Annotated in this window: 45 protein-coding genes and 1 tRNA gene (2 of these 46 cut by a window edge); 26 read left to right on the top strand and 20 right to left on the bottom strand. The window is 44.4% G+C overall.

What is annotated here, in order from left to right:
• From HMPREF0670_RS02530 to HMPREF0670_RS02515, 4 genes are all read left to right on the top strand, one after another.
• Window positions 1-662, top strand: the end of a protein-coding gene (locus HMPREF0670_RS02530; RefSeq protein WP_009229589.1) for a phospho-sugar mutase. Its footprint begins 1,084 nt before the window's first position; the window shows 662 of its 1,746 coding nt (coding positions 1,085-1,746); its start codon lies beyond the left edge, outside the window; the stop codon is at window positions 660-662.
• A gap of 214 nt (window positions 663-876) precedes the next feature.
• Window positions 877-3,225, top strand: a complete 2,349-nt coding sequence (locus tag HMPREF0670_RS02525) for a TonB-dependent receptor (protein ID WP_009229588.1) — start codon at window positions 877-879, stop codon at window positions 3,223-3,225.
• A 130-nt stretch (window positions 3,226-3,355) separates the two neighbouring features.
• Window positions 3,356-3,688: a hypothetical protein gene (locus tag HMPREF0670_RS02520; protein ID WP_009229587.1), complete on the top strand. Its 333-nt coding sequence runs from the start codon at window positions 3,356-3,358 to the stop codon at window positions 3,686-3,688.
• Window positions 3,689-3,743: 55 nt separating this feature from the next.
• Entirely contained in the window at window positions 3,744-4,526 is a 783-nt protein-coding gene (locus HMPREF0670_RS02515) for a ThiF family adenylyltransferase (protein WP_044077631.1), read from the top strand.
• A gap of 1,458 nt (window positions 4,527-5,984) precedes the next feature.
• Here the strand turns inward: HMPREF0670_RS02515 and rpsA are convergent.
• Window positions 5,985-7,760 carry a 30S ribosomal protein S1 gene (gene rpsA / locus HMPREF0670_RS02510; RefSeq protein WP_009229585.1) on the bottom strand — a complete coding sequence of 592 codons (1,776 nt, stop codon included), beginning with the start codon at window positions 7,758-7,760 and terminating at the stop codon, window positions 5,985-5,987.
• Window positions 7,761-7,983: 223 nt separating this feature from the next.
• On the opposite strand from rpsA, the gene HMPREF0670_RS16940 reads away from it, so the two are divergent.
• The 6 genes from HMPREF0670_RS16940 (at window position 7,984) to HMPREF0670_RS02485 (ending at window position 13,638) form a co-directional block, all read left to right on the top strand.
• Entirely contained in the window at window positions 7,984-8,226 is a 243-nt protein-coding gene (locus HMPREF0670_RS16940) for a hypothetical protein (RefSeq protein ID WP_009229584.1), read from the top strand.
• Window positions 8,223-9,932: a hypothetical protein gene (locus HMPREF0670_RS02500; RefSeq protein ID WP_009229583.1), complete on the top strand. Its 1,710-nt coding sequence runs from the start codon at window positions 8,223-8,225 to the stop codon at window positions 9,930-9,932. Before HMPREF0670_RS16940 ends, HMPREF0670_RS02500 begins: the two co-directional genes overlap by 4 nt.
• 96 nt (window positions 9,933-10,028) lie before the next feature.
• Window positions 10,029-11,654 (top strand): major capsid protein, encoded by a 1,626-nt coding sequence (locus HMPREF0670_RS02495; RefSeq protein WP_009229582.1) that lies wholly within the window; start codon window positions 10,029-10,031, stop codon window positions 11,652-11,654.
• Between the two features lie 17 nt (window positions 11,655-11,671).
• Window positions 11,672-12,121 (top strand): hypothetical protein, encoded by a 450-nt coding sequence (locus tag HMPREF0670_RS02490; protein ID WP_009229581.1) that lies wholly within the window; start codon window positions 11,672-11,674, stop codon window positions 12,119-12,121.
• 44 nt (window positions 12,122-12,165) lie between these two features.
• Window positions 12,166-12,288: a hypothetical protein gene (locus HMPREF0670_RS17420; protein ID WP_255346255.1), complete on the top strand. Its 123-nt coding sequence runs from the start codon at window positions 12,166-12,168 to the stop codon at window positions 12,286-12,288.
• A 60-nt stretch (window positions 12,289-12,348) separates the two neighbouring features.
• Window positions 12,349-13,638, top strand: coding sequence for a hypothetical protein (locus HMPREF0670_RS02485; RefSeq protein WP_009229579.1), 1,290 nt, complete (start codon window positions 12,349-12,351; stop codon window positions 13,636-13,638).
• A 1,080-nt stretch (window positions 13,639-14,718) separates the two neighbouring features.
• Here the strand turns inward: HMPREF0670_RS02485 and HMPREF0670_RS02480 are convergent.
• The 15 genes from HMPREF0670_RS02480 to HMPREF0670_RS02405 form a co-directional block, all read right to left on the bottom strand.
• Window positions 14,719-15,153, bottom strand: a complete 435-nt coding sequence (locus HMPREF0670_RS02480) for a Fur family transcriptional regulator (RefSeq protein ID WP_044077628.1) — start codon at window positions 15,151-15,153, stop codon at window positions 14,719-14,721.
• A 12-nt stretch (window positions 15,154-15,165) separates the two neighbouring features.
• Window positions 15,166-16,536 (bottom strand): histidine--tRNA ligase, encoded by a 1,371-nt coding sequence (gene hisS, locus HMPREF0670_RS02475; RefSeq protein WP_009229577.1) that lies wholly within the window; start codon window positions 16,534-16,536, stop codon window positions 15,166-15,168.
• Window positions 16,536-17,813, bottom strand: coding sequence for an adenylosuccinate synthase (locus HMPREF0670_RS02470; RefSeq protein ID WP_009229576.1), 1,278 nt, complete (start codon window positions 17,811-17,813; stop codon window positions 16,536-16,538). Before HMPREF0670_RS02470 ends, hisS begins: the two co-directional genes overlap by 1 nt.
• Window positions 17,814-17,850: 37 nt before the next feature.
• Window positions 17,851-18,297: a Fur family transcriptional regulator gene (locus HMPREF0670_RS02465; RefSeq protein ID WP_044077627.1), complete on the bottom strand. Its 447-nt coding sequence runs from the start codon at window positions 18,295-18,297 to the stop codon at window positions 17,851-17,853.
• A gap of 122 nt (window positions 18,298-18,419) precedes the next feature.
• The gene (locus HMPREF0670_RS02460) at window positions 18,420-19,034 is read right to left on the bottom strand and encodes a DNA alkylation repair protein (RefSeq protein ID WP_044077626.1); all 615 of its coding nucleotides are present in this window, start codon (window positions 19,032-19,034) and stop codon (window positions 18,420-18,422) included.
• Window positions 19,035-19,174: 140 nt separating this feature from the next.
• Window positions 19,175-21,133: a dipeptidyl-peptidase 3 family protein gene (locus HMPREF0670_RS02455; RefSeq protein WP_044077625.1), complete on the bottom strand. Its 1,959-nt coding sequence runs from the start codon at window positions 21,131-21,133 to the stop codon at window positions 19,175-19,177.
• Between the two features lie 68 nt (window positions 21,134-21,201).
• Window positions 21,202-21,615 (bottom strand): helix-turn-helix domain-containing protein, encoded by a 414-nt coding sequence (locus tag HMPREF0670_RS02450; protein WP_009229572.1) that lies wholly within the window; start codon window positions 21,613-21,615, stop codon window positions 21,202-21,204.
• A gap of 407 nt (window positions 21,616-22,022) precedes the next feature.
• Window positions 22,023-24,056 (bottom strand): transcription termination factor Rho, encoded by a 2,034-nt coding sequence (gene rho / locus HMPREF0670_RS02440; protein ID WP_009229571.1) that lies wholly within the window; start codon window positions 24,054-24,056, stop codon window positions 22,023-22,025.
• 658 nt (window positions 24,057-24,714) lie between these two features.
• The gene (locus tag HMPREF0670_RS02435) at window positions 24,715-25,848 is read right to left on the bottom strand and encodes a hypothetical protein (RefSeq protein ID WP_044077623.1); all 1,134 of its coding nucleotides are present in this window, start codon (window positions 25,846-25,848) and stop codon (window positions 24,715-24,717) included.
• A 270-nt stretch (window positions 25,849-26,118) separates the two neighbouring features.
• Complete coding sequence (locus tag HMPREF0670_RS02430) at window positions 26,119-26,388, bottom strand: PqqD family protein (protein ID WP_009229569.1); 270 nt, start codon at window positions 26,386-26,388, stop codon at window positions 26,119-26,121.
• Window positions 26,389-26,430: 42 nt separating this feature from the next.
• On the bottom strand, window positions 26,431-26,916 hold the full coding sequence (locus HMPREF0670_RS02425) for a S24/S26 family peptidase (RefSeq protein WP_009229568.1): 486 nt from the start codon (window positions 26,914-26,916) through the stop codon (window positions 26,431-26,433).
• A complete protein-coding gene (locus HMPREF0670_RS02420) occupies window positions 26,892-27,773 on the bottom strand; it encodes a hypothetical protein (protein WP_009229567.1) in 882 nt (293 codons plus the stop codon). Before HMPREF0670_RS02420 ends, HMPREF0670_RS02425 begins: the two co-directional genes overlap by 25 nt.
• A gap of 137 nt (window positions 27,774-27,910) precedes the next feature.
• Window positions 27,911-28,315 carry a hypothetical protein gene (locus HMPREF0670_RS02415; RefSeq protein ID WP_009229566.1) on the bottom strand — a complete coding sequence of 135 codons (405 nt, stop codon included), beginning with the start codon at window positions 28,313-28,315 and terminating at the stop codon, window positions 27,911-27,913.
• 96 nt (window positions 28,316-28,411) lie between these two features.
• The gene (locus tag HMPREF0670_RS02410; RefSeq protein WP_009229565.1) at window positions 28,412-29,275 is read right to left on the bottom strand and encodes an RNA polymerase sigma factor RpoD/SigA; all 864 of its coding nucleotides are present in this window, start codon (window positions 29,273-29,275) and stop codon (window positions 28,412-28,414) included.
• A 134-nt stretch (window positions 29,276-29,409) separates the two neighbouring features.
• Entirely contained in the window at window positions 29,410-29,736 is a 327-nt protein-coding gene (locus HMPREF0670_RS02405; protein ID WP_044077622.1) for a hypothetical protein, read from the bottom strand.
• 1,722 nt (window positions 29,737-31,458) lie between these two features.
• On the opposite strand from HMPREF0670_RS02405, the gene HMPREF0670_RS02390 reads away from it, so the two are divergent.
• Window positions 31,459-33,894 (top strand): C10 family peptidase, encoded by a 2,436-nt coding sequence (locus HMPREF0670_RS02390; protein ID WP_044077844.1) that lies wholly within the window; start codon window positions 31,459-31,461, stop codon window positions 33,892-33,894.
• Window positions 33,895-34,116: 222 nt separating this feature from the next.
• Here HMPREF0670_RS02390 and HMPREF0670_RS02385 read toward each other — a convergent pair whose 3' ends face one another.
• From HMPREF0670_RS02385 to HMPREF0670_RS02370, 4 genes are all read right to left on the bottom strand, one after another.
• Entirely contained in the window at window positions 34,117-34,602 is a 486-nt protein-coding gene (locus HMPREF0670_RS02385; RefSeq protein ID WP_044077620.1) for a hypothetical protein, read from the bottom strand.
• 15 nt (window positions 34,603-34,617) lie between these two features.
• Window positions 34,618-35,100: a hypothetical protein gene (locus HMPREF0670_RS02380; protein WP_009229561.1), complete on the bottom strand. Its 483-nt coding sequence runs from the start codon at window positions 35,098-35,100 to the stop codon at window positions 34,618-34,620.
• Between the two features lie 7 nt (window positions 35,101-35,107).
• A complete protein-coding gene (locus HMPREF0670_RS02375; protein WP_044077619.1) occupies window positions 35,108-35,959 on the bottom strand; it encodes a GyrI-like domain-containing protein in 852 nt (283 codons plus the stop codon).
• Window positions 35,960-36,378: 419 nt separating this feature from the next.
• A complete protein-coding gene (locus tag HMPREF0670_RS02370) occupies window positions 36,379-37,449 on the bottom strand; it encodes an AAA family ATPase (RefSeq protein ID WP_009229559.1) in 1,071 nt (356 codons plus the stop codon).
• Window positions 37,450-37,919: 470 nt separating this feature from the next.
• Here HMPREF0670_RS02370 and thrA point away from each other — a divergent pair, with 470 nt between their 5' ends.
• The 15 genes from thrA to guaA form a co-directional block, all read left to right on the top strand.
• The gene (gene thrA / locus HMPREF0670_RS02365; RefSeq protein WP_009229558.1) at window positions 37,920-40,355 is read left to right on the top strand and encodes a bifunctional aspartate kinase/homoserine dehydrogenase I; all 2,436 of its coding nucleotides are present in this window, start codon (window positions 37,920-37,922) and stop codon (window positions 40,353-40,355) included.
• Between the two features lie 11 nt (window positions 40,356-40,366).
• Entirely contained in the window at window positions 40,367-41,611 is a 1,245-nt protein-coding gene (locus HMPREF0670_RS02360) for a cofactor-independent phosphoglycerate mutase (RefSeq protein WP_009229557.1), read from the top strand.
• Window positions 41,612-41,781: 170 nt separating this feature from the next.
• Entirely contained in the window at window positions 41,782-43,092 is a 1,311-nt protein-coding gene (gene thrC / locus HMPREF0670_RS02355) for a threonine synthase (RefSeq protein ID WP_009229556.1), read from the top strand.
• Between the two features lie 69 nt (window positions 43,093-43,161).
• On the top strand, window positions 43,162-44,631 hold the full coding sequence (locus HMPREF0670_RS02350) for a glycoside hydrolase family 125 protein (RefSeq protein ID WP_009229555.1): 1,470 nt from the start codon (window positions 43,162-43,164) through the stop codon (window positions 44,629-44,631).
• A 393-nt stretch (window positions 44,632-45,024) separates the two neighbouring features.
• Window positions 45,025-45,112 (top strand) — tRNA-Ser (locus HMPREF0670_RS02345).
• A gap of 1,224 nt (window positions 45,113-46,336) precedes the next feature.
• Window positions 46,337-46,846 carry a DMP19 family protein gene (locus HMPREF0670_RS02340; protein WP_009229554.1) on the top strand — a complete coding sequence of 170 codons (510 nt, stop codon included), beginning with the start codon at window positions 46,337-46,339 and terminating at the stop codon, window positions 46,844-46,846.
• A 60-nt stretch (window positions 46,847-46,906) separates the two neighbouring features.
• The gene (gene smpB / locus HMPREF0670_RS02335) at window positions 46,907-47,386 is read left to right on the top strand and encodes an SsrA-binding protein SmpB (RefSeq protein ID WP_009229553.1); all 480 of its coding nucleotides are present in this window, start codon (window positions 46,907-46,909) and stop codon (window positions 47,384-47,386) included.
• 100 nt (window positions 47,387-47,486) lie between these two features.
• The gene (metH, locus tag HMPREF0670_RS02330) at window positions 47,487-50,252 is read left to right on the top strand and encodes a methionine synthase (RefSeq protein ID WP_009229552.1); all 2,766 of its coding nucleotides are present in this window, start codon (window positions 47,487-47,489) and stop codon (window positions 50,250-50,252) included.
• A 39-nt stretch (window positions 50,253-50,291) separates the two neighbouring features.
• A complete protein-coding gene (locus tag HMPREF0670_RS02325; protein ID WP_009229551.1) occupies window positions 50,292-50,987 on the top strand; it encodes an ankyrin repeat domain-containing protein in 696 nt (231 codons plus the stop codon).
• A 443-nt stretch (window positions 50,988-51,430) separates the two neighbouring features.
• Window positions 51,431-51,700: a co-chaperone GroES gene (locus HMPREF0670_RS02320; protein ID WP_009229550.1), complete on the top strand. Its 270-nt coding sequence runs from the start codon at window positions 51,431-51,433 to the stop codon at window positions 51,698-51,700.
• A 133-nt stretch (window positions 51,701-51,833) separates the two neighbouring features.
• Entirely contained in the window at window positions 51,834-53,462 is a 1,629-nt protein-coding gene (gene groL / locus HMPREF0670_RS02315) for a chaperonin GroEL (protein ID WP_009229549.1), read from the top strand.
• Between the two features lie 333 nt (window positions 53,463-53,795).
• Window positions 53,796-53,981, top strand: a complete 186-nt coding sequence (locus HMPREF0670_RS02310; protein WP_044077618.1) for a hypothetical protein — start codon at window positions 53,796-53,798, stop codon at window positions 53,979-53,981.
• A 28-nt stretch (window positions 53,982-54,009) separates the two neighbouring features.
• Complete coding sequence (locus tag HMPREF0670_RS02305; protein ID WP_009229548.1) at window positions 54,010-55,551, top strand: phosphotransferase; 1,542 nt, start codon at window positions 54,010-54,012, stop codon at window positions 55,549-55,551.
• 104 nt (window positions 55,552-55,655) lie between these two features.
• Complete coding sequence (locus HMPREF0670_RS02300; RefSeq protein ID WP_044077617.1) at window positions 55,656-56,432, top strand: sugar phosphate nucleotidyltransferase; 777 nt, start codon at window positions 55,656-55,658, stop codon at window positions 56,430-56,432.
• A gap of 73 nt (window positions 56,433-56,505) precedes the next feature.
• On the top strand, window positions 56,506-57,671 hold the 5' portion of the coding sequence (guaA, locus tag HMPREF0670_RS02295; protein ID WP_009229546.1) for a glutamine-hydrolyzing GMP synthase. It continues 379 nt past the right edge of the window; the window shows 1,166 of its 1,545 coding nt (coding positions 1-1,166); it begins with the start codon at window positions 56,506-56,508; its stop codon lies off the right edge, out of view.

The following is a 57,671-nucleotide window of genomic DNA, read 5'->3' as shown; positions in this document are numbered from 1 at the left end:
CCACAGAAGTTATCAAGAAGATTGCCGACAAGAACCATATCGAGATGCGCGACTGCTATACGGGCTTTAAATGGATTGCCAACGAGATACGTAAATCGGAAGGAAAGCAACAATACATCGGCGGTGGCGAAGAAAGTTATGGCTTTATGGCGCAAGACTTCGTTCGCGACAAGGATGCCGTTTCGGCCTGCTCGCTGTTGGCAGAGATTTGCGCTTATGCCAAAGATCAAGGCAAAACGCTTTACGAACTGCTAATGGACATCTACTTGGAGTATGGTTTCTCTAAGGAGTTTACCATCAACGTTGTGAAACCAGGAAAGAGCGGAGCCGACGAAATAAAGGCAATGATGGAGAAGTTCCGCAACAATCCTCCCAAAGAAATTGCAGGTTCGAAGGTTGTCATCGCCAAAGACTACAAGACGTTGGAGCAAACCGATGCCAACGGAGTGGTAACAAAACTCCACATGCCAGAAACAAGCAACGTGCTGCAATGGTTCTGCGAAGACGGAACAAAAGTGTCTGTCCGCCCTTCTGGTACAGAACCAAAGATTAAGTTCTACCTTGAAGTGAAAGGCGAAATGAAATGCGCAGGTTGCTATGAACGCTGCAACAAGGAGGCCGACGAGAAAATTGAAGAGATTAAAAAGTCGTTAGGCCTATAACGTTTTGTTTCTCAAAAGTCTAACGCGTTCTGTTTAAGAATGTATTAAGACAATGAAAAACTGAATTGAAGTAGATTTAGACTTTCAAAGTAGTATAAGAAATCCCCAATTGGCATAACACTGATTGGGGATTTCCATTAGCTTATCTTCCCCCACATCCTTTGTGTCATTTCCAATCCTCAGCTTTCAATCTCACAAGCTCAACGTTTAATGCATGAAACAGTTTTCGCTTATAACCATCATTGCCTTGCTGCTACTTACACAAGCAGCATCAGCCTTAGCCTATGTTGTTAAAGGTACGGTTGTAGACGCCACTGGCAAACCATTGTACGAGGCCCTCGTTCTTGGCAGGAACAAAGTCGGAACAAAGGTTATAGAAATAGAGACAAACAAGCTGGGGCAGTTCGTATCTGCCGAAATAAACGATTCTACCTTGTCTATCGAAATAACAAAAGATACGTTTGTTCCTTTGCAAATCAACATATCGGGAACGTCCAGCCAGTTTGTTGATTTGGGCACGATAACGCTGTTCGAGCGCCAAGTAACGTTGGGTGATGTCGTTGTAACGGCAGAGTCGGTTATGCAGAAAGCCGGCCGTTACATTATCATTCCTACGAAAAAGGAGTTGGGGCAGTCGGCAAACGGATTGTCCTTGCTCAACGCTTTACAGTATAAAATGCCAGGTTTAGCTGTTAACGAGATATTGCAAACGGTGCAGGTAGACAACGCCACACCTGTGTTTAAGGTTAACGGAAAACCATGCGAGCTAAGCAAAATACTCTCATTGAACCCTAAAAACGTATTACGCATAGAGTATAGCGACACACCCGACCTGCGATATGACGGCAGAAGTGTTATTAACATCATTCTTAATCCTAGCCAAAATGGTGGCTCGGTGATGGCAAATGTGTTGTCTGGCGTAACAACGGGCTTTCTTAATGGCAATGTTGGCATTGACTACCACCACGGAAAATCGGAATGGGAACTGAACTATGCCGCCAATTGGCGCGACTATAACAAACGAGAAATCAGTTCGAAAGGCGATTTTATCGGTAGGGATGAGCCTGTGTCGAGAGAAAGGAACGGAATGCCTAGCGACTTCAACTATTTAAGTAACGAATTATCTTTGGCTTACACCTATTTGCACAACCCCAATACCATGATGTCGACAAAGGTTGGTATTGGCTTTGAAGACCAAAAAATCAGCGATAATTCGTGGAATACGCAAAGTTACAAGGGCAAGGTCTCTCGTTATACAAACCATACACGCTGGAAACTTGGTTTTGTTTCGCCCAATTTCGACCTGTTCTTTCGCAAGCAATTAAACAAGACCCAACACATTGAAGCAAACGTTTATGGCAGGCGTTCGTCAGGAACTTACGACAGGGATTATATGAATGTATACGACACCCCCCTAAATAACGACACGTTGATGAGCTCAACCGAGAACAAGTCGTGGCGTGTTGGTGCAGACATCATGTATTCCAAGACCTTTAAAGCCCTAAGAACCAGTGTGGGAATACAAAACTATTATAATGCAACAGACAACATGCAGCTGGAAAATGGTGTATTAAAGCAAGCAACGATAGACCAAAACCGCATAACGCTGTATGCACAAATAGTGGGTAACGCAAAACAACTGAGTTATGGTTTAAATCTTAGTGGCATCTACAATTATGCAGATAACAACGCCTATAAGACCAATGCCGTACGGATGAAAGTGAATGTCAATGCCAATTATGCCTTTTCGCCCAATTGGTCACTGAACTATTTGTTTTTGCTTAATCCTTCGTTACCAGGAATTTCGCAACAATCTGATTTGATACAGGTGATTGATGACATATCTATCAGACAAGGAAACCTCAGCTTAAAGCCCTCTACCTATCTTCGAAACAGGGTTTATCTGCGCTTTTCCAAAGCAAAATTCACGTCTACTTTGTGGGTGTCGCACAACAAAACGTTTAACCCCATCTATTATTCGTATAGCTATATCAGCGAAGTTTCGAACCCGTACTATGACAAGTTTTTAAGCAAAGCGATTAACGGACGGTCTACTAATCAGCTAAACCTCGAATTGGAATTGTCTGCAAAAGAACTATTTGGCTTTGCAACGTTATGGGGTAACGTAGGTTGGGATAGCTATCAGGTGCCGTTACCCACTCAAACCCATTCGTGCAAACGTTTTTACGCCTCGTTAAGTGCTGCCATGTATTTTGGGAAATGGGTGCTGTCGGCAAAACATGAGATTGAGCCCAAGTTTGAATTGCAAGGAAACACCTATTATTCTAATGAGAGATGGAACATGATAAAGGTGCAGTATCAATGTAAAAAGTGGCATTTCACGATAATGGGAGCAAACCTGTTCACCCGCCGTGGAAGTAAATATGAACGCATAACCGTGTCAGACGTGCATCCCGAATACCATATACAGAGTATAAGAGACAACGCCAACATGCTTGTGTTGGGTGCAACATATCGGCTCAACTTTGGAAAAGGGAAGGATAAGGCTAACCGCACGCTGCACAACGACGGCTTAGAAAAAGGTGTAGATGTATTTTATTAATAGCGTTCGGGGGATTTATAATTTAAAAATGATGTTTGCTCGCTCTAAGTTTCACTAACAAGAATGAACCACTACATTTATTTGTTGGCTAGTTTATCTCGGTGCAACGTGCATCATAAATTAAACAAACATGAGGACAGTACATTTAGAACGCGAAAACGAGAACCAAAGTTTGATTGCGATAAACAAAGACGATGAAGTGGAGGATAGTTTTTGCTATAAGCTATTTGAACTAGGAGAGTTTGATGTGGCTAAGATACAAGAACTAGTAAGCTATGTATCGCTCAATGTGTTGAACAACAATGAAAAGAACGTTTTAAAATGGATTATTCAAGGGGTTAACAGCTGTTTTGCGTATCATAAGGATGCAAACGACTATTATGTGATAAAGAACTACTCGAAGAAAATCGAGGATAAATGGGGCATGGAATGGGAAGTTGTGCTGAATGCTGCACTGGTGTAGCTGGTTAAACGCACTTGTTGGGACATGCCATAAGCGTAAATACAGATAGGAAAGTATGGAAAATCAATTTAGCAGAACCGAAATGCTTGTTGGCAAAGATGCCGTAGAGCGACTTAAAGGCAGTAAAGTGGCTGTGTTTGGCGTTGGTGGAGTAGGGGGATATGCCGTAGAGGTGCTGGCAAGAAGTGGTGTTGGCTGCATTGATGTCTTTGATGCAGACACGGTAAACATAACCAATCTGAACCGACAAGTGATTGCTTTGCACTCTACACTGGAACAAGCGAAGGTTGATGCGATAGAGAAACGCATCTACGACATTAATCCTGCATGTGTGGTTGGTAAATATAAGATGTTTTATTTGCCGGAAAATGCGGACGAGGTAGACCTGAAACAATACGATTATGTGGTGGATTGCATTGACACCATCACGGCAAAGATTGAACTGATAAGACGTTGCAAGCTGTTTGGCAGACCCATCATATCGAGCATGGGGGCTGCAAACAAGATGGATGCAACGGCATTTAGGGTGGCCGACATATCAAAAACCACTATGGACCCCTTGGCCAAGGTGATGAGAAAGAAGTTAAGGGCGCTGGGCATTGCTGGGGTTAAGGTGGTGTTTAGCGAAGAACAACCGCTTAAACCCCTGGGACAGAATAACTCGGAATGTGGTGATAACGTTACCACTAATGAGAATTTGGCCGATGATGAAGGCGCACACAAGCCCCAAGGAAAGAAACATGTGCCTGCTAGTAATGCCTTTGTGCCTGCCGCAGCTGGTATAGTTGTAGGTGCCGAAGTGGTTAAAGACATAATAGGGTGGGGGAATCCTGTTTAAACCCCAATCGCTCATCAGGCCGCTTGTCAAATGTTTTAGTTTGAACTCATCGCACCTTGTCCATCTTCCGCTTGCTTGTCGGCATCTTGTCTGTCTTATTTCTCTTGACGTAGCACGCTACGCCTTCAAGAATAAGATAGACAATATGCTCAACAATCAAACAAAATTTGTATAGGCTTAACGACCGATTAGGATTAAAAAAGGTGGAGTTTCGAGTTTACAAAAGGTTCATTAGCGTTGTGTTTCTAAGTATTTGAGGGATTGTAGCAAAATTTTCCCTTTAAACAAAATGGGTAATGCCCTGCTTGCTTATGCAATGGTATGGCAATGTTTGCATAATGCTGTTTCTGTGGCAGTGAGCAGCATATCCTACAACTGCTCGCACTGACGGTAGTAAGCCTACGTGCTTTCCGTCGCCGTAGTCCATGCACGTGTATATAGTACAATCTCTTTTGTCTAGTTTTCAGTAAGAAATTTAACATTATGAGTGCCCTTTCTGTTCACCAATCGCTCACCTTGTCGCAAAAAATCGATTCTCGCGAAGGTTTGTTTTGATGCAAAAAGGGGTTAGTTCTAGGATGTGGAAGAATGAATATTTATTACGACAAACCGCCAATTGCACCAGATTTCGGGGCTTTTTTAGCGAAATGTGGTGCAATATGCTGCTAAATGCGGTGTATTTTGGTGCTAAATGCAAGGTGTTTTGGTGCTAAACGCAATGCGTTTTGGTGCTAAATGCAAGGTAAAATGGTGCTAATTGCAGCCCAAAGTGCCGCTAAATGCGCAAGGAAAAGCATAAATATCCAACGCGATGGTATAAATAAAACCTTCTCGAGCCATTAAAAACATGGCTTAAAGGGGCAAAACAGCCGTTAAAAACTAGGGTTTTAGGGGCTAAAAGTGAGAAATAGGGCTTGAAAAATGATGAGCTAGCAACCAAACTAGAAAGGCAAAATGGTGCAAAATGCAGGTCGTAGTCTTTAAAATAGACAAAACAAAAAGAGTGAAAGGCTAGAATTAGTGGATATTTACCTACCTTTTAGCCAATATTCTCGCTAGAACGGAGTGAGAATTAGAGCGACATCGTAAAATAAAAATAATAATTTAGGTTTTCTGAGTTGATGTGTTAATGAGTTGGTAAGTTGATGAGATTGAGAGTTTATTAGTTGATGTTTTTTTGAGTTTCTAAGTTGATGAGTTGATGTATTTGGGAGTTGTTAGGTCTTCGTGAGTTTATTTGGCACACCCAAAACAGCTCGTCTCTGAATTGATTGTTTGCGGTGGGGTGGGCTATTGGTGAGTGACAATGCCACTTACGATGTTAAAATCCACACTGAAAAGTTGACATTTTAATTACATGGTGATTAATGGTTAAACAAAAAAATGCGCACACTTGGAACTGTTCCAAGGTGCGCATTCAATTTATTAGAAGGAATTAGCCCTAATGGGCATTAGAAATTACTTTCCTTTTTCAAGCTTAGCCTTCAAGTCTGCCAATACATCAATGTCGCCAAGGGTGGTACCTGCTGCAACATTGTTGATTTGAACAGAAGACTCAGACTTCTTAGCAGCGTGTTGCTTTCTTGCGGGTTTCACATCGTCCTTGCCTTCTTCGAAGGTGCGGCTGTGCGACAGAATGATACGCTTGGTATCTTTCACGAACTCGATAACCTTGAAGTCGAGTTCTTCGCCCTGCTGAGCTTGTGTGCCATCTTCCTTAACGAGGTGCTTGGGAGTTGCGAAACCCTCGCCACCTTCGTTGAGGGTGATAACAGCACCCTTATCCATCATCTCGGAAATCTTTCCGCGATGTACGCTGCCCGGGGTGTAAAGCGTTTCGTAAGTATCCCAAGGATTCTCTTCGAGTTGCTTGTGGCCAAGGCTCAAACGTCTGTTCTCTTTGTCTATTTCGAGTACAACAACCTCGATTTCAGCACCAACTTGTGTGAATTCAGAAGGATGTTTAACCTTCTTCGTCCATGAAAGGTCGCTGATGTGGATAAGTCCGTCTACGCCTTCTTCAAGTTCAACGAAGATACCGAAGTTGGTGAAGTTTCTAACCTTAGAGGTGTGCTTGCTGCCAACGGGATATTTAACCTCGATGGTTTCCCATGGGTCATCCTTCAACTGTTTGATGCCAAGCGACATCTTGCGCTCGTCTCTGTCGAGTGTAAGGATAACAGCCTCTACCTCGTCGCCAACGTGCATGAAGTCTTGTGCACTTCTTAGGTGTTGGCTCCACGACATTTCTGAAACGTGAATCAAGCCTTCTACACCAGGTGCAATTTCAACAAATGCTCCGTAGTCGGCGATGACAACAACCTTACCCTTAACGTGGTCGCCCACATTGAGGCTTTGGTCGAGCGCATCCCAAGGATGGGGAGTGAGTTGTTTGAGACCTAATGCGATGCGGCGTTTCTCATCGTCGAAGTCGAGAATAACCACGTTTATCTTCTGATCCAAGCTAACCACTTCGTGCGGATCGCTTACGCGGCCCCAAGAAAGGTCGGTAATGTGGATAAGTCCGTCAACGCCACCAAGGTCAACGAATACGCCGTAGGTGGTGATGTTCTTAACCGTACCTTCAAGGATCTGTCCTTTTTCAAGCTTGGAAATGATTTCTTTCTTCTGTGCTTCAAGTTCTTCTTCGATAAGAGCCTTGTGCGAAACAACCACGTTGCGGAACTCTTGGTTGATTTTAACCACCTTGAACTCCATGGTTTTGCCAACAAATACGTCGTAGTCCCTGATGGGATGTACGTCGATTTGACTTCCGGGGAGGAAGGCTTCGATGCCGAAGACGTCTACAATCATGCCACCTTTGGTGCGGCACTTAATGTAACCTTGAATAACTTCTTCGTTTTCAAGAGCGGCGTTAACACGTTCCCAGCTTTTGCTAAGGCGTGCCTTCTTGTGCGAAAGAATCAGTTGACCCTTTTTGTCTTCCTGATTCTCGATGTAAACTTCAACAGTGTCGCCAACTTTTAGGTCGGGATTGTATCTGAATTCGGAAGCAGGAATAACACCGTCGCTCTTGTAACCGATGTTAACAATAACTTCCTTCTTGTCGATGGAGATAACCGTACCATCAACAACTTGATGCTCAGAAACCTTGTTAAGGGTTTCATCGTAAGCCTTTTCAAGAGCATCCTTGCTTACTTCTACAGGGCTGCCGTTCTCAAACTCTTGCCAGTTGAAATCGCTCAGCGGCTGTACATTTTTTAAATTAGACATAAATAATAAATAAAGTAAATTAATAAAGTTAGACTTTATGTTGTTTGAAAAACGCTGCAAAGATACTAAAATACAAGCAATTAGCGTGCAATAAAGACATAATACATTTGCATTTTAGCACACTTTTAACACTTAGAAGAGTTATATCTGCTTGTTATTTATCATAATTGGCATTATGTTTATTTTTTATATCTTTGCTGTCAAACTATAATTCTATTGTATTATGCGACGTTTTCAGTATTACTCTTACCGCCTGTTTCTTAGGTATTTGCTTGAAAGTGATTTTGAGCTTATATCTATGCTGCCTACTTCTAATGGATTTGTTATATCCTATGATGATAGATATGTATCTGAACTTGACAAATTATTTGGCTCTTTAAAAACTCTTGTTGATTTTGAGGTTATTGAGTTTGTTGATGGTTCTACTTATGACCATAAAACTAGGATTGAATATCAAGTATTATGAGTTCTGACTTAAAAATATTCGGTAATTGTCTTTGTCCTGTTCATGTACATAACCGTTGGACCCGTGACGAGATGTTTGTGCCTTGTGGTAGGTGTGAGGCTTGTGTTAATGCTGCTGCCTCTAAACAATCTAAGCGTGTTCGTAATGAGATTATGCAACATAAGTATAGCGTTATGTTTACTCTCACATATAATAATGAGTTCATACCGCGTTGGGAGCGGTTTCTCGATAATAATGATTGTCCTCAACTTCGTCCTATTGGTCGTTGTGCAGAATTGTTCCCTTCGTGTCCTCTTAATTATTTTGATAAAGTAACTGGTAAATGGTCTATTGATTTAGATACCTTTTTGCCAAAGATTGAGAATGATGAGCATACGGAGGTTTTTGCATCCTGCTGTAAAAAGGACATTCAAAATTTTTTAAAGCGATTACGATTTAATATTTCTAAATTATATGGAAAAGCAGAGAGTAGAAAAATTAGGTATTACGTTGCCTCGGAGTATGGCCCTACGACCTTACGTCCGCACTATCACGGTATCATATTCTTCGATGATGCGTCTCTTCTCTCAGAGATTAGTTCTCTCATCGTTCGGTCGTGGGGTTTCCAACGACGTGTTGGAGGAAAGCGTAACAGTTTTATCTTTCAGCCGTTTGCGGATATATCCCTTACCCAACAGTATGTTAAACTTTGTGACCAAAACACCGCCTACTATGTTGCGGAATATGTGTCTGGCAACCTTGGTTTACCTCAAGTTTTGGCCTATAAGTCTACCCTACCGTTCCACCTCTGCTCTAAATCACCGGTTATCGGATGTTTCAAGGCAGATTATTGCGAAGTACTTGGACGTGTCCACCGAGGAGCTTATCGAGTTGGTAGAGAGGTCTTTGACGAAAAATCAGGACAGTTCATGCACTATGATATACCGCTTGACCGCGATTTATGCTCTTCCCTCTTCCGCAAGTGTCTTGGATTTAGCTCGCTTTCTTTTAATGAAAAACTACTCCGTTATAGTTTCTATGGACAACATTTTGCGGAATGGTATGAAAATGCAAACTTAGCTTTTATTGAATGGAAATATTCAACACGTTTATTTTCAGCCGATTTCGCGGATTTCTTGCGAAGTGAAAGAGGATGGAAATACCGTTCTTGGCTTGAGGTTAATTATAAGTATGATTACTATTATCTTGAAATGGATTGTGACCAAACTTGGTATTCATCACGTAATGCTTGGCGTGTTGTACGTGACTTCGATATGAATTGTTATCTACCTTGGAATGATTTGTATTATACTTATGTTCGATTGTTTGATAAGTTTGAAGTTATGCGTAATAGTGACCAGTTGATTGAGTTCTATAAGTTGTTTAATGATATTGTACATGAGTGTGGATTTCAGCAAGCTATGTTAGCTGCTTATCCTCTTATTAATGATGCTGTTCCAGTTCGTACTCGTGAAAAGCTTTTATCCGAATGTGGTATGATTTATAAAGAGGATGCTTATTTACGTTCTTTCTTTGATGAGGTTGCTTGGTTTGGTGATTTCTATAAGTTTGGCATTCTCGATTATGATAAGTTTTCTGCATATTCATTTTATCGCACTCAGTATTTTAAAAATTATCTAGCTCAACAACAATTAAGGTTACTTAAGCGCAATAAGTCTAAGAAACTCAAAAATACTTTTGTATTTGGTTCACGTCAAATTTCTTGATATGCGTAATATTATTTTATCGTTTTTTGTCGGTTATGGTGTAGGTTCTTTAATCTCTCACCTTTGTATATTGTTTTATTCTATAATCAAATTTTTATGAGTTTAAAAAAAGTTCCTCAAATTAAGCCATCGAGAGCTAATCGCCCTCGAAGTGCTTTTGATTTGTCGCAAAAGCATTTATACACAGCTCCTGCTGGTGCTCTTTTGCCTGTTTTGTCTGTGGATTTGATGTTTCATGACCACATCAGGATACAAGCTCAAGACTTTATGCGGACCATGCCTATGAATTCTGCTGCATTCATTTCAATGCGTGGTGTGTATGAGTTCTTTTTTGTCCCCTATTCTCAGCTTTGGCACCCGTATGACCAATTTATAACTAGCATGAACGACTATCGTTCTTCTGTTGTTTCTTCTGCTGCTGGTGATAAGGCTTTGGATTCAGTTCCCAATGTTAAATTGGCTGATATGTATAAGTTCGTTCGTGAACGTACTGATAAGGACATATTTGGTTATCCGCATTCTAATAACTCTTGTCGTCTTATGGATTTGCTTGGCTATGGTAAGCCTATCACATCTTCTAAGACCCCTGTTCCTCTTTTGTACACTGGTAATGTAAATCTTTTCCGCCTTTTGGCCTATAATAAGATATATTCGGATTATTACCGTAATACTACTTATGAAGGTGTTGATGTTTATTCTTTTAATATCGACCATAAGAAAGGTACTTTTGTACCGACTGCCGATGAGTTTAAGAAGTATCTTAACCTCCATTATCGTAACGCGCCTTTAGATTTTTATACTAATCTTAGGCCAACTCCGCTTTTTACGATAGGTTCGGATTCTTTTTCTTCTGTTCTTCAGCTTTCTGACCCTACTGGTTCTGCTGGTTTTTCTGCTGATGGTAATTCCGCTAAGCTTAATATGGCTTCTCCTGATGTACTTAATGTTTCTGCCATTCGTTCTGCTTTCGCCCTTGATAAGCTTTTATCTATTTCGATGCGTGCAGGTAAGACCTATGCGGAACAGATAGAGGCTCACTTTGGTGTGACTGTATCTGAAGGCCGTGATGGTCAAGTGTACTATCTTGGTGGCTTTGATAGTAATGTACAGGTTGGCGATGTCACTCAAACCAGTGGAACTACTAACCCTAATGTTTCTGAGGTCGGCAATGCTAAGTTAGCTGGTTATCTTGGTAAGATTACTGGTAAAGGTACTGGCTCTGGTTACGGTGAAATTCAATTTGATGCTAAAGAGCCAGGTGTCTTAATGTGTATATATAGTGTTGTTCCTGCTATGCAATACGATTGTATGCGTCTTGACCCCTTTGTTGCTAAGCAAACACGTGGTGATTATTTTATCCCTGAGTTTGAAAATTTGGGTATGCAGCCAATTGTTCCTGCTTTTGTTTCACTTAATCGTGCTAAGGATAATTCTTACGGTTGGCAGCCACGCTATTCAGAATATAAGACTGCCTTTGACATTAATCACGGTCAATTTGCCAACGGTGAGCCTCTTAGTTATTGGAGTATTGCTCGTGCTCGTGGTTCTGACACTTTAAATACGTTTAATGTGGCTGCTCTTAAGATTAATCCTCATTGGTTGGATAGTGTTTTTGCAGTCAATTATAATGGTACTGAAGTGACTGATTGCATGTTCGGTTATGCCCATTTCAATATTGAAAAGGTTTCGGACATGACTGAAGACGGTATGCCACGTGTTTAATTTTAATTGTGTTCATTATGGATATCATAGATTTTTATTATCCTCATTTGGATTCTGCTCAGAAGAAAATTCTTCTTTCTGAAACTTCTCCTAATACAGAACTTCCAGTTCTTAATGCAGAAATTTCTGAACTTCAGGAGGTTGTTTTTCCCACTGACCCGACAACTGGTTTGCCCATTAATCCAGTTACTAAGCTTTTGTCTGGTTCTATAACGCAGCTTGAGCGTGACCGTATTCTGTCCTTTATGCAGCCTATGCCTTCTAGTAAGCGTAATAATTTGTCTGATGATGATTTGATACGCATGCTACCTAGTCGATATAATTCGACACTTGTTGATATGGATGCTGTTCGTGATTGGTATGAAGAGAATATATTCCAGCCACTTCACGAGCAGGAACTGCAACAGCAGCAACAGCAGCAACAGCAGCAACAGCAGCAACAGACAGGCGGTCAACCAGTTGAATAGTGTTAGTTCAATTTAATTTTGTTTCATTTTTAATTCAGTTCATTATGAAAGTTTTTATTAAAATCTTGAAAGTGCTTGAAATTGCACTTCCTTTTCTTAAAACACTTGTTGAATCTCTTTCTAAGAAAGAAAAGAAAGATAATGAAGACCCTACCGCAAGTGTTTAGTCCTTTAGTTCATTAATTTGTCCGCTCATCGTAAGATGGGCGGACTTAAAACTATTAGTTATGTTTTTGTTTGTTTATGATTTGACTGGTTGGGTATCTGCTTATTCGATTCAGTTAGCTATAATTCCTGCGTTGATTGGTGCAGGTGCCGCAATTGTCGGTGGATTGCTTTCTCGTAGTGGTGCTAAAAAGGCTAATGAGCAAAATTATGATTTTCAACGTGAAATGTGGAATAAGCAAGTTGCTCAGCAGGATAAGGTTAATGCTCAACAGATGGCGTATCAAGATAAGGTAAATGCTGAAAATCGTGAGTGGTCTACTGAATCTAATGTGCGGCAACGTATTGAAGATGCAGGTTATAACCCTTATCTTTACAATGGTCAAGCCTCTGCTAATTCTACTGGTATGGCATCTAGTACTAATTTAGGTAATTCTATTACTCCAGGTTCTGTTACTGCCGTTAATGAGGAAGAAGGTTTATCAAATTCTTTGAATAGTGTTGGCTCGATTATGGCTCAAGGTGTGAAGACTGCTCAAGATGCTTATACTCTCTCTCGTGGTAAGGCTATTGATAAGCAGAATGATAAAGTATCAGGCATTAAAGGTGGTACTGAATCTGCTCAGGCTCAAGCTACATTACAAGCATCTCAGAACGAGGCCCGTATTAAGGCATCTACTGCCATATTACAAGATATGGAAGTGGCTATATTGCAAACGCAAGCGATGGACAAGAACGGCCAACCTATGGTTGATGAGTCTACTGGTAGGCCTGTTACCTTGGCTATGCAGCGTGAGCGCGGTCAACAACAAGAGGTTATGTATCGTGTTGAGAAGTTGAAAAGTGATATTCTTAATGGTGAAGTAGATTGGGAGAATACTTCTGTTGATACTTTGCTTAAGCGTTATCAGTTGGAAAAAACCAACCCTGAACAGTTGGCTATTCTTAGGCAAACATTCAGTAATTTGAAAGATACAAATCTTCAGATTAAGGCTGAAACGAAGGTTCTTTCTACCCAAGTTGGTTTGAATAATTCTCAGACGAGATTAAATATTCAAAATGTAGCTACGCAAAAACGTTATGCTAAGTTGTTAGGTCAACAAACTTTGACTGAGGAAGAAAAGACCTTATTTCAGAAACTTCAAAATCATTATGGTTCTGCTGAAAAAGTAGCTGAAATTGTTCAAAAGGCTCGCCCTCATAACTTTATTGAGTTCGCCAATTATCTTATAGATACTTGGCATGATGATTTGACAGGCCGACGTACTTCCTATGGTAAAATAGCTATTGATGTTGATAGCATTGCAAATAATTGGAAGAATAGGCGTAAAGGTATGGCATTTAAGAAGTAGCTAGTCTAGTTATCAACCCTATTGCTACTAATAATATCATTATAGTTATAATGCTTAATGCTATTCCTATTGCTATTTTGATTATTTCTTTCATCTTGTCTAGGTTTAGAATTTATGCAAATATAGTTTTTTCATTTTATATTTTTGTCAATAAGGATTAGAATTTAGTTTTGTTTAACGCTGTGTTGTGAAACGCGGCGTTATTTATTTCTGTTGCAGTTAACAAAAATTACGCGACACTATAAAAATCGAACCATTTTAATACATATTTTAACACAAAATATAAATATTGAACCATTTGTATATATTTATTAATATTTACTAGTAACTCTGCAACGAGCGCGCGCCGTGACGGACGGCGCGTAAGACACTCGCGCGAAATTTATGAGCGCAGTGCGAGGAACGAGCACCCTTATACACTCTCTTCAATGAGCGTTATCACGAACGAAGAGCCGAACGAAGTGAGGCGATGTAGTGAAGTGATAGCGAATTGTGGCCGTCGACGGGACGGCCTTAAGCTGAGCGTTAGCGAAGTGCATAGCGCTAGCGACCACACCAAACGGACTATCCGCAAAGCATACGTTATTGTTAGCAGAACCCTCCGTGTTCTGCCGTTACCTTGTTTATTATTGGCAAAACTGACAGCACATGTAGTTTTGCACTTACTTATGATTGTTTGTTTACTATTATCGTGCGCGCGTGACCTTTACGCGCGTGCGCGTAAAATAGTTTATGCTTTTTGCCCGCTTGCGGGCAAAAAGCCCCGAAAGAGTAGAGTAGAGTATATATAATCTATTATATCTCTGTATTTTATTCATTTATGTTTTACTTTTGGTTATAGTTTTTTTTGGGTAACATTATATTTTTGTTAAAAAGGTGGGTGGGATTTGAAATTTATGTTAAATATATTCGTTAAATTTAATTGACATAATTGGCATTATAGTTTTATAAAGCATTGGTTAGCAGGCGGTTTTCTATTAACCCATGGCTATTATGCAAATTATGAGCGATGCAACAGACTTATCCTTAATTATAATGATTGATTGTGGCAGGCTTTACCTGTAATCTACCTTTATAAGATTAGTTGCTATCCTGACCAGCTGTATTGTTCAAACATTTTTTGCAGATGCCGCGATAGTAAACTTGCGTTTCCAAGACTTGGTGTCCATCAATGTTCATTGCCTGTGGAAGTTCTGCAGACGTATCGTCGAAGATGTCGAAAACATGGCCACAATGGTTGCAATAAAAATGTTTGTGCGGACTAATGCAACCATCATAGCACACATGGTGCTCGTTGATGGTTATCATTTGCGCCAAATTCTTTTCGGCAAACATTCTTAATGTGTTGTAAACAGTGGTTCGGCTCAACGTTTTGATTTCGTTGCACAATCCTTGATACACCTCGTCTACTGTGGGATGTGTAAAATGTGTGAGCAAATAATTCATGATGGCGAGCCGTTGTGCAGACGGCCTAATGCCGTTTTCGAGCAACTTATGATAAACGTCCATCTCCATATCGCGGTGGTTTTAAGGGTTCTTTGACGTGATTTTGGCAATAAGTTCTTCGGCCGAAACCAGCTGTTGGTCGCCCGTGAGCATGTTTTTGAGCGTAACTTTGCCTTGACTTATCTCGCTTTCGCCAGCTAAAACCACAAAAGGAATGCCCTTGGCGTTGGCATAGGCCATTTGCTTTTTCATCTTGGCACAATCAGGATAAAGCTCAACTGATATGCCTGCGGCACGCACTTGGCTGGCTATCGGCAAGCAATAGTCGGATTCGGTCTCGCCAAAGTTGATGAATAGCACCTCCGTACCCTGCGTTGCGTTCTGCGGATAAAGGTCTAGCGTGTTCAACACATCGTAAATTCGGTCGGCTCCAAAGCTGATACCCACGCCACTAAGCCCAGGCATGCCGAATATTCCAGTGAGATTGTCGTATCGTCCACCACCTGTTATACTTCCAATAGCCACGTCTTTGGCCTTCACCTCGAAGATGGCACCCGTGTAATAGTTCAGTCCGCGTGCCAAAGTAAGGTCTAGTTGCAATTCGTTTTTCAGCCCAACAGCCGCGATCTTCTCCAAAATAAAACGCGTTTCCTCTACCCCCTTCACGCCAATTTCTGATGTGGCGATGGTTTGGGCAATGGTTTCGAGTTTCTCGACGTTGGTTCCCGACATGGTTAGTATGGGTTGTAGCTTGTCAACAGCATCTTGGCTGATTCCATTGGCCAACATCTCGGCGTTCACAGCCTCAACACCAATCTTGTCGAGCTTGTCTATTGCCACGGTGATATCGACGATTTTGTCGGGTTGCCCGATATACTCGGCAATACCGGCAAGTATCTTTCTGTTGTTCAGTTTTATCTGAACGTTGATGCCGAACTTGGTGAATACCGTGTCAATGATTTGCACCAGTTCCACTTCGTTAAGCAAAGAATCAGACCCAACAACATCGGCGTCGCATTGATAAAACTCCCTATACCTACCCTTCTGTGGGCGGTCGGCTCTCCATACGGGCTGAATTTGATAGCGCTTGAACGGCATTTGCAGTTCATCGCGATGCATTACCACATAGCGAGCAAAGGGAACAGTGAGGTCGTAGCGCAATCCCTTCTCGCAAATCTTGGCTGCCAGTTTCAATACATTGTCGCTTACGAACTCCTCGGCAGGCACTTTGCCGATGAAATCGCCCGAATTAAGGATTTTGAACAATAGCTTATCCCCTTCTTCACCATATTTCCCCATGAGCGTTTGCAGCGTTTCCATGGAGGGTGTTTCTATTTGTTGATAGCCATAAAGGGCGTAAACATCCTTAATGGTGTCGAAAATATAGTTCCGTTTGGCCATTTCGGCCGGTGAAAAGTCTCTTGTTCCTTTGGGTATGGATGGTTTGTTCATTACTTTTTCCTAACGATGGTTTGACTTCTATCTGGTCCGATAGAGATTATTTTGATGGGTGTTTGCAGTTGTTTCTCCAAGAAATCAATGTAATTTTTGAATGCTTGGGGGAACTGTTCCTCGCTGGTAAACTGCGTCATGTCGGTTTGCCAGCCTTTCAGTTCTTCGTAAACGGGCGTTATTCCGTGTTCGATGTCGAATGGGAAATGGTCAATTCGTTGGCCGTCCTTTTCGTAAGCCACGCACGCCTTAATGGTTTCGAATGTGTCTAGCACGTCGCTTTTCATCATGATGAGTTGAGTTACGCCATTTATCATAATCGAATAGCGCAGCGCAACGAGGTCAATCCAACCGCATCTACGTTCTCTACCCGTCACCGCACCATACTCGTGACCCAGGTCGCGCAGCTTTTTCCCCGTTTCATCGAATAGTTCTGTGGGGAATGGACCTGCTCCAACGCGCGTACAATAGGCTTTCATGATACCATAAACATCACCAATCTTATTAGGACCAATGCCCAAACCGGCGCATGCGCCTGCCGTAATGGTGTTCGAAGAGGTTACATATGGATAGCTACCAAAGTCAACATCGAGCATAGTTCCTTGTGCGCCTTCGCAAAGAATTGCCTTCCCATCGTTTAAAAGGCTGTTAAGTTCAAACTCGCTGTCAATGATATTGAACTGTCGCATATATTCAATGCCCTCCATCCAAGTCTTTTCCACTTCGCTAATGTCGAAGTCCGTATAGTTCATACTGCGCAGAATGTTGAGGTGTCGCTCTTTATGTTGTGCGTATTTTTCTTCAAATCCTTCGAAGATGTCACCCACACGCAATCCCGAACGCGATACTTTATCGGTATAAGTCGGCCCAATTCCCTTGCCAGTGGTACCCACTTTCTTGTCGCCTTTCAGTGTTTCGTAGGCAGCATCCAACACACGATGGGTTGGCATGATAAGGTGTGCACGCTTAGATATGTGCAGACATTTCTTCAAGTCGTGCCCACTTTTCTCCAAATCCTTTGCCTCGGCCATGAACAAATCGGGTGCAAGCACCACGCCATTGCCGATAATGTTTGTTTTTCCGCCTTGGAAAATGCCAGAAGGAATGCTCCGCAAGACGAACTTTTGACCGTTAAACTCTAACGTATGACCTGCGTTGGGACCGCCTTGAAAGCGTGCAACGACATCATATTGTGGCGTTAGCACGTCCACAACCTTACCTTTGCCCTCGTCGCCCCACTGTAATCCCAGAAGAACGTCTACTTTTCCTGTCTTCATATATTATAATATGTGTATTGTTAATTTCCAGCAAACTTCACTTTATTTTCTTTTGGCATGCACTGCATACGCCATAAAGATAAAGCGCGAAACCATCGCTGCAGAAGCCTTTGAGCCGCACTTGCTCTAGCGTGGTTGTTATCTCTGGCAGGTTCACCTCTGTCACCGCACCGCACATTGTGCATACCTGGTGGCAATGATTGTCGTTCTTTGTGCGTGCTTCGTACTTGGTGCCATCTGTCAGTCTGTGCCTAACCACAAGCCTTAACTTGATGAACAGCCGCAGCGTATTATATAATGTGGCCCTGCTAACCTTGAAGTTTTCGTTCTTTATGTACTCGCTTAGCTGGTCGAGTGAGAAATGTCCCTTTATGCTAAACACCGCATCGAGAATGGCGTAACGCTCAGGCGTCCGCCTATAATTGTTCGTTTCCAGATATTGGTCGAGAATTTTTCGAGCCTGCTTTTTGCTGTCTTGTTTCATTTTCATTTCTTTGTCAGCCCTACAAAGTTACTATAAATATCCGAAAAGCGCGCGCTTCATCGCAAAAATGTAGCTTTGCGACGGCTCTGGTTGTGCAAGGGCGGCCGGTGTTTCTTACATCGTCAAGGTGCTTGCAAGCGCGCCAACAGTTCGTCAACCCGTTTTTCGTAGCTATCACCCAGCATAGCTAGCTTTTGCAAACTAGCACTAGCAGCATGTCTTACGCCGAGGTTATCGCTTTGCAAAGCAACGCTAACCTGGTCGAGATATTCGTCTAAGCCACGCTCATTGGGTTCGCAGCCTTTCATAAAAAGGCGCGCCAAAAGCTGATAGGCGCATATCTGCCTATCCATTCGGTCGCCCGCCATCCACTGATAGGCCAATGCAGGCGCGAAATCAACATGTTGCAGCAAGTTGAAGGCCAGCATCTCGGCCATTTCTTGTTGCAAAGGCTGCTCCGTCCACACGTCAGCCAGTTCGGGCGACATGCGTTCGGGCGGCATAATCAAGGTGGCCATAATCTTACATTCGCGTATGTTCTCTTTCCAAAGCTCAATGGCCAGTTCGTAGTTGGGCGCGTATGGTGCGGCCATTTTACGCAGTTCGTGGAACGGAACTCCCCAATTAATTTTATATCCTATGCCTTTTTGAGCCATAGAACGCGAGGTTGTGCCGTCCATAAAGAGCCGAAACGATTGCTTTATCGCCATCAGCTTGCTATGTGTATCTTCGTTCATTGCTAATCTCAAATTATTATGTTGAAGAGCCTGGGGAGAAGTCTTGTTATCCAGATTGAGCCATTATCGAACTCAAAATAATAAACTCCACTCCCCTACCCTTTGTGTTTGTTAAATTGGTTTTCTTTCTTTTCGCCTTTTTAAACAAGGAAACCGAACTCGCTAGAATAACGTAACATTTGTGCGTCGTAAGCTTCCGAGTAATCTACTTCTACGTCCATAATCTCGCCCTCACTATTCAGTATGGGCTTATATACGGGATTGATAAAGCCCTTATAAGGCGCAATGTCTAGTTTGGCAAAACGTTCCAGCACTTCGGCATGTAGTTCACCGTCTACCTTAACGGCATAATTCTCAACCAGATTGCGAGCTGCATTAAAGTCGCCCTCACTCTTAATGCGTTGCACCTCGGCCAAAAGTTCGCCGAACAAACGGTGCAATTGTTCATAGTTGTTTATCTGAACGTATGTCTTGCCGTTGCGTTTTACCAACTCAACAGCGCCTTTTCCATGTTCAAGAGTCCAATGAGCAATGAGCGCTCTGTTGCGCATGTGTGCCTCCTCGATGTCCTTTCCGCGTTCAATTCGGGTCAATTGGGTCATCAGCCCGTTCATCATATACGTATAATATTGTGAGCGGAAGGCGTTTTTATCTGGCAACAAACCCAACTCTTGCAGCTTATCGTCGGCCATGTAATACAAGCCAAAGAGGTCGGCGCGCGCCTCTTCGATGGTGTTTCCGTAGGCCTTCAGTGCATCAGGACTAACGCCGGGCAGCAATTTACCACTGCCATGCCCCAAACATTCGTGCAAGTCGGTGTGCAGTTCATCGCAAATGTCGCCGTAACGAGACACTATGTCCAGTGTTTCTTTGTCAATAACAAACTCTTCTTTAAAGCCGTTGCCCTTCGCTGCCTTGTTGTACGCGTCGGTAATGTTGCTTATTGTTACACTTTTCGACCCATGTTGCGCCCTAATCCAGTCGGCGTTAGGCAAGTTAATGCCGATTGCCGTAGAGGGATATTCGTCTCCACCGAGCATTGCCGCACACACAACGTTGGCTGTAACGCCACGCACTTCGGCCTTTTTAAATCGCGAGTCGACGGGCGAATGGTCTTCAAACCATTGCGCATTGTCACTAATAAGGCGTGTTCGGCGCGTTGCCTCTAAGTCCTTATATTCAACAATGCCCTCCCACGAAGCCTTAATGCCCAGCGGATCGCCATAAACTTCGATAAATCCGTTGATAAAATCCACGTTGCCTGCTTGCTCTTTGAGCCATTCAATCGAATATTCGTCAAACAAATGCAGGTCGCCTGTACGATAATACTTTATTAATAAGTCGATAACGCGTTGCTGTTGTTGGTTTTCAGCAACGCTTTTCGCCTTATCCAACCAATATATGATTTGGCGAATGGCCTCGCCATACTCGCCATTTTCTTTCCAAACCTTTTCTTCCAATCCACTATCATCTTTTACAAGCTTTGTGTTCAAGCCCCATGAAGGCGAGTTGTCGCCTGCTGCGGCCTTCTTCTCGTTGTAGAAATCCTCCACTTCCTGTTGACTTACACCTTCATAATAGTTGCAAGCCGAAGTCTTCACCAAGTCCACGCCATCGGCTTTATTCACTCTTTTGGGTAATATCTTTGGGTTGAACATCACTGGACATAGTTCATCGCACAATTCCTCGACAGAGTTATAACCTGTCATCGGCAACTTATCTATTGGCATCTGCCTAACGGCAGCGCGAAAGAAAGCCTCCGAGAAGTCGGGTTGTATCTTGTCGTTGGCATAATGGTGATAGATACCATTAGAAAACCATACACGCTTCAAGTACAAAGCCAACTTATCGTAGTTATCCTTGTCTGCATTTGCATCGAGTCCCGTATAGAGCGCTTCCAGTGTTTTCCTTATACGAAGGTTGTATTTTCCAAACTGGTCTGTGGTAATGTCCCTACCGCACAGCGTGGCTTGCGATAGATAATATATGTATTTCTTCTGTTGAAGCGAAAGTTTTTCAAATTGTGGTAGCCTGTAACGAAGCATCTGCAAGTCGGCAAATCGTTCGTCGGCATAGTTAAATGTGCCTGTTTCTTTCATGATTATTACTTTCTTTGTGTGCAAAAAAATTATCTCCACGCATTTGCTTTGCGTGGAGATAAAATTGTTTACCTGTCATTTTCGGGGGATATTCGATATTCCCTTGGTGTCATTCCAGTGAACCTCTTAAACGAAGTATAGAACGACTGACGTGTAGAGAACCCCACTGCATCCGATACATCCTCAATGGTGAGGTGAGCCTTACGCTTGTCTTTCAACAGTTTCATGGCTTCCTGTATGCGGAACTTGTTAACGAAGGACGTATAGTTGGTATTGAACTGCCTGTTAATAACAGTCGAGATATACCTCGTATTCGTTCCTAAATCCTTTGCAAGTTGTTTTGCAGAGTAAGTTTTGTCCTTGTACTTTTGATTTACAGAAATCTCCTGACAAATGTTCTTTGCCAACGTACCCATCAATTGGGGATTGATGAAGATTTGCGAATCTCTCTTTTTACCTTTTGTTTCTACTAACTGTACCATACTATAAAAACTAAATGCCTACTGATGGTGCAAATATAATCATTATTTTATTAATACAACAAGAATGTTACTTTTTTTTGATGTTTTGTTTTTAAAATTGCTCTTATTGGCCAATTTTTATGTGTTATTTGCTAAATCAAGATGGCTTTTTTATTCTTTTGCGATGTTTGGCCTTGTTTACAGATGGGGTTCATCTATGTTGACACGCCCCACTCCATTTCCTTTCAAAAACCACGAACTTATTATTATTTGGCGAAAATTTTACGAAAAAACTCTGTAAGAAAGGCCTTTTTCTTTATCTTACCTAACGTAGGGGCACTGAGTTGCGCCAATTGTAGGTGAGTAAATTCGCAATTTTATTTTTCGTCTTTCGTCACAATTGAGCGAGGCTCGCGCCCCACTCCACATCAAGCATTCATTGATAGCAAGAACTCGTCGTTGTCTTTGGTAACGTTTAAGCGGTCGTGAATAGAATTCATGGCCTCTATCGGGTTCATGTCTGATATGTACTTGCGCAACACCCACATCCTGTCGAGGGTTGTTCTGTCTTGCAAGAGGTCGTCGCGGCGTGTACTTGAAGCAACAAGGTTCACGGCGGGGAATATTCGCTTGTTGCTTAGCGAGCGGTCGAGTTGCAATTCCATGTTGCCTGTACCCTTAAACTCTTCGAATATCACTTCGTCCATCTTGCTACCCGTGTCGATAAGTGCCGTGGCGATGATGGTAAGCGAACCACCATTTTCCACATTTCTAGCTGCACCGAAAAAGCGTTTGGGCTTTTGAAGGGCGTTTGCATCCACACCACCTGTTAGTACCTTACCACTTGCAGGACTGACGGTGTTGTATGCTCTGGCCAGACGTGTGATAGAGTCGAGGAAGATAACTACATCATGTCCCGACTCAACCAAGCGCTTAGCTTTTTCAAGTACGATGCCAGCAATCTTCACGTGGCGTTCTGCCGGTTCGTCAAATGTAGAGGCAATAACCTCTGCGTTCACCGTTCTAGCCATGTCCGTAACTTCTTCAGGGCGCTCGTCAATGAGCAGCATCATAAGATATGCCTCTGGATGATTGGCTGCAATGGCGTTGGCGATGTTCTTCATCAAGATGGTTTTACCCGTCTTGGGTTGCGCCACGATAAGTGCACGTTGTCCTTTTCCTATGGGCGAGAACAAGTCTACGATGCGTGTCGAAAGGTTTGTCGTGGCAGGATTACCACAAAGATTGAACTTTTCGTCGGGGAATAGCGGCGTAAGATGCTCGAAAGGAACGCGATCGCGAATTTCATCTGGCACCCTACCGTTAATCATGTCGATGCTTGTCAGTGGGAAATACTTCTCTCCTTCGCGCGGCGGACGTACTCTACTCTGTACCACATCGCCAGTTTTCAAGCCATATTTCTTCACTTGCTGTGTCGAAACATATACATCGTCGGGCGAAGAAAGATAGTTGTAATCGCTCGACCGCAAGAAACCATAGCCGTCGGGCATGATTTCAAGTACGCCGTCTGCCGTTATCAAGTCAGAGAAATCGTAAGCAGGCGGTGCTGGTTGCATTGGCTCCGGCTGCTGATAGCCAGCATTAGGCATCCCATTGGTGGGATTGTCGAACATGTCGTAGTTGGGCAACGCACCTTGATCTTCGATTGGCAAGTCAACAACAGTGATGAAATCTGTTCCATCCCCCGGGTCTCCTTCCCAACATCCTTCCCTTATTGGGTCGGGCCTATCGTTTGGTCCCTCATTGCGAGCATTTATTTTGGCTTGCAATTGTGCCAACAATCCACTGTCGGGAGCATCTTGGTTTTCTCCCATGTCGGTAGCCTCTGGCAAGAAACTGGCCTCAGGCACTGGCACTTCGTTTGTGGGCTCCGTCTCCGCTTGTTCGTCAATAATCTCCTGCGATTCGGCTTTTATATGGTCGTCGGGTTCGGCTTGAGTATTTTCGTCAGGCTCGGCAGCCACCTGTTCAGGCGCGCTCTCCTCCCCGTCTTCTTCCTTCTGTCGTTCTTCGGCCTCCTGTGCCAGACGTTCTGCTTCGGCAGCGGCTTCAGCCTCTTTTTCCTTCTTCGATTTTCTTCCCCTTTTCTTGGGCTTAGCGGGTTCTTCACTTTCTTGGGCCTGCGTTTCAGTTGCAGTCTCCTCCGCTTCTTTAAACAAAGATGGTTGTTCGCTAGATGTTACCTTGTTGTTTTTCACATCAAAGTTCTCTCCGTCTTTCCCTTTTACCGAATATACTCTATCTGTGTCTTTCTTAACAATTCTCGTTCTTTTTTTCTTTTGACCCAAGGGATTCTTCGTTCCCTCGTCAATAGCCTGCTTGTCTAGTATCGAATACACCATTTCTTCAAGGTTGTCACCATCGTATTCGGCACCAAGTGTTTTTGCAATGTCCTCCAATTCAGACATTTTTTTTGATAATAGTTCTTCTTTGCTATACATATCTGTATATCTTAATGCAATAAGTTGTTGATTGTAATAAAAGCGTTTCAAGAATAGAAACGCTTCGAAATTCAGTGCAAAATTACTGGAAATAAATCATTCCACAAGCGTTTTTTGCGAAAAAGTTGTGTTGTTAATATATTTTAAGTCGAAAATGGGCTTTTGAATGCATTTTTGCAGGTGCTTGACAACGAAGTCGTCCTCACTTTTAATATCTTTACTAAACTTTCGCAAGTGCTGAATCATAAGCATACATTAACGTAAGAAATAAGAAAAGGCTCTTAGAACTGCACAACTCACTGAAAAAGAGTATCTTTATATATAAAAGATAAAGAACCAAATTCAAAAGCCATGCGCAAGGAAACAACAATATTATCATACAGCTATTTGAATGGGATTTATCTAACACTGCTAGCAAGGATGGCATATTTGCTAGTAAGAACTCACATTAACCTTGTGGCCAGGCTTTTTTGATAAGGGAGGCTATGCGTCATGGAGTTTTGGTAAACACCAATAAGACATTACGTCCAAATGGCTTTACCATTTTTGACGTAATGCCTTAACCTTGCATGTTATGAGCAGCATCTGCTGTTTACAAACGAGCTATACTTGTATTCAACAATTCGTTTTACAATAGACATCCTTTGCGCAAAGCCCTTTACAAACGCACTATACTTGTATTCAACAGCCCATCGCTAAGGGTATGTAATCTTAGGTGGTATGCGCCACGACTATGGTCAATGCTCATTAGTCGTTGCGGTTCGAGTGGCGATGGCGATAAAGATAAGGCTACATGCCCCATTGTGCGGCGCAAATTGATTTCCACACAAGGATGAATGGCCAAGTTGTTCGTCCCTTCTTGCTTAACAAGCATCATGTCTATGCCCAATGGCCCAACATACTTGTTTAACAACAAAGCCGATAGCATTGTTGTTATCGTCTCGGAAACAGCTTTCAGTATCGAAACGTCTATATACTGCGAGAGGTACTCTAATTTCGTGTCTTCGGTAGCAAGCAAACTGCCCGTGTATGTGCGTTTAGACGTCTTGAAGATAGACAAGCCCAGATAGTCTATACTGCCGTCGGCATTGGCATTAAACTCCATGCCGAAGTCGCGTATCTTATTATAATAGGGCTCGAAAGTTATGCAACCTTGTTTTTCGATGGTGTTGGCGCACCATCCCTCGGTGGAAGGGTCGGGCTTATTCTCAATATAACGTATGCCCCTGCCACTACTACTCCACGGTGCCTTTACCACCACAAGGGCATTTTCTTGCAAGAGCGTGTGCAATTGAGCCATTGATTGTACCACAAAAGAAGTGCCAATAAACTTGCTGGGGTAAAGGTTGTTTAATCTGGATACCAGTTCGGGCAATATATTTTGCGACATCCATTGTCGCGAGCTGATGGTCCTTACATCTTCCAACCACCTGTCCGCGGGCAGAACATCTTCGCTAACGCCAATGCCAGCAAACAAATCTTTTACGTTTTTGTCCCATCCCCAAGGGGCAATATCCAGTTGGTTGGACGTAATTGTGCCGCTGGCAAGCACCCTTTGCAGCGTGTTGCGGTCTACAAGTTGCACGCCTTTGGTTCTTCCCTTTATGTGTCGAAGACGTTCGTATGCTGCCTCTGCATCGGCAACAAGCACCAAGTCGCCAGCTTTCGCCCATAGTGCAGGTAGAAATCCCAAGTCGGCGTACAGGTCGCGAGCTGCTTTGGGAGGGGTGAAATGGTCGTTGCCAGCAGCCAACACCAAGTCGTGATCGGGGTTGAAGATATGTAGTGTCATCGTTGTTACTTGATTTATACTGCAAAGATACGATAAAATCGGGTAAAGAGAACATGGGGCGAACGATAAAACCATTATGCAATGGTGTTGAATGAAGACGTAACATAACCCCTTCGAGCCGTGTCTAGATTATCTGGACACGGCTCGGAAGGGGCTACGAAGGCCACAAAAAGGCCTTTACCATAGGCATGTCGGCGCCATGTGCTGGTAAAGTGTATGGCTTAATCCAGTATGGGGCTATGCCTGAAATGGCTGGGCAATTATGTCAAGTTATTGCTCGATAATGCCTGCCTCTTCCCACTTAACGATGAGTTCGAGGCAATCGTTAAAGGCAACATTGTATTGCACGTCGTATTGTTCTGTCAGCAGCTTGGCCAAAGTGTCGGCCGTAAATTCTTTGCCTTCAACCGCTTCCCAAAGGTAAGCCGACGTTTCGTTCATGCTGATAATCTTGCTGAAATCGATGTTCTCTTTGCCTTCGGCCACAATAACTTGCTCACCACAGATGGAGCGCAATTTAAATCCTACTTTCTTTTTCATAAATGTATGTATGTTATGAATGCGTTACTTTCGTGTTGTGGTTTAAATAGGTCCGAACAAGCGCATCCAAATTTTTGTGTAAAAAGCCAACAAGTATCTGCGTAACGGAAACAAGCCTGTCCATAAGGCTGAATATACACGCCATTTAACACTGTTGGTCTTATCTAATGTTTGTCTTCCTTTTCGGTAAAAGCCCAAAACAAAACCCCTTACATCGGCTCGTTTGCATTGTTCGATGGCTAGGTTGCCGTCTCCGCGCAGGGTTATGTCGTCGCCATCAATTTTGATTATGCGGTGAAGAACAAACACCCCAGGGGAGATTTCTGCCAGTACGGCATCGCCTTTTTGTATTGTTGTGGGCTTGCTTAGCAGGGCCTTATCGCGATTATGCTCTAGAAAAGGTCGCATACTATATCCCTTTAACCCAATTGTTACCGTGTGTCCTTCTTCTAAGAATTTGGCCACTTGGGGTAGGAAAAGGGCATTTTCAAACTGCAATTCTCTTATTTCGCTATGGTTTGTTGGCATAACAAGGCTGCATCTTTGTTGGGCAGGCAGTGAATGGTGTAAATGCCCGTTGTCTCTATAATCTTTGTTATGGTGTCGCACGTGTTGTTAAACACCTCTTTATCCCATTTCATCGTAGAACACGAGGGCAGCAATGAGGCAAAAGCCTCGATGGGTCTAAGCCGTTCTACGCTGTTAACCTTTGCGCGGTCGATGCGCGAAATGGCTCCCAGTTCGGCTTTCACGTTGCGATAGCAGGGTGTCTTGCCGCTCCAAGGACTACCATAGATGTAGGGTTTGCCATCAATGACGCGTACAATAGGGTTGTCGTCGTTCATTAAATCGCAGTTGGGAATGTAACGTAGCCAAAGACTAACATGCGTACTTTTACCTGTTCCGCTCTTGGCTGTGAAGGCATACCCGCGGTTTTCGTGCCTCACGAGCGAGGCATGGATAAGTAAAGTTTGCCTAAACGACCCTGCAAAAGCGTAGGTAAGCATCAGCGCATTGTTCAAACCGAAGTAGCGCATGGAATAGTTGCCTTCCAATTTGCAGCGACAAAGCGAAAAGTCTTTGTTGGTATGGAGCAAACAACAGAGCTTGCCTTGCAGGTTGCGGATGTGAAATTGATACCCCCCCGAGGGCAAAATGTCTACGAGGGTCATGCCGTTACCGGTGTCTATATCCCTTATCAGTTCGGTATCTTCTGGCGAAAAAGGCTCCAAGTCGTTGGTTACGATGAGTTGCAAAAGCAGGTCTTTGGGTGTACTTTCAACTCTGAAAGGCTCTAACGACTGTATGAGCGACCCGTCTATTGGCGTCGCGTCCTCGAAAACGACGCTAATATCGTGTTCGGCGATGTTAAAATAATGAGTCATCAATGATGTTGTTCTCCGTGTGAGTACGTTTCTGTGCGATTGGCAGAAAAGGTGACACGGCCTTAAGAGGCATGGTTGCCACCCCTTGTCTTTGTGCCGCTCACCCATGTTTGGCGGCTTATGCTGCCTAGCTATCCTTACTTTTCGGGCACAATGGCGTCGTATTTAAACTCTGATTCTTTGAGATAGCGTACGTTGGCATCACCCCTTGCTGCGCTTTTCTTCAATAGAGTGGCGTACTTTTTCTCGGCTTTCTTGCGCGAAAAGGCAAAGCAAGTGATACAGGTGGCATTGGCAAAGCCTTGCGATTGAAGGTAGTCGCGTAGTTGGTAAGAGTAGTTCTCGCGACTATACAAGAACTTCCCTTTGTCGTTAATCCAAGCGTCGACCTCTTGAACATCGGTGAAATAGGCCGTGGAATCATTGAATGATGCTGCCATCCCAAACATGTACACCTTGGTTTGAACTAATTTAGCCGAGGCAGTTGCGCCTACGGCAAGCAAAATCATTGCTACTAAAACGTATCTTTTAAATTGTATCATCTCCTTATTATATGGCGAAAATCCGCCTTTACTCTTCATTTTGCTCAGCAACAAGGGCCTTCTCTCCAAGTGCTGTATCGCTTGTACACCCATTTTTTACTGCCCAAGATAGGTTTTGAGCATCTTGTTTTTGGTGTTGTTTCTTAATCTTCTTATGGCTTTCTCCTTTATCTGCCTTACCCTTTCGCGGGTTAAGCCATACTTGTCGCCAATCTCTTCGAGCGTCATTTCCATTTGGTTGATACCGAAGAAGGCCTCGATAACATTGCGTTCGCGCTCGTTGAGGTACTGCAACGCATCTGCAATTTCAGCACGCAGCGACTCTTTCACCAGTTCGTTATCCACCGTTGGCGTGTCGGTATTGGCTAGCAAGTCTAGCAAACTGTTGTCTTCGCCGTCCACAAAAGGTGCGTCCACCGAGATATGTCGGCCAGTAACCTTGATGGCATCTTCAATCTTGTCTTCGGGCAAGTCGGTTTTTTCGGCTATTTCGTTGATGCTTGGCCTACGTTCGTTCTCTTGTTCGAACTTGCTAAGTATCTTGTTGATTTTGTTTACCGACCCAACTTGGTTTAATGGCAAGCGAACAATGCGGCTTTGCTCGGCAATGGCCTGCAAGATGCTTTGCCTAATCCACCACACAGCATACGAAATGAATTTGAAACCGCGAGTTTCGTCGAATTTTTCGGCAGCCTTTATCAAGCCAACATTGCCCTCGTTGATGAGGTCTTGCAGACTTAGCCCTTGGTTTTGGTACTGTTTGGCAACAGACACAACAAACCGCAAGTTGGCTTTGGTTAACTTCTCCAAGGCTTTTCTGTCGCCTTTTTTGATGCGTTGTGCCAATTCAACTTCCTCTTCCACAGAAATTAGTTCCTCGTGGCCTATCTCCTGTAGGTATTTGTCCAGCGAGTCACTCTCCCTGTTCGTTATCGATTTCGTGATTTTCAGCTGTCTCATTAAGCGTTACTTTTATGCTTGAATGCAAATTTAACGACTTTAAAGCACATTCCCAAATGTTTTTACTTTTTTTTATTTAATACGATACTTCTTCGTTTGTGCCCCAACATGCTATTTTGAGGTCGTCATGACTTTTACTTAATTTCCCGATATCCATCTTCCCATTGTTTTGTATCGGAATAGTATGTCCTATTATAATCTATAGACATCATAAATGAAACAGTATAACTAGTATCATTTCTTATATCATAATAAAGTGCATTTGAATTCTCCTCTTCTAGAATACCTATTTCATTTAAATCTTTGGGTAAGCGGTGATTTTCCTTTCTAAAAAGCTCTATTTTTTCTACGATGTCTTCTCCCCTTTGAGTTAAGTTTTTCTCCCTTTTACTTGTTATAAAGAAGAATAAAAGCATCGCTAGTATAACTACACTAAGTATTATATATTTTATTATAGTCATGATTATGGATTTTTTCGTGAATACTGGCTAAGGAGGGGCTTGAGGTAAACAAGCAATCTGCCTATGGTTTTCTCATCTCTTGTCTGTTTTATCAGTCTAAATTGGCTGACCCTGACATTCAATTACATTGGATACAGTTCCTATCAACCGCTGTTTGAGGAAATTGCTCCATCTTTCTTGCAACAGCTTTTGCGCCTTTTGAACATTTTGGGCTATAACGCAGTTCAGCTTCTATATATTGTCTACGAGGCCATCTTTATGTTGCGTTTACCTGATGTTGTTCCTTTTGGCCATGGACAGCATGCCTTGCTACCGCGCACAATGGCGGTCGTAAGCGTACATGCTTTGTATGGCTTGCCCATACACGTATAGACGGCATGAGCAGTTTTGTCTAGTTTTTGGTAGATATTTTAACATTATGAGTGCCCTTTTTGTCCGCAACCGCCCACTTTGTCGCAAATAATCGATTCTCGCGAGGTTTGGTTTTGATGCAAGAAGGGGCTAACTGGTGAATGCAGAAAAATGAATTTTTATTTAAACAACCGCCATTTGCACCAGTTTTGGGGGCTATTTGCAGCAAAATGCAGTGCGTTTTGCCGCTAAATGCAGTGCAATATGCCGCTAAATGCAGTGCGTTTTGCTGCAAAACGCGAGGCAAAATGCTGCTAAATGCAGTGCAAAATGCTGCTAAATGCTAGACAACAAGCATAAAAATGCACTGCTATTGTATAAATATAGCCTCTTCGAACCATTAAAAGCATGACTGAAAAGGGCGAAATAGTCGTTAAAAAGTAGGTTTTTGGGGGCTAAAGGCGGGTAATTGGACTTGAAAAATTACGAGATTGCAATCAAACTAGAAAGGCAAAATGGTGCAAAAAGCAGGTTTTTTCTTAAAAACGGACATATTGGAAGACGTGAAAGGCTAGAATTTGTGGCTATTTACCTGCTTTTTAACCAATATTCTCGCTAGAACGGAGCGAAATTTGGAAGGGTTTTGTAAAATAAAATATAAGAATTTAAGTTTTTGAGTTGGTGAGTTTTTGAGTTGATGAGTTGATGGGTTTAAGTTTGGGTGTTGATAGGCTTGTGAGTTTGGGTGTTTGTGAGCTGATAAGTTTGTGAGTTTGTGTTTTGATTCATTCGTGAGTAGCTGTTTTTTCGTGAGTTTATAAGCAAGTGAGTTGATTTATCCTGCACTTCGTATATGAAGGGGAATGTTTATTTTGTGTCGGCATCACAAAGATAACAATCTCCACACAATTTATAAACAAACTAAAAGTCATGGCAACATCGTTCTATACGTTTTTATAATAACGTGAAATGGAAGGAGTACTAAGAAGCAAAGAATTGCCTTATGAACGAACACCTCTTCGTCTGTTTTAAACCAGAAATCCCCTATATTCCCTCGTCTTACTGTTAAAAATGAAATGTTTTTGACATTTAACGAATGTGAATTTGTAAGTTAAAATAAATAATGTTACTTTTGCATCACTTCTTAAAAGGCACAACGGTGAACAGTGCTTATGAGACAACGCGCAAGGAAGAAGTTGACAAATCAATGCTTGCCTTAGGTGTGACAGGAGGTTTTATACTTCTCATTCGTCTGCCTAAACAAAACAAACAGCACCTTGCCGGCTTTAAGCATAAGCCCAAACATGCGTAATTTAATGTATCATTATCATATAACAAGCCAAAATAATTAATATTAAAATGAACAAACAGATGAAAAAGACATTGTTTATAGCACTTACAATGTTATCGACTGCTGTGCTTTCGAATGCAAACCCAATAACAAAAGGACAAGCTTTGAATATAGCATCGAAGTACATCAACAACCCAACATTATCGAAGAACACACCTGTAACGCGCTCTGCACAAGCCAACGAGCAACCTGCATATTATATCTTCACGAGTTCGAGCGATAAAAAGTTCGTCATTATATCAGGAGAAAGCAAACTAAACGAATTGGTTGGCTATGGAGATAACATGTCGAAGAATAGCGACGAGCAACCACCATACTTCAAGAAGTTTCTAAAAGATTATGAAAATGTGGTGAAAGCAGTACGCAATAGCAGTAAGCAAGCTCCAACGACGCAGATGCCCATCAAACGAAAGGTGGAACCATTGCTTACTTGTAAGTGGAGCCAATATTTTCCTTATAACAAATATACGCTTAAAGTTGATGGTAAAACAACGCCGACAGGCTGTGTGGCAACTGCAACAGCACAAGTGATGTACCACCACAAATGGCCCAAAAACCGTCCCACAGGCTATGTTAAAAAAGAGGGCGACGAAGCTTGGAAGAGTCCTACTTATTGGTGGGGTGATATGAAAGACACCTCTAACAAGATGTTTTCAGAACGCTCCAGGCAAGCTGTTGGCGTGCTGATGCGCGACATTGGCAAAGCCGTTAACATGAGGTATTACCACAAGGGGAGCGACTCAAACTTGCAATATGCGTGCAATGCACTTCGAGATAAGTTTGATTATACGGTACGTTTCCTTGATAAAGACTTCTTGCCTGCTAACGAATTCCTCAAAGAAGTGATGCAAGAAATATCCAACGGCTACCCTGTTTTGGTTTGCGGAGGCCCACATGCCTTTGTTTACGACGGCTATGATGAGCGTGGTTTTCTACATACCAACTGGGGATGGGAAGGACTAAACGATGGTTATTTTGATATAAACACCGTTTATTTAAATGTTACGGGCTTTGCGCTTAGTGGCACGTTTTGGGATGACATGTCTGTTGTTTTTGCCCATCCCAATGATGGTAAGGCCGTTCCATTTAAGGAAATAGAACGCGGATTGGATGCTCGCACCACCACTGCATTCACCATTAGCAAAACAGAAGCAACACGAACAGAGAAATTGAGTGCTTCAATCATAAAGTTAGGCTCATATAGTCCCGTTAAAGGAAAGCTGGGTGTGTTTACCGGTAAGGTTGCACTGGCACTTTATAACCACAAGAACGAACGGGTGAAAATATTTAACTCTGCCAGCGACAACCTAGTTTGGGCATCCATTTTCACCACTATGAGTTTTGATTTGACTAACATTAGCTTTGAAGGTTTACCCAATGGACACTATCGTTTGGTGCCCGTCTTCTCTGAAATGCTTGATGAACAGACTAAGAAAAACGGCGAGTGGAAACCCATTAACCACGCCAATGAAATGGAAGTTGAACTTACAACAAACGCTGTTCGCATCAACACCAACAACCCCCAAAATGTTGTAACTATTGAAAAGAGGCCAAGTGTGCTTGCTCCTTTCTATGAAGACTCGGGCAAGATGGGCGCTTTTAGTTTCACCATGTATAACCCAGGGCGAGAAGAAGTGCGTGGCGACTTGGTGATGACGCTTAAAAGCCTTGAAACCAATAAGGTTTATAATGCCTATTTGCTTACACCTAACGTTGTTGCACAGCGTCTTGGGCACACCTCTTTCACCATCAACATGCAGGCATTATACAATAATCCTGGCGATTTCGGCAAATTAAAAACTGGTAAATACAGTGTAACCCTATCTATAAAGGTTAAGAAAAAGAATTCGGAATATATTGTTCCCATTACAATGAAAGAGCCTTTTGAAATAGAAGTGTTGCCCGATCCCCACCAAGGAACGATTGAATTTAATTTTGTAGACTTCTTAGTAGATGGTGCTAACGCCAATTATAGCACCTTCCAGCTGAACAAGATAAAAGAAATAGGTTTACAAGTGCATGCCAGGGTGGCCGGATATCAAATCAGAGAAGGTTATCGTGGGCGCATTTATTATCGTTTGCTCGACCTGACAGAAAACAAATGGATTGATTTAGGTTATGCAAATAATGTTTATCTGCCTTGCGAAAAGCCAAACGATGCAAGCAAAACACGTGTTACTTTTAACGCATCGATGTTGAAACCCAACCACGCTTACGAAATACATCTTGAAATTGAACGAGGTGGAAAACGTGAAGACGTTTGGAACCCAAATGCTAAACGCAACGTGTTCTACACGGTTGACGATTTGAAAACTACTGCTATCGACTCGTTCGGGAGCGACAACAAAGCGCCAAAGCACATCTTTAATATTGAAGGAGTGCGGCAAACACAGGCATGGGAAACCCTTCCAGCAGGTATCTACATAGTAGATGGCAAGAAGGTAATGAAGAAATAAGCATTAGCTTGCCTCGTTTTTAAGCAGAAAAGAAATGATATTAAAAGGTTGCCTTTATATACACATAAAGGCAACCTTTTTGACGTAATTATATCGCTATGGGATATAGTTGCAAGGCAAAAGCAATGCAAGTGCATGGTAAATTGCAACACAAGAGCATTGAATTTGCAGAACGAAGGGAAATGAGTTGATGTGGTTTCAAAATCTATTTCTTGGCAACATTCACTTGTATTGCGAGTAACGTTCCTTCAAATATTTCTCAATCTCACCCTTTGTTAGCATACGCAGCTGCTGGGAAGTGCAAGCCGTGTATCTAGGAGACACAAACAAAGGTTGTGCAGAGGTGCATCGCTTATGCTTATTGTTATGCAAATAATCGTTCAACTCCAACTCCGAGGGGAATATCTTGTACTCTTTTCTCCCCTTATCGTTCATTATTTCGTAGATTTGGCAAGACTTTTGCCACACCACTTCGGCTGCCCGAAGATACAAAATGGCTATATCAAGCGACTTAAAAGGGAACTTGGCACGAAACCTTCCCTTTGCATCTACGTCGGCACAGATACATCTGCCACAGCTGTTGCACACATATTGGCGATGATGACGCAAACAATCTTCGGGGTTGAGCAAAGGTGTTGCCCGATTGTTGTCGGCATAACATTCCTTACAACGACTCTGCACTGTGCCCATTTCTTTTCCGTTTACCATAATATTTCGGAGTTTTTATTCTACCATTTGCAGCAATCTACCGATTTCAGCGGCATGAGTTCGACAATAATACATGACAAAGGAGATGTAAGGAACAAACACCACGATGCCCCACGACAAGCCCTTTGCTGTGGCTTTATAATCGCCAATGCTACAAAGAACGTATGCTGCCCACGCAATATTGAGGGTCATAGTGATGTGCGATAGCTGTGCAAAGACGTTTGCACCACTCCAAGTGAAGGTAAAAAGCCCCATCGTTCCGAAATAATACATTGGTAAAAGGGCGAATGGAAGTAAGGCTGTATTGCCTTTCAACCAAAAGATTGTCACACAAACAAGGTAGACTAAACTTGTAGGCGAGCAGGCATTGAAAGCGAGCCACTGCACAAAACCAACTTTCAACGTGAATATAAAATAGCCCGAACCAAGTAGGGTGAGCAACAATAAGATTGCAGCTAGGGCTACACCAACAGCATTTCTTACTTTTGTTCTATCCATAAGGCAATTAACGTATGGGAATATACACTTCGGTTTTCAATTTCTCTGCGGAAGTTCGTTGACAGTTGTTCAGATATTTCTCGAACATTGGTTCGTCACGCAGCTCATATTCACTATTAACAAGCCAACGCATAGCCGAATCGTACACGGCAGCGAGGTTGTCGTAAGGGCCTTGATACGCAAACATGGCGTATTTTCCACCAGCAAGCGTCTTGCAACTAACTCCATCTTGCGGTTTAGCTGGCTTGTGTATGGCTAGACATATATCGCTACGCTGTTGGTTCGCTTCGGTAACCTTCGGGTCGTCGTGCGAAATGCAAAGAGTTTCAATTCCTTTTGTGAAAAGTTTCTGTTCTTTCACTACGTGCCACAAACGTAGGTAGGCATCATCGTAGTTCAGCGAACCATATTCGCCCATCAGCGACACGTAGATAAGGCTTTTGTCTTCCAGTGTTACCAGTTTTGGCGCTTTAAGAGCCAAGTTTTCGTTGATCGTTTCTCTCTTCATGATGTATCTGTTTTTGTCCGTTCTATATTGTGTCGGCGTGATGCCATATCGGCTTTTGAAGGCTTTTGAAAGCGAGGCAGGACTTTCGTAACCGATGTTGTAGGCAATTTCTTCTACCGCAAGCGATGAGTAACGCAACAGCTGGGCGGCTGTTTCTATCCGCAGTCGCGCGATAAAAGCGATGGGCGGTTCGCCTTTTATGGCTTTGAAGATACGGCAGAAGTGGAAGTCGGACAGATTGGCCACGCGTGCCAACGTCTTCACGTCTATCGTTTCGTCAAGATGTGTGGCGATGTAATGGCTCGCCTTATTGATACTTTGTATATAACTATTATGGGTGATGGTCTTCATATGCACATGAGGTTTATTATAACGGCAAAGTTACAACGCATTTCGCAAGTTCGCTTTTCCTACCTTGCTAATTTACACATTCGTTTTAAGACATCTTCTAGAAAAAAATAGAAGCTCTCAACAAGTTCTACACTAATAACCCACACGTTTGCCACATCAACCACTGTACGGCTAACTCTGGAAATAATAGCGATTCACGGTAGAATTTAAGAGAAACAAAGTGGATGAAGGAAGAACGCGGTTATAATGTTAAGTAAGGTTACAACAGCCACAAAAAACCTCCCGTCATTGTTTAGGGAAGAAACTATTCGCTAATCATCATACAGATGTATTGTAGAGTTTCCGCGAACTGAAAGCCCGGTTTTGTTAACGGGCGATTGGGGGTTATGCCCATATTCCCCCTACTCCATTCAGCCTTTCTACCCCTGCCGCTGCTTTATCCAACGTGCAAAAAACGGGTCTTCAATTTCAAAAGTGTCTAGCTTAATTACATAACCGCTTTGCATTAGCCGTTTGACGCTGCTGTATACCGTACTCGTGGGAAGTCGGCGGTTGCTTGCAAGCTGCACATTGCTTACCAATCCCATCAAAACGCTGCGGTCGGTTTTGTTGAAATTGAGCCAAATACGTTCAAAATCCAAGTCGTGTGTACGAACAAGGGTCGCAATGGCCTGCTCTACCACCTCTGCCGCACCGAACTTTTTGTAAGTCAGAAAGTCCCAAACAAGTGCGGCCAACTGCTGCGTATAATACGGATGACAACGCGTAGTGCTTAAAATCTGCTCTACCACATCGACTTTCGTGGCGCAATCCGCTGGCAATCGTTCGAGAATATACTGACTAAAATTGTCGTGTGGTATTCTATCGAGGTGCATCAGCACGCCGAAACGATAGAAAGGCGAACGCTTTCGCTCGAAAATTTCAGTCATCATCGACTCCTGACTGCCCAAAAAGATGTAGTTAACATGTTGTTGTGTTTGGATAATGGCACGCAATCGTTTGTCGATACCCTTGTCTAGCCCCATCAGTTCTTGAAACTCGTCAAACACAACCACCACCGATTCGCCTTTTTCGTTCACCTTTTCCACCAATTGCAGTGCGTCTTCTATCAATACCGTGGCATCGGTTGTGGCTTGAAAGGTTATATCGATGGTTTCTCCCGTTGGTGTGGTGGATATAGTTGGCACAACCCGAAAGCTACTTAGCAGATGTTTAAGCTTTTCCCACGGGTGCAGCTTAAATACTTCTTTCAATATCATTGCCGCTAAGCCCTCAACACTAACCACCATTTGCAGATTGAGCGAAATACACGGCCGCGACACTTGCGTTACCGCTTTCTTCACCAAGCTAGACTTACCAAATCGCCTAGGACTGATAAGTATCAGGTGGTTATCGCTGTTAAGCAATTGCTTTATGCGTTGCAGTTCATCGTCCCTATCAGTGAAGTATTCACCTTCAACAATTGTTCCAAACTTAAATGGGTTCTTCATTTGCGATAATTTTCGTTACGAACTTTTTCGCAAATATAAGCATAAGCCGTGGAAACACCAAACAACTTACACTTATTTGGCTGTATTGAGCATAATTTTAACATCCAGAAAACACTACTATATAACACATAGCCACCCAGTTTTGCACAGCTAACAGCCATCAGCGACATCGCCACAGCGCAACCTAAGATCCCCCAAAAGGGGCTGATTTGAGGTAGTAAGTTTGTGAGTTCTGCAGTGCCTCATCTATTCTAACTTCCTACTTAGAGGTAAGTTCGCAAGCATTATGCCTGATAATGAATATGCAATAAAGCCAAGAAATCGGAGAATTGCAAGATAATAAGCTTTATTTAACCATTAATTATTTAGGCCGTTTGTTGGTGGTATATCTATTTATTGTTATTTTTGCATCGAAATTATGTTCAACCTCATTTGTTCTGGGGCAACACAATATTAAATTATAACAATAGATGAAAGTTTTAAAGTTTGGCGGAACATCAGTAGGTTCCGTAAAGAGTATTTTGTGCTTAAAGCGCATTGTGGAAACCGAGGCTAAGCGACAACCCGTGATTGTGGTTGTTAGTGCATTGGGAGGTATCACCGACAAGCTTATCGCCACAGCGCAAATGGCCGTAGGTGGAAACGAGAAATGGAGAGGCGAGTTCGATGAAATGATGACGCGACACCATCAATTGATCGACACCATCATTAGCGACACCACGGCTCGCGAGCAACTTTTCAACACCGTTGATAACCTTTTCGAACAGTTGCGCAGCATTTATACGGGCGTTTTCCTTATTCGCGACCTCAGCGAGAAAACGCAAGACGCCATCGTGAGCTATGGCGAAAGACTGAGTTCGAATATCGTGGCAGCACTTATCCGTGGTTCTAAATGGTTCGACTCGCGCGAGTTTATCAAGACCCGACGCAAAAACGGAAAGCATGTGCTAGATAGCGAACTGACGAATAAGCTTGTTGTAGATACGTTTTCGCCCTTACCACGCGTGTCGCTTGTGCCAGGTTTCATTTCGTTAGACCAAGATACGGGCGAAACAACCAACTTGGGGCGCGGTGGTTCGGACTACACGGCTGCCATACTTGCAGCTGCCCTAGATGCAGAAGTATTGGAAATTTGGACCGACGTGGACGGATTTATGACGGCCGACCCACGCATCATCAAGACCGCTTACACCATAAAAGAACTAAGTTATACCGAAGCGATGGAGCTTTGCAACTTCGGCGCGAAGGTTATCTATCCACCTACCATCTATCCCGTATGCGTAAAGAACATACCCATACGAATTAAAAACACTTTTAACCCCAAGGCCGAGGGTACAACCATCAAACAAAAGGTTGAAAGAACGGATAAACCCATACGAGGCATTTCGAGCATTAACGATACTGCGCTCATCACGGTTGCAGGTTTGTCTATGGTTGGCGTTATTGGCGTTAACCGCCGTATATTTACCGTTTTGGCCAACAATGGCATCTCGGTATTCCTTGTTAGTCAGGCATCATCAGAAAACTCTACCTCTATCGGTGTGCGCGAAGAAGACCTTGCAGCAGCCGTAGAAGTGCTAAACAAGGAGTTCGCGAAAGAAATAGAGATGGGCGCGATGTTCCCCATGAAGGCCGAAAGCGGACTGGCAACTGTCGCCATCGTGGGCGAAAACATGCGTAATACGCCAGGTGTTGCAGGCAAATTATTTGGTACGCTTGGGCGTTCGGGCATTAGTGTCATTGCTTGTGCACAAGGAGCAGCCGAAACAAACATATCGTTTGTGGTGTCGGCGGCCTTCTTGCGCAAGTCGCTTAACGTTATTCACGATTCTTTTTTCCTCTCCGAATATACCGAACTCAACCTCTTTATCTGTGGCATCGGAACGGTGGGCGGAAAACTTATCGAGCAAATCAAGAGCCAAGCCGAAGAGTTGCGCATGCGTTCGCGCCTTAAACTGCGCGTGGTTGGCATCGCTAGTTCTAAGCTGATGATGTTCGACCGCAATGGGCTAGACCTGGACAACTATGCAGAACTGCTGAAAGACGCCGAAATATGCACGCCCGAAAGCCTGCGTAACGGGATATTGGAGATGAATATCTTTAACAGTGTTTTTGTGGATTGCACTGCCAGCAAAGACGTTGCCGACCTATATCAAACGCTTTTAGAACATAACGTAAGTATCGTTACGGCCAATAAGATAGCCGCATCTTCGAAATACGAGAAGTATGAAAGGCTAAAACAAACGGCGCTTACGCGAGGCATTAAGTTTAAATACGAAACGAACGTGGGCGCAGGCCTTCCTATCATCGGTACCATCAACGATTTGAGAAACTCGGGCGACCATATCTTGAAGATTGAGGCCGTATTGAGCGGAACACTTAACTTTATCTTCAACGAACTTTCAGCTGCTGTGCCCTTCTCCGAAACAGTACGTCGCGCTAAGGCGCAGGGATATAGCGAACCCGACCCGCGTATCGACCTTAGCGGCACGGATGTGGTGAGGAAACTCGTGATTTTAGCACGCGAGGCAGGCTATAAAGCAGAGCAAGCCGATGTGGAGAAACAGCTTTTTGTACCCGATAGTTTCTTTGAAGGTTCGTTAGAAGAGTTTTGGGAGAACCTTCCCACGCTCGATTCCGACTTTGAACGGCAGAGTCAACAATTGGCAAAAGAGGAGAAACGATGGCGATTTGTGGCCACAATGGACCACGGCAAGACCTGCGTTGGCCTGCAAGCCGTAGACAAGAGCCATCCATTTTACAACCTGGAAGGCTCGAACAACATCGTTTTGCTTACAACCGAACGCTATAAGCAATATCCCATGCAGATACAAGGCTATGGAGCTGGTGCCGATGTAACAGCTGCCGGCGTGTTTGCCAACATCATGAGCATTGCCAACATTTAACTTCATCTGCAATGAAACATCTCATCATACTAGGCGACGGCATGGCCGATCATCCAGTTGAACGGCTAGGCGGAAAGACGCTGTTGCAGTACGCAAACACGCCTTACATGGACTTATTAGCACGACAAGGCCGAACAGGCATGCTGCAAACCATCCCCGAAGGTTTCGCTCCGGGGTCGGAAGTGGCCAATACAGCCATCTTAGGCTACGACCTAAGCCAGGTTTACGAGGGCCGAGGGCCATTAGAGGCAGCCTCTATTGGCTACGATATGCAGCCCACAGACCTCGCCTTGCGCTGTAACATCCTTACTTTGACAGGCGGATTGATAAGAAATCACCACGGCGGACACCTCAAAACCGAAGAGAGCGAACCCCTCATCGAGGCTTTGAACAAGGCCTTATCCTCGGATATAGTAAAGTTCGCTATGGGCATTCAGTATCGTCACTTGCTTATTATAAAAGGAGGTAACAAGCATATCGATTGCACCCCACCGCATGACCACCCCGATGAGCCTTGGCAACCCTTGCTCGTTAAACCGCAAGAAGGTTGGGAAGACATACGCGAGATGGGCAGAATGACGGCCAGAGAAACGGCAACTCTGCTAAACGAACTGATAATAAAGTCGCAACAAGTGCTTTCTAACCATCCCTTGAACAAGCAAAGGGCGGCCAAAGGAAAGCTCCAAGCCAACAGCATTTGGCCGTGGGGCGGCGGCTATCGGCCAGCAATGAAAACGCTTACCCAGCTATATCCCAACGTGCAGTCGGGTTCGGTAATCTCTGCGGTAGACCTCATACGTGGCATTGGCCATTATGCAGGCTTGCGAAACATTGTTGTTGAGGGCGCAACAGGACTTTACAACACCAATTACGAAGGTAAAGCCGCAGCTGCTATTGAGGCTTTAAGGCACGACGACTTCCTTTACTTGCACATTGAAGCGAGCGACGAGGCTGGACATGACGGCGATTTAGAACTGAAACTCAAAACCATCGAGGCCTTAGACCGTCGTATTGTGGGTCCTATATATAATAAGGTGAAAGGTTGGAACGAACCAATATGTATCGCCATACTACCCGATCACCCCACACCCGTGGAGGTCCGCACACATGTAGACGAGCCAGTGCCGTTCCTGATATGGCACGAAGGCATCGCACCAGATGCCGTTCAGACCTTCGATGAACAGAGTTGCAAAAGTGGTAGCTATGGTTTGCTTAGGCCGAACCAATTTATGCAAACATTTATGCACATTCAATAGTTGCGGTTCGTCGGTTAGTGAGTTGTTAAGTTTAAAAGTTCTTCGGCATTCAAACGCATTACGGTTTATCCGTCTGTAAGCTGTAAGACCAAGGCAATAAACCATAAAACGCCCAAGCTTAGCAACAAACTCCCCCACAAACTCAATAACTCATAAACATTAAACCACAGATGAGATATTACAGTACGAATGGTAAAACGGAGCTGGTAGACCTTCGCGAAGCGGTGGTTAAGGGCTTGGCTGCCGACAATGGGCTATTCATGCCCGAACGAATAGCAGCTTTACCCACAACGTTTTACGAACAGATAGACAAGCTTTCCTTTCAAGACATAGCCTTTACGGTGGCACAAGCCTTCTTCGGCGAAGACGTTGAGGCAGCCGCCCTGCGAACAATTGTGAACGAAACACTGGCTTTCGATTGTCCAGTAGTGCCCGTTCAGGCCAATCGCTACGCCCTAGAATTGTTTCACGGGCCTACTTTGGCCTTCAAGGATGTAGGAGCGCGTTTCATGGCCCGACTACTAAGCCACTTTGTAGGTCAAGACCGCAAACAAGCAATCAACGTGCTAGTGGCCACAAGCGGCGACACAGGCTCGGCCGTGGCCAATGGTTTCTTGGGCGTCGAAGGGGTGAACGTGTACGTGCTATATCCCAAAGGAAAGGTAAGCGCTATACAGGAAAGTCAGTTTACTACGTTGGGACAAAACATCACAGCTATCGAGGTTGATGGCGTTTTCGACGATTGTCAGGCTTTGGTAAAGCAGGCTTTCATGGATAAAGAGCTGAACGAGCAGTTGCTCCTAACCTCGGCTAACTCCATAAACGTCGCCCGTTTTCTTCCCCAAGCGTTCTATTACTTCTACGCTTATGCGCAGATGAAGCGGCAGGGCCTGCACAGCGAACTGGTATTTTGCGTGCCAAGCGGCAACTTCGGCAACATCACAGCGGCCTTATTCGCCCATCGCATGGGCTTGCCCATAAAGCGTTTTATCGCCGCCAACAATGCAAACGATGTCTTCTACCAATATTTACAAACGGGTAAATACCGGCCAAAGCCCAGTGTTCAGACCATCGCCAACGCCATGGACGTAGGAAATCCCAGCAATTTTGCCCGAATTTACGACCTGTATGGCGGCAATCACCACACGATAAGCCAACTAATTGCAGGTTTCCGTTTCAACGACGATGAGATAAGGGCAACCATACGCGACTGTTTCCAGCAAACAGGCTATGTGCTCGACCCACATGGCGCATGCGGCTATAAGGCATTGCAGCTGTCGCTCAGCGAGAACGAGCATGGCGTTTTCTGCGAAACGGCGCATCCCGCCAAGTTCAAAGAAACGGTAGATGCTGTGTTGCCCACCCCAATAGACATCCCCGAAAGGCTGGCTCGCTTTATGCAAGGGCGCAAGCAGACCTATCCCATGAACAATTCGTTTGACAAGTTCAAGGCTTTCCTTCTGCAAAACGCGCCGCGTTAAACAATGCGAGCACTATTGCCCAGTTCTAAACATGCCCATTACAAAACAAAACCCCTAATCAATAAATAAATGAAATCTTTCTATTTGGCACTGGCCTTACTAGCCCTGCCCACCCAACAAATGTTGGCCCAAAAGAACAAAGTGTACGGACAAGAATACATCGAGGCCATTGCCGACAACACGCGCCTCTATGTTAGCAAACGACCAGACGTAAAGGACAGGTTGTTCCGTTCTGAGGTTATCGACAAAAAGATAGAAGAGGTAAAGAAGTTGCTTAAAGGCAACCGATACCTCGCATGGATGTTCGAAAACTGTTTCCCAAACACGCTAGAAACAACGGTTCACTACCGAAAGCTTAATGGCGAAGACGATACTTTCGTGTACACTGGCGACATTCCCGCCATGTGGCTCCGCGATTCGGGTGCGCAAGTGTGGCCCTATGTACAGTTTGCCAACAAAGACCCCAAGCTAAAAGCCATGATTCGCGGCGTTATTCTTAGGCAATTGCGACAGATTAACATCGACCCCTATGCCAATGCGTTTAACGATGGGCCTACGGGCGAAGGGCATATAACCGATAAAACGGAGATGCAACCAGAGGTATTCGAACGTAAATACGAGATAGACTCGCTTTGTTATCCCATCCGTTTGGCTTACCACTATTGGCAAGTTACGGGCGATATGTCTGTATTTGGCACGCTTTGGCAAGAGGCCATAAAGAAGATACTGGCCACATTTAAAGAACAACAGCGCAAAGACGGACAGGGAAAATACCGCTTTGAACGCGAATCGACACGCCAAACCGAAACCTTGGGCGGCGACGGATATGGCTCGCCCGTAAAGCCTGTGGGCCTTATCGCCTCTTGTTTCCGCCCATCCGACGATGCAACAACGATGCTTTTCCTCGTTCCGTCTAACTTCATGGCTGTGTCGGCCATGAACAAAGCCGCCGAAATTCTCGCGAAAGTAAACAAAAATCAGGAACTAAGTCAGTCGTGTAAAGCGCTTTCCAACGAGGTTGCAGCCGCTTTAAAGAAGTATGCCATAACCGGACACCCCAAGTATGGCAAGATATACGCCTTTGAAGTAGATGGATATGGCGGAAAAGTGTTGATGGACGATGCCAATGTACCCAGCCTTTTGGCACTTGGTTACATGGGCGATGTGCCATTAAACGACCCCATTTACCAAAACACACGCCGCTTTGTTTGGAGCGAAGACAACCCCTGGTTCTTTAAAGGAGCGGCAGGCGAAGGCATCGGCGGCCCGCACATCGGCGCAAACTATCCTTGGCCAATGAGCATTATGCTCAAAGCGTTCACCTCGCAGAACGATGAAGAGATAAAACAATGTATCAAGATGCTGATGGAAACGGATGGCAACACGGGCGTTATGCACGAATCGTTCAACAAAGACGATGCTCACAAATACACCCGCGCATGGTTTGCATGGCCTAACACGCTGTTCGGCGAGCTGATTTTGAAACTAATCAACGACGGAAAAGTTGATTTGCTGAATAGCATTCAGGTGAAAAAGTAAATCGTTTAAACCAAACCGATCGTTGTTTTTTAGACTTTATCTGCGCATATTTCTCTTACTTCTTGGTGGAACATAGTGAACTATGCGACTGAAAAGGTAAGGGAAAGATGCCAGATAAAGACAAAAGATGTTGCAGAGCGAACTGAACAAAGAAAAAGGCAGTGAAGTGCTAACTTTAAAAAGAGAAAAGAAACAAGCGTGTAATTTTTAGAACATGCCTTAAACCATTATCGCCAATGCAATTCTCCATCACACAACGCGAAAAGGCGCAGCAAGAAAGCTAGAATAAACCATTTTATCCACACCTTGTTCGCATTAATATGGCATGAATAAGAAAAATATCGCTTGAAATGCGTGTATTTGTGATTTTATTGTTACCTTTGCACCGCATTTGGAAGATTGGCAGAGTGATCGAATGCGCTGGACTCGAAATCCGGTATACCCCTTTCGGGTATCGGGGGTTTGAATCCCTCATCTTCCGCAAGCATTTTAACAAGCCAAAAGGAATGTTCCACTTGGCAAAACAAATAAGAATCGCTGTAAGACTAACGTTTTACAGCGATTTTTGTTTCCTCTTTGCATCCACCCCTCTGCTTATAAACACACGAAAACCCAACAACTCCCGAATACAGCAACTTAACATCTTGCAAACTCAAAAAGCCATAAACTCACATACTCATCAACCTACATACTTCATCTGCTCATCAGTTCATCAACATACAAATTCATATCAACTCACAAACTCACCCAATCACCAACTTACAAACTCATATCAACTCATGAACTCACAAACTCACCAAATCATCAACCCCAAAATTCACCAAATCATCAACTCAAAAACTTAAATTCTTATCTTTAATTTTACAAAATCGTTCTAATATTCACTCCGTTCTAGCGAAAATACAGGCTAAAAAGTTGGTAAAAAGCCGCTTTTTATAGTCTTTTACGCCTTTACCTTTGTCTATTTTTGAGAACAAAAGCTGCATTTTGCACCATTTAGCCTTTCTAGATTGGTCGTTGACTCATAATTTTTCAACCCCTACAACCTGCTTTTAGCACCTAAAAACCCGCTTTTTAACGACTATTTCACCCTTTTCAGCCACGTGTTTCATGGTTCGAAAGGGTTATATTTATGCCATTATCGTGTATATTTATGCTTTTTGACCTGCGCTAAGCACCATTTTGCACCGCATTTAGCACCATTTTGCCTTGCGTTTTGCAGCAAAACGCACTGCATTTAGCACCAAAACGCATTGCATTTAGCGGCATATTGCACTGCATTTAGCACCAAAACGCATTGCATTTTGCAGCAAATAGCCCCAAAATGGGTGTTAGCGACGGTCTGCTTAAATAAATATTCATTATTCCGCATTCACAAACTACCCCCCTTTTGCACCATAACAAACCGTCGCGAGAATCGATTTTTTGCGGCAAGGTAGGCAGTTGATGGGCAGAAAGGGCACTCAGAATGTTAAAATCCTTACTAAAAACTAGACAGAAACAGTTGTGTCGTATGCACACGCATGGGCAAATGTCACGGCCAGCACGTACGCTTACAAACGCCAACGCGAGCGGTTGCAGGGCATAATTTTGCATTTAGAAAGGCAGCAGAACACCCCATTGCACACTTTCTTACCCCTATTTTGCAGGCATTACGTGCTTTTGTTGTAACTTTGTACACCATAATAACATATAACATTCAAGTATGCCCAACAAAGTAACAGTTAGCGATGCCGCTTTAAGACAAGCAGCGGAAGAGGGAATGGACGCCTTTGTAGACATCTTTGTAGATGCCATCAATGCCTCTGTGGGCGGAAAGCTAACCGCCGAAACCATGTCGCAGCTCAACGCCAGCCAAATAACACTCTTGGCTTACCGCATTCTGCGCGACGAGGTGATGGACGGAGGGTTCATCCAACTGATACACAACGGCTATGGCGGCTTTATCTTCCTCAATCCCTTTGCCATGATGGTCAAGCAATGGGGCATCACAGAATTGGGGCGACTCATCAGCAAGGCACACTCCAACTACAAGAAGTATCATGAGGAGATAGAGAAAGACTGTACTGACGAAGAGTTCATGTCGCTTTTCGAGCGGCTCCCTATTTTCGACGACTTCGACGACACTTTCGTTGAACACGAGGAGGAGTGGACGGCTGCCATAGCACAGTATATAGACGGGCATATAGAAGAGTTTGCAGAAATTGTGAACTAGAACGGCTGTTGCATGGAGCAAACCTGCTAACAAGCCACATTTAGAAAGAAAGGACAAACAATGGGCAAAGAAACAGATTCGATAAGAAAGAAAAGCGCCGTACAGATAAGAAACAAGAAGGCTTCGTTCGAATACTTCTTCGTTGAAACGTTTATGGCTGGCATCGTTCTTACAGGAACGGAAATAAAGTCTATCCGTATGGGCAAGGCCTCGCTGGTAGACAGCTTTTGCTACATCAACAATGGCGAAATGTGGGTAAAGGGCATGAATATTTCGCCCTATTTCTACGGCTCGTATGCCAACCACGAGGCCAAACGCGACCGCAAGCTGTTGCTCACCAAACGCGAGATACGCAAACTTCAAGAGGCAACCAAGCAGGTGGGCTTTACCATCGTGCCGACACTCGTGTTTATCGACCCACATGGACGGGCAAAGGTAGACATCGCACTGGTGCGTGGCAAGAAAGAGTTCGACAAGCGGCAAACACTTAAAGAGAAAGAAGACCGCCGACAAATGGACAGGGCGATAAAGCGGTATTAAGAAAGCTGGTTACAATAGTGCCAGAGGTCGTTTTAAAAAGCCAATGTAAAGTTAGTACAACACGCCGATGGGCGTAAATGGGAAAGGAAAGGTCGACAAGATGAAAATTCAGGATATAATTAAACAGCGCATCATGATACTCGACGGTGCGCTGGGAACCATGATTCAAGACTACAACTTGGAGGAAAAAGACTTCAGAAATGCCGATTTGGCAGAACATAAAGGTCAGCTAAAAGGCAACAACGACGTGCTGAACATCACTCGTCCCGACCTCATTCTCGACATTCACCGCAGGTATTTGGCCGCAGGTGCCGACCTCATTGAGACTAATACCTTTTCTTCGCAAGTCGTATCGCAAGCCGATTACCAACTCGAACACCTATCGCGCCCGATGGCCTTGGCTGGTGCAAGACTGGCACGAAAGGCCGCCGACGAATTTAGCACACCCCAATGGCCGCGCTTTGTGTGTGGTTCGGTTGGTCCAACGAACAAAACCTGCTCGATGAGTCCCGATGTTAGCGATGCCGCCGCACGCGACATTACCTACGACCAACTATTTGATGCCTATCGCGAACAAGTGGGCGCGCTGATAGAAGGCGGTGTAGATGCCATCTTGATAGAAACCATTTTCGACACGCTTAACGCCAAAGCCGCCATCGACGCTACCATGACCGAGATGCAGGCACAGGGCCTTGAACTACCCATTATGCTGAGCATGACGGTGAGCGACTTGGCAGGACGAACCCTTAGCGGACAAACCATTGAGGGATTTCTTGCCAGCATCAGTTCGTATCCAATCTTCTCGGTTGGGCTTAACTGCTCTTTCGGTGCCGACCAAATGAAACCTTTCCTCAAAGAATTGGCCAGCAAAGCTCCCTATTACATTTCGGCCTACCCCAATGCAGGACTGCCCAACACGATGGGACAATACGATGAGACCGCAGAAAGCATGTCGCCGCAGATAGCCCAATTTATAAACGAAGGCTTAGTGAACATCATTGGCGGCTGTTGTGGCACCGACGACAAGTTTATTGCCAGCTATGCGGCTTTGGCCAAAGGGAAAACGCCACACGCCGTGGTGAACAAACCCACCACGCTTTGGCTCTCTGGGCTAGAAATGCTAAACGTTACGCCCGAAGTTAACTTCGTTAATGTGGGCGAACGATGCAACGTGGCAGGTAGCAAAAGGTTTCTTCGACTTATCAAGGAAGGACAATACGACGAGGCCATAAGCATTGCACGCAAACAGGTAACCGATGGCGCATTGGTGCTAGACATCAACATGGACGACGGTTTGCTTGATGCGGAAAAAGAAATGACCACGTTTCTCAACATGATTGCGGCAGAACCCGACATCGCACGCGTACCCATCATGATCGACTCTTCTAAATGGGATGTCATCATGGCAGGCCTTAAATGCGTACAAGGCAAATGTATCGTCAACTCTATTTCGCTGAAAGAGGGCGAAGAACAGTTTATTGAACACGCACGAGCCTTGAAACGCTTTGGCGCAGCATGCGTGGTGATGTGTTTCGACGAGCAAGGACAAGCCACAACCTTTGAACGGAGAATAGAAATTGCGCAGCGCGCATACCGCATTCTTACGCAAGAAGTGGGCATGAACCCGCTAGACATCATCTTCGACCCGAATATTTTGGCCATCGCAACGGGCATTGAAGAACACGACAACTATGCATACGAGTTCATTCGTTCGATAGCGTGGATACGTAAGAACCTGCCTGGCACGCATATCAGCGGCGGTGTGAGCAACCTTTCGTTCTCGTTTAGGGGCAACAACTATATTCGCGAGGCCATGCACGCCGTTTTTTTGTACCACGCCATCAACGAAGGCATGGACTTTGGCATCGTAAACCCATCGTCGAAAGTTACTTACAGCGACATCCCCATAGACGAACTGGAAATTATCGAAGATGTTATTCTCAACCGAAAGCCCAATGCAGCCGAGGCATTGATTGAGTTGGCCAACAAGAAAAAGGAGGAGGAAGAACAGCGGAAGGCTGGTTTGGCAAACGGCGACAGCAGCGTACTAAAGCAAGAAGAGGAGCAATGGCGGAGTATGGAACTGGACGAACGTCTGAAATACGCCCTTCGCAAAGGCATCGGCGACCATCTGGATGAAGACTTGCACTTGGCTTTGGAGCATTATCCGCACGCCGTAGACATCATTGAAGGCCCTTTGATGGCAGGCATGAACGAGGTTGGCGAACTTTTTGGGGCAGGCAAGATGTTTCTTCCACAAGTTGTAAAGACGGCACGAACGATGAAACAGGCCGTGGCCATTCTGCAACCTTACATCGAGAAAGAAAAGAAAGTGGGAGCAACGAAAGCCGGTAAAGTTATCCTGGCTACGGTGAAAGGCGATGTGCACGACATTGGCAAGAACATCGTGGCGGTGGTGATGGCTTGCAACAACTACGAGGTGATAGACCTTGGCGTGATGGTTCCTGCCGAACAAATAATTAGGAAGGCCATTGAAGAGAAGGCGGACATTATTGGCTTGAGTGGACTTATCACACCTTCGCTAGAAGAAATGATTAACGTGGCACAAGAGATGGAGAAAGCTGGTTTGGACATCCCCATCATGATTGGGGGAGCTACCACTAGCCAACTGCATGTTGCTTTGAAGATTGCACCCGTGTATGGAGGACCTGTGGTTTGGATGAAAGATGCTAGTCAAAACTCGTTGGCTGCCGCCAGACTGCTGAACAAGAGCGAAGAAACAGCCTATGTTAATGAACTGAACGACAAATACGAAAGTTTAAGGGCTGGCTATCAAGACAAGCAACAAAAGCTGTTGCCCATAGAAGAGGCGCGTAAAAATCGGCTTAGGCTGTTTGATGATTAAGTTGTAGCGCGACGTTAACATTATAACATACGACAACCAATGAAAAAAATGACACTTTTCTTTGCACTGCTTTTGCTCTGCATGGCCGGTTTGGGACATGCCCAAAACGCTGTGCATAAAGATTATTACCGCTCGGCTATAAAGGCTATAAAAAACAACAATCTGGCTGAATTGGCAGCCAATATGAAGTATATAAACAATGTAGATTCCTTTATTCCCTTGGATTCTTACCACTCCTATTCGCTGTTAGGCTATGCCTGCCTACATAAAAATAAGTCTGCCATACAGAAACTGATTGCCATGAAAGCGAATATAGACGAGGCTTTTGCCGACGAGATATTTATATATGATGCACTTTACATGGCTATTAACAATGAAGATGAAGACTTGGTGAAACAACTACTGACTATGGGAGCAGACCCAAACAGGCCTTATAACGAGAATGGACTGTGCCCTTTGGCGGCAAGTTGCAATGTGAACAACGTAGCAATAGCCTCGCTACTATTAAAACATGGCGCAAAAGCAAATGGATTGGGCAACTTAGGTGGCGACTATATCGAATGTCCGCTAATCAAAGCCGTCATAAAAGGAAATAAAGATATGGTTCTGTTGCTGTTAAAACATGGAGCAAAGAAAGGAATAAAGGACGAAGAGGGGCGAACTGCGCTCTATTATGCAAAACAGCTGAAGCACACCCCAATCATACAAATACTAGAAAAAGCACCAGGTAACTAAAGTTTCCCACTTGTGATTTTCCGCCCTATTTCCACTTATATGCTCATTTCAACATACCGCAAACGGGACATTTCACATCGTGGCAATGTATGTTAACGACTGCATGGCAATCTGGTTCCGCAGTCGCGGAAGACAGAAGGCCGACAAGAGACATCATCTTTTCGGCATCCGCATGGCCAGCTCCGGGTCTCTCCATCGTTTCGCAAACATCGATGACGAGATTGTTCCACAAGGGCAATCAGGAGGTTCTCTATTAGCACTATGTTCGCAGACTAGAAACACAAATGAGACTGACACAAAACAATCTGCAATGCGAAAAAATGTCAGTTAAGGCATGCCAAGATGTCAACCAACGCTTTTGGCACGCTTTTCGTATAGCATAGGTCGAACGCCTAATCATAAGGCATTCCTTGAAAAGAGATTTAATTTAAAACTTAAATACAATGAACATTCAACCATTAGCAGACAGAGTATTAGTTTTACCCGCCCCCGCCGAAGAGAAAGTGGGCGGCATCATTATCCCCGACACGGCCAAGGAAAAGCCACTGAACGGAACCATCGTTGCAGTGGGTGAAGGCACGAAAGACGAGCAGATGATTTTGAAAGAGGGCGACAACGTGCTGTATGGCAAGTATGCCGGCACCGAACTTGAATACGAAGGAAAGAAATACTTGATGATGCGCCAAAGCGATGTGCTGGCCATTGTGAAGTAAGTAACCCGTTGTTTAACCCCATGTGATATTTGGGACTATGGTGCGAAATGTGCACCATTCTATCCCAACACAGAAACAGTAGGTTGGGTTCTACTCCTTATATTATATATAACAACATAAGAACAAACATAAAATGGCAAAAGAAATTAAATTCGATATAGAAGCACGAGACTTGCTTAAAAACGGTGTAGACAAACTGGCAAATGCCGTTAAAGTTACGCTTGGCCCAAAAGGTCGTAACGTGGTGATTGAAAAGAAATTCGGTGCACCGCAAATTACCAAAGACGGAGTTACCGTTGCAAAAGAAGTTGAGCTGGAAGACCATTTCGAAAACACGGGTGCACAACTCGTAAAGAGCGTGGCATCGAAAACGGGCGACGATGCTGGCGACGGCACAACCACTGCTACTATTCTTACGCAAGCCATTGTTAACGAGGGCTTGAAGAACGTAACGGCTGGCGCAAACCCAATGGATTTGAAACGCGGTATCGACAAGGCCGTGAAGGTTGTGGTGGATTATATCCGCGAATCGGCCGAACAAGTAGACGATAACTACGACAAAATTGAGCAAGTGGCCGCGGTAAGTGCCAACAACGACCCCGAAATAGGAAAACTTCTTGCTGATGCCATGCGCAAGGTTAGCAAGGATGGCGTTATCACCATCGAAGAAAGCAAGAGCCGCGAAACAAGCATTGGCATCGTAGAGGGTATGCAATTTGATAGGGGTTACCTCTCCGGCTACTTTGTTACCGACACCGATAAGATGGAGGCTGTAATGGAAAACCCCTACATTCTTATCTACGACAAGAAGATTAGCAACCTGAAAGACTTCCTCCCCATCTTGCAACCTGCTGCCGAAAGCGGCCGTCCGTTGCTCGTTATCGCAGAAGATGTAGACTCGGAAGCACTTACAACGCTTGTGGTTAACCGTCTGCGTGGCGGCTTGAAGATCTGTGCTGTTAAGGCTCCTGGCTTTGGCGACCGTCGTAAAGCGATGCTCGAAGACATCGCCGTGCTGACGGGCGGATTGGTTATCAGCGAAGAAAAGGGCTTGAAGTTGGAGCAAGCTACCCTCGAAATGATGGGAACCTGCGACAAGGTGGTTGTTTCGAAAGACAATACGACGATTGTTAACGGTGCTGGCGAAAAGCAAAACATCGCCGACCGTGTGGCTCAGATTAAGAACGAGATAGCCAATACCACCAGTTCTTACGACAAAGAGAAACTACAAGAGCGTTTGGCCAAACTTTCGGGCGGCGTTGCCGTGCTCTATGTAGGTGCCAACAGCGAGGTGGAAATGAAGGAAAAGAAAGACCGCGTTGACGATGCATTGTGTGCAACTCGCGCTGCACTTGAAGAGGGTGTGGTTGCTGGCGGTAGCACAACCTACATCCGCGCCCTAGATGCCTTGAAAGGACTTAAAGGCGACAATGCTGACGAACAGACGGGTATCAACATTGTTGAACGTGCTATTGAAGAGCCTCTTCGTCAAATCGTAATCAATGCAGGCGGTGAAGGTGCAGTAGTGGTGCAAAAGGTTCGCGAAGGCAAAGGCGACTATGGCTACAACGCCCGTACCGATGCCTTTGAAGACATGCGTAAGGCTGGAATTATCGACCCTGCAAAGGTTGCACGCGTGGCATTAGAGAATGCAGCCTCTATCGCAGGCATGTTCCTTACCACCGAATGCCTCATCGTAGAGAAACCATCAGACGCTCCTGCGATGCCTATGGGAAACCCTGGGATGGGCGGAATGATGTAAGATAGTTACAAAAAGGCTCGAAAAAGTGCCAAAACGGCTAAAAACAAGGGCGTTTATCTTCGGATAGGCGTCCTTTTAGCTTTTCTTTGCATACTGATTTGAGTTTTTTAAATAAAAATCTTTTGTAGTTTAATGAGAGTTGACTAATTTTGCAAATGTAAAGAAGATACAATGGAGCAATCCATTCAAAGATATTTTTTTGATTTGTTTTAGTAGATTAGTTTTTAAGTAGTTTGTTTTGGAAATCGGTTGTCGGGAGACATCCGATTTTTTTATTGCATATTTTTCGGGCTTTTGGCCATTACACCATAACTTTTTGTTACCTTTGTGTTCATGAAAATAAGAATAAACTGGAAACGCATCCTTGTTCTACTCCTTGTATCGGCAGGCTTGGTCTACATTACCAAGTCGTTCCTCATGTCTGCTGGCATATTTTTGCTGCTCTTTGCAGCCGATAGCTTGTTGGCTAGATACGACGAAGACAGGAAAATACGCAAACAAAGGGAAGAACACGAATAAGAAGATTAAGCAAACGAAGGCGCACAAAATGGAAAAACTAGCTGAACTATATAAGCGATGGAAAGGTACGGCTCCAGCCATGATGGCTCAATTGCCCGAAGCGGGGAGCAATCGAAAGTATTACCGACTAACGGGTGAAGACGGAGAAAGCGTTATTGGCGTGGTGGGAAACAGCAGGGACGAAAACCACACCTTTATCTATCTTACGCGCCACTTTACGGAAAGGCGATTGCCCGTGCCTCGCATTCTAGCCGTAGACGAAGACGAATTGCGTTACCTGCAAACCGACTTGGGTAGCACTTCTCTATTTGACGTTTTGCGCGGCGGGCGCGAATCGGGAGGAAGGTACAACATGCACGAGAAACAATTGCTTACTGCCGTTATACGCGAACTACCCAACATACAGATAAGAGGCGCGCGCGGATTGGATTGGCAAGTGTGTTATCCACAACCAGAGTTTGATGTCGATAGTGTGCTTTTCGACCTTAATTACTTTAAATATTGCTTTCTTAAAGCCACAGAACTTGAATTTCATGAGCTAAAATTGGAGGCTAACTTCCGCCTTTTTGCTAAGGACTTGACGTCGGAAAAGAGCGAGAGCTTTCTTTATCGCGACTTCCAAGCGCGCAATGTGATGCTCGACAGCAATGGAAAGCCCTATTTCATCGACTACCAAGGTGGCCGAAAGGGTCCGTTTTACTACGATTTGGCCTCGTTCCTATGGCAGGCGGCAGCCAAATATCCCTTTAAACTGCGCCGCGAACTAGTTTACGAATACTACAACTCACTGAAAAACTACACCGAAGTGCCATCGGTAAGACATTTCGTTGAACGTCTCAGCCTTTTCGTTCTATTCAGAACATTGCAAGTCTTGGGCGCTTATGGGTTCAGGGGCTACTTCGAACACAAGAAACATTTCATCAACAGCATTCCACCTGCCATTGATAACTTGCGCGAATTGCTTAAATTGAAAAAGTTCTTCCCCTACCCTTACATGATGGACATGTTGAGGCGACTGACTGAGCTGCCACAATTCGCCCATATAGAAGAGCCTGCACTGAGTCGTGCCGACGGCTTTAAGACAACGCCCCACACCGTATATAAGGCGCACCCACAAGATGGACCCGCCACGTTCTCCAAGTACGACGGCAAAGGACCGCTAGTGGTTAACGTTTACAGTTTCTCTTATCGCAAGGGTATTCCCGAAGATACGTCGGGCAATGGCGGCGGATACGTATTCGATTGTCGTTCTACGCACAACCCCGGACGTTACGAACCTTATAAGCAATTAACGGGACTTGACGAGCCCGTTATCCGCTTTTTGGAAGACGATGGCGAGATACTAAACTTCCTTGATGGCGTTTATGCCTTGGCCGATCACCACGTGCGCCGTTACATTCAGCGCGGTTTCACCAGTCTGATGTTCTGTTTTGGCTGTACGGGCGGTCAGCATCGCAGCGTTTATTCGGCACAGCATTTGGCCGAACATCTGCATAAGAAGTTCGGCATTGAGGTGCATATCACCCATCGCGAGCAGAACATCAGTTCGGTTTTGCAGGCAAAACGCTAACGAGAGAACATCGTTGGCAGTCAGCCAAAAGGCACGGCGAAACCTTTGCCGAGTGAAAAAATATCGTTAAATTTGCAACACAATAAAATACAAACAGCACGAGCATGATGCAAGCAATGATTTTTGCGGCAGGTTTGGGAACAAGACTTAAACCGCTTACCGACACCATACCCAAGGCTTTGGTTGAGGTTGGCGGAGAAACTTTGCTGCAACGCACCATCGAAAGGCTGAAAGCTTGCGATGTAAAAAGCATGGTGATTAATGTTCACCACTTTGCGCAAGCCATCATAGACTATCTTCAAGCCAACAATAACTTCGGCGTAGAGATTGCCGTAAGCGACGAATCGCAACACCTACTCGATACGGGAGGCGGACTGAAAAAGGCAGCCCATCTCTTTTCGCCCACAGCAAACATCCTCATTCACAACGTAGACATCATCAGCAATGTAAACTTACAAGCGTTTTATGCCCACCAAGCACAGAGCGACGCATTGCTCCTTGTAAGTCAACGCGAAACAAAACGCTACCTACTTTTCAATGACGACATGCGACTTGTTGGCTGGACGAACGTTGAAACGGGAAAAGTACGCTCGCCCTACCCCACACTCAACCCACAATCATGTAAGAAACTGGCCTTCGCCGGCATCCATTCGTTTTCGCCAAAGCTTTTCGAAAAGATGGAAAAATACCCTGCAAGGTTCGGCATTATCGACTTTTATCTCGACCAATGCGCCCAAAACGACATCCGCGGATACGAACAGCAGGGGCTGCAACTGCTCGATGTGGGCAAGCTTAACACGCTAGAACGTCTGCCAAGACCTAAGGCAGGCGGTCTTGCCGTCAGCGATGCAGACATCTTACAGCATTTGTATGCACAATAAACAATAAGGCTCTTCACCGTGTACATAAGCGATTGGAAACGAACGAGGAACCGATTTCATACTCAACGACAATATGCAACAAAAGATTATCATCTTGGATTTCGGGTCGCAGACCACACAACTCATTGGTCGCCGTGTGCGCGAACTCGACACTTTCTGTGAGATTTTGCCCTATAACAAGTTTCCCAAAGACGACCCCTCCGTCATTGGCGTTATACTTAGTGGCTCGCCCTACTCCGTTCACGACAAGGAGGCGTTTAAAGTAGACTTAAACGACTTTATCGGAAAATACCCCGTGTTGGGCATTTGCTATGGCGCGCAGTTCATATCGCATGCCAATGGTGGAAAGGTAGAGCAGACGGGAACACGCGAATACGGCCGTGCCCACCTGCAAGAGATATGCCTAGACAACCCTTTGTTCAAAGGTTTCGAGCCTAACTCGCAGGTATGGATGAGCCATGGCGACACCATTACGGCCATTCCAGAAGGCTATCGTGTCATCGCCTCTACCAACGATGTTAAGTTTGCGGCATACGCCAGTGAGCAAAATCCCGTTTGGGCGGTTCAGTTCCATCCCGAAGTGTTCCACACCACCCAAGGAACAACGCTCCTTAAAAACTTTGTTGTGAACATCTGCGGAAGTAAACAACAATGGAGTGCGGCATCGTTTGTGGAGAGTACAGTTAACGAATTGAAAGCGCAATTGGGCGACGACCGAGTTATTTTGGGACTTAGCGGAGGCGTTGATTCCAGCGTTTGCGCCGCATTGCTCAACCGGGCCATCGGCGATAAGCTTACCTGCATCTTCGTAGACCACGGCATGTTGCGCAAAAACGAGTTCCAAAAAGTAATGGAAACCTACAAGGGACTAGGCTTGAACGTTGTTGGCGTTGACGCCAGCGATAAGTTCTTTGCCGACTTAAAGGGCGTTAGCGACCCCGAAGAAAAGCGAAAGATTATCGGTCGCGATTTTGTTGAGGTGTTCAATGCCGAGGCTAAGAAGATTACCGACGCCAAATGGTTGGCCCAAGGCACCATCTATCCCGACCGAATTGAAAGCCTTAGCATCACGGGCATGGTTATCAAGAGCCACCACAACGTGGGCGGACTGCCCAAGGAGATGCACTTGCAACTATGCGAACCCCTGCAATGGCTGTTCAAAGACGAGGTTAGGCGCGTTGGTTTGGAAATGGGAATGCCCCAACGACTTATCAAACGCCATCCTTTCCCCGGTCCAGG

This window comes from Prevotella sp. oral taxon 317 str. F0108, from assembly GCF_000162415.1.
Lineage (GTDB): Bacteria > Bacteroidota > Bacteroidia > Bacteroidales > Bacteroidaceae > Prevotella > Prevotella conceptionensis.
This window is presented reverse-complemented; position numbering and strand designations above follow the sequence as displayed.

What these genes read in the sequence shown, in the direction of transcription:
- HMPREF0670_RS02525 (WP_009229588.1), top strand. Translation starts at nt 877, where the DNA reads ATGAAACAGTTTTCGCTTATAACCATCATTGCCTTGCTGCTACTTACA.
- HMPREF0670_RS02520 (WP_009229587.1), top strand. Translation starts at nt 3,356, where the DNA reads ATGAGGACAGTACATTTAGAACGCGAAAACGAGAACCAAAGTTTGATT.
- HMPREF0670_RS02515 (WP_044077631.1), top strand. Translation starts at nt 3,744, where the DNA reads ATGGAAAATCAATTTAGCAGAACCGAAATGCTTGTTGGCAAAGATGCC.
- rpsA (WP_009229585.1), bottom strand. Translation starts at nt 7,760, where the DNA reads ATGTCTAATTTAAAAAATGTACAGCCGCTGAGCGATTTCAACTGGCAA.
- HMPREF0670_RS16940 (WP_009229584.1), top strand. Translation starts at nt 7,984, where the DNA reads ATGCGACGTTTTCAGTATTACTCTTACCGCCTGTTTCTTAGGTATTTG.
- HMPREF0670_RS02500 (WP_009229583.1), top strand. Translation starts at nt 8,223, where the DNA reads ATGAGTTCTGACTTAAAAATATTCGGTAATTGTCTTTGTCCTGTTCAT.
- HMPREF0670_RS02495 (WP_009229582.1), top strand. Translation starts at nt 10,029, where the DNA reads ATGAGTTTAAAAAAAGTTCCTCAAATTAAGCCATCGAGAGCTAATCGC.
- HMPREF0670_RS02490 (WP_009229581.1), top strand. Translation starts at nt 11,672, where the DNA reads ATGGATATCATAGATTTTTATTATCCTCATTTGGATTCTGCTCAGAAG.
- HMPREF0670_RS17420 (WP_255346255.1), top strand. Translation starts at nt 12,166, where the DNA reads ATGAAAGTTTTTATTAAAATCTTGAAAGTGCTTGAAATTGCACTTCCT.
- HMPREF0670_RS02485 (WP_009229579.1), top strand. Translation starts at nt 12,349, where the DNA reads ATGTTTTTGTTTGTTTATGATTTGACTGGTTGGGTATCTGCTTATTCG.
- HMPREF0670_RS02480 (WP_044077628.1), bottom strand. Translation starts at nt 15,153, where the DNA reads ATGGAGATGGACGTTTATCATAAGTTGCTCGAAAACGGCATTAGGCCG.
- hisS (WP_009229577.1), bottom strand. Translation starts at nt 16,536, where the DNA reads ATGAACAAACCATCCATACCCAAAGGAACAAGAGACTTTTCACCGGCC.
- HMPREF0670_RS02470 (WP_009229576.1), bottom strand. Translation starts at nt 17,813, where the DNA reads ATGAAGACAGGAAAAGTAGACGTTCTTCTGGGATTACAGTGGGGCGAC.
- HMPREF0670_RS02465 (WP_044077627.1), bottom strand. Translation starts at nt 18,297, where the DNA reads ATGAAACAAGACAGCAAAAAGCAGGCTCGAAAAATTCTCGACCAATAT.
- HMPREF0670_RS02460 (WP_044077626.1), bottom strand. Translation starts at nt 19,034, where the DNA reads ATGAACGAAGATACACATAGCAAGCTGATGGCGATAAAGCAATCGTTT.
- HMPREF0670_RS02455 (WP_044077625.1), bottom strand. Translation starts at nt 21,133, where the DNA reads ATGAAAGAAACAGGCACATTTAACTATGCCGACGAACGATTTGCCGAC.
- HMPREF0670_RS02450 (WP_009229572.1), bottom strand. Translation starts at nt 21,615, where the DNA reads ATGGTACAGTTAGTAGAAACAAAAGGTAAAAAGAGAGATTCGCAAATC.
- rho (WP_009229571.1), bottom strand. Translation starts at nt 24,056, where the DNA reads ATGTATAGCAAAGAAGAACTATTATCAAAAAAAATGTCTGAATTGGAG.
- HMPREF0670_RS02435 (WP_044077623.1), bottom strand. Translation starts at nt 25,848, where the DNA reads ATGACACTACATATCTTCAACCCCGATCACGACTTGGTGTTGGCTGCT.
- HMPREF0670_RS02430 (WP_009229569.1), bottom strand. Translation starts at nt 26,388, where the DNA reads ATGAAAAAGAAAGTAGGATTTAAATTGCGCTCCATCTGTGGTGAGCAA.
- HMPREF0670_RS02425 (WP_009229568.1), bottom strand. Translation starts at nt 26,916, where the DNA reads ATGCCAACAAACCATAGCGAAATAAGAGAATTGCAGTTTGAAAATGCC.
- HMPREF0670_RS02420 (WP_009229567.1), bottom strand. Translation starts at nt 27,773, where the DNA reads ATGACTCATTATTTTAACATCGCCGAACACGATATTAGCGTCGTTTTC.
- HMPREF0670_RS02415 (WP_009229566.1), bottom strand. Translation starts at nt 28,315, where the DNA reads ATGATACAATTTAAAAGATACGTTTTAGTAGCAATGATTTTGCTTGCC.
- HMPREF0670_RS02410 (WP_009229565.1), bottom strand. Translation starts at nt 29,275, where the DNA reads ATGAGACAGCTGAAAATCACGAAATCGATAACGAACAGGGAGAGTGAC.
- HMPREF0670_RS02405 (WP_044077622.1), bottom strand. Translation starts at nt 29,736, where the DNA reads ATGACTATAATAAAATATATAATACTTAGTGTAGTTATACTAGCGATG.
- HMPREF0670_RS02390 (WP_044077844.1), top strand. Translation starts at nt 31,459, where the DNA reads ATGAAAAAGACATTGTTTATAGCACTTACAATGTTATCGACTGCTGTG.
- HMPREF0670_RS02385 (WP_044077620.1), bottom strand. Translation starts at nt 34,602, where the DNA reads ATGGTAAACGGAAAAGAAATGGGCACAGTGCAGAGTCGTTGTAAGGAA.
- HMPREF0670_RS02380 (WP_009229561.1), bottom strand. Translation starts at nt 35,100, where the DNA reads ATGGATAGAACAAAAGTAAGAAATGCTGTTGGTGTAGCCCTAGCTGCA.
- HMPREF0670_RS02375 (WP_044077619.1), bottom strand. Translation starts at nt 35,959, where the DNA reads ATGAAGACCATCACCCATAATAGTTATATACAAAGTATCAATAAGGCG.
- HMPREF0670_RS02370 (WP_009229559.1), bottom strand. Translation starts at nt 37,449, where the DNA reads ATGAAGAACCCATTTAAGTTTGGAACAATTGTTGAAGGTGAATACTTC.
- thrA (WP_009229558.1), top strand. Translation starts at nt 37,920, where the DNA reads ATGAAAGTTTTAAAGTTTGGCGGAACATCAGTAGGTTCCGTAAAGAGT.
- HMPREF0670_RS02360 (WP_009229557.1), top strand. Translation starts at nt 40,367, where the DNA reads ATGAAACATCTCATCATACTAGGCGACGGCATGGCCGATCATCCAGTT.
- thrC (WP_009229556.1), top strand. Translation starts at nt 41,782, where the DNA reads ATGAGATATTACAGTACGAATGGTAAAACGGAGCTGGTAGACCTTCGC.
- HMPREF0670_RS02350 (WP_009229555.1), top strand. Translation starts at nt 43,162, where the DNA reads ATGAAATCTTTCTATTTGGCACTGGCCTTACTAGCCCTGCCCACCCAA.
- HMPREF0670_RS02340 (WP_009229554.1), top strand. Translation starts at nt 46,337, where the DNA reads ATGCCCAACAAAGTAACAGTTAGCGATGCCGCTTTAAGACAAGCAGCG.
- smpB (WP_009229553.1), top strand. Translation starts at nt 46,907, where the DNA reads ATGGGCAAAGAAACAGATTCGATAAGAAAGAAAAGCGCCGTACAGATA.
- metH (WP_009229552.1), top strand. Translation starts at nt 47,487, where the DNA reads ATGAAAATTCAGGATATAATTAAACAGCGCATCATGATACTCGACGGT.
- HMPREF0670_RS02325 (WP_009229551.1), top strand. Translation starts at nt 50,292, where the DNA reads ATGAAAAAAATGACACTTTTCTTTGCACTGCTTTTGCTCTGCATGGCC.
- HMPREF0670_RS02320 (WP_009229550.1), top strand. Translation starts at nt 51,431, where the DNA reads ATGAACATTCAACCATTAGCAGACAGAGTATTAGTTTTACCCGCCCCC.
- groL (WP_009229549.1), top strand. Translation starts at nt 51,834, where the DNA reads ATGGCAAAAGAAATTAAATTCGATATAGAAGCACGAGACTTGCTTAAA.
- HMPREF0670_RS02310 (WP_044077618.1), top strand. Translation starts at nt 53,796, where the DNA reads ATGAAAATAAGAATAAACTGGAAACGCATCCTTGTTCTACTCCTTGTA.
- HMPREF0670_RS02305 (WP_009229548.1), top strand. Translation starts at nt 54,010, where the DNA reads ATGGAAAAACTAGCTGAACTATATAAGCGATGGAAAGGTACGGCTCCA.
- HMPREF0670_RS02300 (WP_044077617.1), top strand. Translation starts at nt 55,656, where the DNA reads ATGATGCAAGCAATGATTTTTGCGGCAGGTTTGGGAACAAGACTTAAA.